This is a genomic window from Kitasatospora sp. NPDC094015, assembly GCF_040304075.1.
GTDB lineage: Bacteria > Actinomycetota > Actinomycetes > Streptomycetales > Streptomycetaceae > Kitasatospora.
In genome coordinates this window covers 57,672-114,680 of sequence record NZ_JBEOUL010000021.1, presented here as the reverse complement: position 1 = coordinate 114,680, position 57,009 = coordinate 57,672, and the positions used below count along the sequence as shown (strand labels likewise).

The window sequence follows — 57,009 nt, the reverse complement described above, 5'->3', positions numbered from 1 at the left end:
GGGATCCTGGCCCTGACCACCACCGCCCAGGCGGCCCGGTACGGCCTGTCCACCGCGAAACTGCGCAACGGCGCCGGCGAGTTCGTCGGCCCGACCGACGCGGCGATGCTGGCCGCGGCGAACGCCGCCACGCCCACCGCCGTCCCCGACGTGCCGCAGGTCGACCCGACCGGGCGGACCGCCGGCGCCTACCCGCTGACCACCATCACCTACGCCGCCACCGTCCCGTCGGCGATCGGCGCCACCGACGGCAAGGCCTACGCCGACCTGCTGCGCTACGCCGTGGCCGAGGGCCAGCAGCCCGGCATCGCGATCGGCCAGCTCCCGTTCGGCTACGTCCCGCTGCCCGAGGCGATGCGGGCCCGGACCAGGGCGGTCGCGCAGGCCGTCCAGGACCGGGCGGGCAAGCCCGAGTCGGACCCGGAGCCGGCACCGGAGGAGCCCGCCACCGCCCCGCCGCCGGCCACCGTCCCGCGCGCCGCCGCACCGGGCACCGCGGACGAACCGGCCGCCCCGCCGCCGCCCGCTCCCGCTCACACCGTCGTCACCCTGGCACCGGCCCTCCCGGCCGCGCCCGCCGCCCGCACCGGGCGGACCGAGGTCGGGAGCCTGCGCCTGCTGCTGCTCGGCGTGCTGGTCGCCGGCCTGGTCGCCGGCCTCGCCGGGATCCTCGTCCCCCGGCTGCTGCGCCGCCGACGGCCCTGAACCGACCGCACCGGCCGCCCGCCCTCCGCCACCGCCTCCCCGTACCGCAACCTCCACCGACCGACGATCCTGCGCCACCGGGCCGGCCGGCTCCTGCCGGCATGCCCGGATGCACCTCCATCCGGTACCAACACGCTTTCTCACCAAGGGAATCGACCAGATGAAGCTCATCGCCAAGCGCCAGCTCGCCAAGTGCGTCACCGTCGCCGCGGGCCTCGGCCTGCTGGTGGCCGGCACCGGCACCGCCCAGGCCGACCCGGCCGGCCTGCGCCCGCTGGCGGGTGTCGGCTCGGACACCACCCAGGGCGTCATGAACGCGCTGGCCAACACCGTCACCGTGAACGGCCAGAAGGTCCTCGGCTCCTACGACGCCGTGGGCTCGGCCACCATCACCACCAAGTCCGCCGCCGCCTGCCAGGGCCTGGCCCGCCCGAACGGCTCCGGCGCCGGCCGCTCCGCCCTGCTCAACGAGCTCAACAAGGGCAACGGCTGCCTGGACTTCGCCCGCTCCTCCAGCCTCAACCTGGCCGCCTCCACCCCGGGCCTGACCTACATCCCGTTCGCCGTGGACGGCGTCACCTACGCCGTCAGCGCCGGCAGCTCGGTGCCGCTCGACCTCACCGTCGCCGACCTGCACGCCATCTACACCTGCGACCCGGGCTACGTCGGCACCGCCCCCAACTACAGCATCCGCCCGCTGCTCCCGCAGGCCGGCTCCGGCACCCGCAGCTTCTGGGAGTCGACGGTCGGCATCACCGAGGCCGACGTCGCCGCCGGCCGCTACGGCTGCATCGCCGACACCAAGGGCGGCAAGAAGATCGAGGAGCACGACGGCCGGGTGCTCGACACCGCCTCGCTGGTGCCGTTCTCGATCGCCCAGTACATCGCCCAGAGCTCCGGCACGCTCGCCGACATCCGCGGCACCGCCCAGCTCGGCAACGTCAACGGCGTGCCCTCGGTGCTGCTCAACACCAACGCCGCGGCCGTCCGCGACGTCTACAACGTGATCCCGACCAGCAAGGTCGGCGTCAGCCCGTGGAGCGACGCCTTCGTCGGCGCCACCTCCGGGGTCTGCCAGCAGAGCGCCGTCATCAAGCAGTACGGCTTCGGCACCAACCCCAACTGCGGCGACACCTCCCGCACCTCCGGCTGACCGGGCCGACCCGGGCGCCCGCCGAGAGGCCGGCCCCACCCGAACGTGCTCGACCTGATCCCGCACCACCGACCAGTGCCAGAAAGGCGAACACCACCGTGAGCACCTCCCGTATCCCGCGCGCCGTCGCGCTCGGCGCCGCCACCGTCCTGGCCGCCGGCAGCATCAGCCTGCTCGGCACCGCCTCGGCGTACGCCGACTCCCCGAGCCCCACCATAGGCACCCTGACCGTCAACCCGGCCACCGGCGCCGACGACGAGCTGATGAACGTGGTCTCCTCCGGCACCTGCACCGGCGGCACCAACCTCCAGCTGCTGGTCTTCGGCCAGGGCTTCCCGGTCGACGGCTACGGCGTCACGCCCAACGTGGCGCAGAGCGTCTACTCGCCGGACGCCCAGGGCCACCTGTCCGTGCCGCTCAGCGACACCATGCGCAGCTTCGCGCAGAAGAACGGCTTCTCCACGCTGACCGGCCAGTACGAGTTCCACCTGCGCTGCCGCGCGAAGATCGGCGCCAGCTACTTCGGCGACTTCGTCGGTTCGGTCTGGTTCACCAGCGCCACCAGCTACACCTCCACCGACCCGAACGCGCCGGTCGCCCAGGCCACCACCACCACGCTCTCGGTCACCCCGAACGGCTCCGCCACGGCCGGCAGCGCCGTCACCCTGACCGCCGACGTCGCCCCGGCCGCGGCCGGCACCGTGCAGTTCTTCGACGGCGCCACCCCGGTCGGCACCCCCGCCACGGTCACCGCCGGCCGGGCCACGACCACCACCAGCACCCTGGCGGAGGGCGCGCACAGCCTGAAGGCCGTGTTCACCTCCACCGACAGCCACTACCTCGGCTCGACCTCCGCGGTCGTCGGCTACACCATCAGCCCGGCCGGCGCCGCGGCCACCAGCACCGCGCTGGCGATCCTGCCGGCCGGCTCCGCCGCCAAGGGCGCCGAGGTCAAGCTGACCGCCAGCGTCACCCCGGCCGCGGCCGGCACCGTCGAGTTCAAGGACAACGGCGCCGTGATCGGCACCCAGGCCGTCACCGGCGGCCTCGCCGAGTTCAGCACCACCACGCTGGCCGAGGGCGACCACAGCCTGACCGCCGCCTTCACCCCGGCCGACGCCACCCGGTACGCGGCCTCCGCCACCACCCCGATGCCCTTCACCGTCACCCCGCAGGTCACCCCGCCGAACCCCGGCGGCCCGACCCCGCCCGCCCCGGTCTCCGAGACCATCACCACCACCGTCGCGCCCGGCGCCCTGGTGATCAGCGTGGCCGGCAGCAACGTCACCCTGCCGCCGCTCGCGTTGAACAACGATTCCACCCGGTTCGCCACCGCCGGCCCGATCCAGACCGTCACCGTCACCGACACCCGGGCCGGCGCCCCGGGCTGGTCGGTCAGCGGCCAGGTCGCCCCGTTCAGCTCCGGCACGGGCTCGATCAACGCCCAGAACCTCGGCTGGGCCCCCAACCTGGTCTCCAAGGGCGACGGCCTCAAGGTCACCCTCGGCGGCTCGGTGGCCCCGGCCAACGCGGTCGAGATCAACGACGGCGGCGCGCTCGGCCTCAAGTCCGCGCGCACCCTCGCCACCGCGACCGGCCTCGGCACCGCCAAGGTCGGCGCCGACCTCACCCTGCTCGCCCCGACCTCCACGGTGGCCGGCACCTACCAGGGCGTGCTCACCCTGACCGCGATCTGACGACCGCCCTTCACCACACGGCGGCCCCGACGCAACCCGGCGGTCGGACCGCCCTGGCCTGATGGCAGCGCACCGGTCGGCGACGACCGGGCGCACCGCCCGCAGGCCGGGGCGTCCGACCGCCCCACCCACCCGAACCTGCCCCGAGGATGACGACGCCGATGCGCCGATGGCTCCTGGCCCTTGTCCCCGTCCTGCTGCTCCTGCTGCCGGGTGCCCACGGCGCGTACGCCGCCCAGGAGTCGGCACCCGCCGAGGGCCCGCAGGCCCAGACCTTCGGCATCCAGCCCGCCGGAGCCACCGAACCGGACTCCCGGGGCACCTTCTCCTACCAGGCCACCCCCGGCGCCGTGGTCAAGGACCACCTGGCGCTGTGGAACTACGGTGACCAGCCGCTCACCCTGCGGCTCTACCCGGCCGACGCCTTCAACACCGACTCCGGCGGCTACGACGTGCTGCCCGAGGGCCGCCCCTCCACCCAGGCCGGCACCTGGCTGAAGGCCGCGGCCGACACCCTCACGCTGCCCGCCCGCAGCCGCCAGATCGTCCCGTTCACCCTGGCCGTGCCCGCCGACGCCGCCCCCGGGGACCACCCGGCCGGCATCGTGGCCGCGCTGCGCCAGGAGAGCAAGGACGCCCAGGGCAACCCCGTCACCGTCGACCAGCGGGTCGGCGCCCGGGTCAACGTCCGGGTGGCGGGCGAGCTGCGGGCCGCACTCGCCGTCGAGGACACCCGGGTCGCCTACCACCCCAGCGCCAACCCGCTCGGCACCGGCCGCACCACCGTGCGCTACACCGTGCGCAACACCGGCAACGTCCGGCTCGGCGGCCACCAGGCCGTCCGGGTCACCAACCTGTTCGGCTCGACCGCGACCGGCTCGGCCCCCGCCGACCTCCAGGAGCTCCTGCCGGGCAACACCGTCTCGTACGCGGTGGAGGTCTCCGGCGCGTACCCCACCTTTCTCGGCACCGCCGGCATCACCGTCGACCCGCTGCCGATCGGCGGCGACCGCGACCCGGGCCTCACCAGCACCGTGCACAAGCAGCGCTACGCCGGCATCCCGTGGGCGCTGCTCGCCGTGCTGCTCCCGCTCGCGCTCGGCGGCGGTCAGTGGTGGCGCGGCCGGCGCCGCCGGGCCCGGCTCGCCGCGCTCGCACCCCGGCCGGCCGGCGCCGCCACCCCGGTCGCGGTCGGCCTGCTGCTGCTCGCCCTGCTGACGGCCGGCCAGCTCACCGGGGCGCCCGCCGCCACGGCCGCCGACACCGGCACCCTCGCCTTCGACTACCCGGCCGGCCACGACGACGACTCCGTCGACCTGCTCACCTCCGGCCCCTGCCCCGGGCCGGGCGACTACCTGAGCATGCGGATCACCGGCGAGGGATTCCCGCCCGAAGGCGCCCCGCTGGCCGGCACGGTGGCCGCCGGCGCCTACCGGCAGGCCGCCGGCGGCGGGTACGTGCTGCCGCTCAGCAACACCCTGCGGGTGGTCGCCAACCGCAGCGGCGCCGGCGCCCTGCACGGCGCCTACACCATCACCGCGACCTGCCGGGCCAAGGTCAACCCGGCGCCGCTGCGGGAGTTCTCCGGGGTGCTGACCTTCACCTCGCCCACCACCTGGCAGACCGCCGCGGTGGCACCCGAGGGCGCCATCCACCAGGCCGCCCTCGACCCCGCCAAGGGCGGCGCCGCCACCGCCCCGGCGCCGGCCGCCGGGCAGGCCGCGGCCCGGCCGGCCGGGTCCGGCCCGGGCATCGGCTCCTGGCCGGCGATCGGCGGCGGACTGCTGCTGATCGGCTGGGTGGCACTCCCGCCGCTGCGCCGCCGGCTGCGCCCGGCCGCCCGTCCCGCCGCCGGTCCCGCGCCGGCTGCAGCTGTGGCTCCGGCCGATGCCGCGGAGCGTGCCGCATGAGCCTCACCACGCTGCCCACCCCGCCCGCCCCGCCCGACCCGCCCGCCCCGCCCGACCCGTACGCCCCGCCGCCGACCCCCGCCCCCGGCCGCCCGGTCGGGCACCGGCTGCTGCCCGACCGGCCCCAACTGATCGGCGCCGCACTGGCGATCACGGCCGCGCTGCTGTTCGGCCTGCTGCTCGACCTCGGACCGCTCGGCGGGCTGCGGCACCTGCGCGACCACGAGACCGGCTACGCCGACCTGCGGGCCACCCTCGCCACCGGCACCACCGCGATCGGACAGCTCGACAAGGACGGCCGGCCGGTCGTCCCGGGCACCCCGGTCGCGCTGCTGGAGATCCCCCAGCTGGGCCTGCGCGAGGTGGTGCGCGAGGGCACCACCGGGGGAGTGCTGGAGTCCGGCCCCGGCCACCGCCGGGACACCCCGATGCCCGGCCAGGCCGGCACCAGCGTGCTGCTCGGCCGGCAGGCCGGCTTCGGCGGCCCGTTCGGCGCCCTGCGCAACCTGCGCACCGGGGAGACCTTCACCGTCACCACCGGCCAGGGCAGCCGGCACTTCCGGGTGATCGCGGTCCGCCGGGCCGGCGACCCGGTGCCCGCGCCGCTGCGCGCCGGCTGGTCCCGGCTGGTCCTGATCACCGGCGACGGCCCGCTGTACGCCCCCTCCGGCACCCTGCTGGTCGACGCCGACCTGCTCGACGCCGCCGACACCGAGGACGACGTGCTGCCCGCCAACCCCCGCCCGCTGACCGCCGACGCGCTGCCCGCCGCCGAGCGGGCGATGGGCACCGACGGCGGGGCCTGGGTCCCGCTGGTGCTCTGGGGCGAGGCGCTGCTGCTGGCCGCCCTCGCCCTCGCGGTGGGCTGGATGCGCTGGGGCCGGGTGCAGTCCTGGGCCGTCGGGGTGCCGGTGCTGGCCGTGCTCGGCCTCGCGGTGGCCGACCAGGTCGCCCAACTGCTCCCCAACCTGATCTGACCGACCACCACCACCCGAAGGAGAGCAGGATGACCAGCGTCGAGCAGGCCCGCACGGCCACCGCAGTCCTCCCCGCCGCGGCGAGCCCGGCCGGGACCTTGGAGGCCCGGGCCGTGTCGGCCTGGTTCGGCCCGCGCAAGGTGCTGGAGCAGGTGTCGCTGACCATGCCCGCCGGGCAGGTGACGGCCCTGATCGGGCCCTCGGGCTGCGGCAAGTCGACCTTCCTGCGCACCCTCAACCGGATGCACGAGCTGATCCCCGGTGCCACCCTGGCCGGCGAGGTGCTGCTGGACGGCGGCGACATCTACGCGCCCGAGCGCAGGCTCACCGCGGCCCGCCGGGACATCGGCATGGTGTTCCAGAAGCCCAACCCGTTCCCGGCGATGTCGATCTACGACAACGTGGTGGCGGGCCTGCGGCTCACCGGCATCCGGGCCTCCCGGCCGGAGAAGGACCAGCTGGTCGAGGAGTGCCTGACCAAGGCCGGCCTGTGGCGGGAGGTCGCGGACCGGCTGCGGCAGCCCGGCGGGGCGCTCTCCGGCGGCCAGCAGCAACGCCTGTGCATCGCCCGCTCGCTGGCGGTGCGCCCCAAGGTGCTGCTGATGGACGAGCCCTGCTCGGCCCTGGACCCGACCTCCACCCGGCGGATCGAGCAGACCGTCCGCGAGCTGGTGCACGAGGTCACCATCGTGATCGTCACCCACAACATGCAGCAGGCCCAGCGGGTCTCCGACCGCTGCGCCTTCTTCCTGGCCGAGCAGGGCACCCCGGGCGCGATCGTGGAACACGGCCCCACCGGGGCGATGTTCGGCGCGCCGCAGGACAGCCGGACCGCCGACTACGTGAACGGGCGGTTCGGCTGACCCGCCGCTACTCGCCCTCGCGCAGCACCAGACTGACCAACTCCTGTTGGGAGTCGGTCAGTTTGGGGTCCGCGCAGTAGACCGTGCGGCCGTCCACGACGATCTCGTAGTGGAAGCCGTCCGGCACGCCGTAGGAGGGCGTGCGCAGCCCGCCGGCCACCGCCTCGCGCGCGAGCGCGTGGACGTGCGGTGCGTCGCGGCGCTCGGCGGTGTCCAGCTCCGCACGCTGGACGCGACCGGCGAAGCCGCCGGTCCGGGTCACCTGGATACGCATGGTCGTCAGTCTGCTACCCGGTGGTGCGTTTTGCCGAGGGTTTTCACAGACTCCGCGCGCCGGCGGCGGGCGGCGGTTCAGCTGGTGCTGATCCCCACCTCGGACCAGGCGGCGGTGACCGTGTTGGCCACGGTGTCGTCGTAGCGGGCCCGGCCGGCGGCCACGGTGGCCCGGGCGAAGGCGGTGAAGTCGCTGTCGTGGGCGAGTGTTCCCCCGGTGACGGTGTCGTACCAGATCTGCCCGGCGCGCTCCCAGGCCGAGCCGCCGAGGGCGGTGGCCAGCTGGTAGAACGCGTGGTTGGGGATGCCGGAGTTGATGTGCACCCCGCCGTTGTCGTCGGCGGTGTCCACGTAGTCGTCCATGTGGGCGGGCTGCGGGTCCTTGCCGAGCCGCTCGTCGTCGTACGCGGTGCCCGGGTCCTTCATCGACCGCAGCGCCACCCCGTGCACGCCCGGGGCGAGCAGGCCGGCGCCGATCAGCCAGTCGGCCTGGTCGGCGCTCTGGCCGGCGGCGTACTGCTTGACCAGCGAGCCGAACACGTCGGAGAGCGACTCGTTGAGCGCGCCGGACTGCCCCTGGTAGTCCAGCCCGGCGCTGTACTGGGTGACGCCGTGGGCGAGTTCGTGGCCGATCACGTCCAGGCAGGAGGTGAAGTCGACGAAGATCACGCCGTCTCCGTCCCCGAAGACCATGCGGTTGCCGTCCCAGAAGGCGTTGTCGTAGTCGCGCCCGTAGTGCACGGTCGCGTCCAGCGGTAGCCAGGCACCGTCGATCGAGTGCCGGCCGTAGACCTGCTCGTAGAGCGCGAAGGTGGCGCCCAGGCCGTCGTAGGCGCGGTTGACGGTGGCGTCCGGGGTGGCGGCGCCGCCCTCGATCCGCACGGTGCGCCCGGGCAGCCGCTGGCTGTGCCGGGCGTCGCCGATGGTGCGGGTCAGGTGGTGGGCCGGGGCGGCGGTGGCCAGGGCGGTGGCCAGCCGGTTGTCGCGGTGCAGGGTGTCCAGCGCGAGGGACCTGCGGGCGGCCTCGTGCCCCTGTTCGGCGAGTCGGTCGAGGACGAAGGGCGGGACGATGGTGCAACGGCGGGCAGCGGCAGTCATGTTGCCAAGAGTGACGCATTCATGACTTCTTGTCACCATCGCGCGCGGCGACGTCGCGTCTCAAGGGGTGGAATCGTGGTGCGGTTCACTTCGTGCGCCCCGGAGCCTGGGTTACGCTGGGCTGCATCATGCGTTACGGGCTGCTTCTTCTTAGCTGCCGCGGCGAGGGCCTCTAGATCCACAGAAGGCCGGCTCCCTCGCCGCGGGGACTGTGCTGTGCCCAGGCATCCGTCCGTGATGCTGTTCGATGCGGCGCAGTAGTCGGCCCGGTCGGGTGTCCACCGCCCCGACCCAGCCCGCAATCGACTTCGGAAGCCGAGAGTCTCACCCATGACTGAGCAGTCCTCCATCGCTCGCGCGTTCATCGACCGTCCCACCCCGGTCACGGCCGCCACCGTGCAGCAGAAGCCCTCCGGCATGCCGTTCGGGCGCTACGTCCCCTTCGGGGCCGTGGACCTGCCGGACCGCACCTGGCCCGGCAAGGTCATCACCCAGGCCCCGCGCTGGCTGTCCACCGACCTGCGGGACGGCAACCAGGCGCTGATCGACCCGATGTCCCCGGCCCGCAAGCGCAAGATGTTCGACCTGCTGGTCACGCTGGGCTACAAGGAGATCGAGGTCGGCTTCCCGTCCTCCGGCGCCACCGACTTCGACTTCGTCCGCTCGATCATCGAGGAGGGGGCGATCCCGGAGGACGTCACCATCTCGGTGCTGACCCAGGCCCGCGAGGACCTGATCGAGCGCACCGTGGAGTCCCTGGTCGGTGCCCACCGGGCCACCGTCCACCTGTACAACGCGACCTCGCCGCTGTTCCGCCGGGTGGTCTTCAAGGGCTCCAAGGACGACATCCGCCAGATCGCGGTGGACGGCACCCGGCTGGTGATGGAGTACGGCGAGAAGCTGCTGGGCGAGGAGACCGTCTTCGGCTACGAGTACTCGCCGGAGATCTTCATCGACACCGAGCTGGACTTCGCGCTGGAGGTCTGCGAGTCGGTGATGGACGTCTGGCAGCCCGGCGAGGGCCGCGAGATCATCCTGAACCTGCCCACCACGGTCGAGCGTTCCACCCCGAACGTCTACGCCGACAAGATCGAGTGGATGTCGCGGAACCTGTCCCGCCGCGAGTTCGTCGCACTGTCCGCGCACCCGCACAACGACCGCGGCACCGGCGTCGCCTCCGCCGAACTGGCCATCATGGCCGGCGCCGACCGGGTCGAGGGCTGCCTGTTCGGCCAGGGCGAGCGCACCGGCAACCTGGACCTGGTCAACGTCGGGATGAACCTGTTCTCGCAGGGCGTCGACCCGATGATCGACTTCTCCGACATCGACGAGATCCGCCGCACCTACGAGTACTGCAACCAGATGGTGGTCCCCGAGCGCCACCCGTACGCCGGCGACCTGGTCTACACCTCGTTCTCCGGCTCGCACCAGGACGCGATCAAGAAGGGCTTCGACGCCCTGGAGGCGGACGCCGCCGCCGCGGGCGTACCGGTCTCCGAGTACACCTGGGGCGTTCCGTACCTGCCGATCGACCCCAAGGACGTCGGCCGGTCCTACGAGGCGGTCATCCGGGTCAACAGCCAGTCCGGCAAGGGCGGCATCGCCTACGTGCTGAAGAACGACCACAAGCTGGACCTGCCGCGCCGGATGCAGATCGAGTTCTCCCGGATCATCCAGGCCAAGACCGACGCCGAGGGCGGCGAGGTCACCCCGGCCGCGATCTGGTCGGTCTTCCAGGACGAGTACCTGCCCACCCCGGCCAACCCGTGGGGCCGGATCCAGCTGGGCGGCTCGCGCAGCCTGACCACCGAGGACGGCCGGGACGCGCTGACCACCGAGGCGCAGGTGGACGGCGTGCCGGTCACCCTGACCGGTACCGGCAACGGCCCGGTCTCCGCCTTCGGCGACGCGCTGGCCCGGATCGGCGTGGACGTCCGGGTGCTGGACTACGCCGAGCACGCGCTGAGCGAGGGCGGCGACGCCCAGGCCGCGGCGTACGTCGAGTGCGCGGTGGACGGCAAGGTGCTGTGGGGCGTGGGGATCGACTCCAACACCGTGCTGGCCTCGCTGAAGGCCATGGTGAGCGCCGTCAACCGCGCGCAGCGCGGGTAGTTCGTACGAGGGGCGACCGGCCCGGTTGACGCGCGTCACACCTCTTTCGGGTGTGGCGCGCGTCACAAATTTTCCCATCGGCACTCGTTCGGGGTGCTGACACGTGCCGGTAACCGTGGCAACATCGACGCACCGGAAACGGGGTCGGTGGGACGTCCCCGGTGTCCGGTCGCGTGACCTGCCCATTGATGCGCAGGCCGCCTGCCATGTCTGGGGAGTGGCACCGTGACAGGGTTGTGGGGTGTTCGCCCTCGGTGGCGGACGGACGTCCTCGGTGAGTTCTTCTGCCCGGGCTGCGGCGGGGACCGCAACTACCGCCGGCAGCACGGCCGGCGGTGGCTGCGGCTGCTCGGCACACCGGTGCTGCCGCTCGGGCCGGTGCTCGGCAGCGTGCAGTGCACCTCCTGCCACGGCCGGTACGGCACCGAGACCCTGGACCAACTCACCTGCGTCCGGCTGGCCGCGATGCTGCGCGACGCCCAGTACACGGTCGCGCTGGCCGCGCTGGCGGCCGGCGGCACCGCCGGCCGGGCCGGGCGGGACGCGGCCTGCGCGGTGATCCGCGAGGCCGGCTTCGAGGACTGCGGCGAGGCCCAGGTGCTGGCCGCCCTGGCAGCGCTCTCCGGCCACGCCGGCGGCGAGCCGCTGGACGTGGACGGGGTCGGCAGCGGCCTCGCCGTCGAACTGCACGCCGCGCTGGAGCCGCTCGCCCCGCACCTCGCCCAGCAGGGCCGCGAGCGCCTGCTGCTGCAGGGCGCCCTGATCGCCCTGGCGGACGGCCGCTACCTCCCGCAGGAGCGGGCCGCGCTGGCCGTGATCGGGCGCTGCCTGAAGCTCTCCGACCACCAGGTCGGCGCACTCCTCGCCGCGGCCACCCGCACCCCGCACTGACGCACGCACCCCCGCACCGACCCACCCCCGCACCGACGCATCCCCGCACCCGGCACCGAGGCACCCCCCACGCCCGGCCCGCTCCACCCGCACCGACCTCCCAGGCCGGGCCCGACCCCCCTCCGGGCCCGCCGTGTCCCGCACCGCTACGGGCCGACCCCCCCACGGGCCCGGGTGCGGGCACACGGCTGCCCGCCCCCGGGCCGGCCGCCGGATCGGGCGGTCGCGGGCCGAGTCACCCCGGTTCTGCGCGACAATGGTGGGATGTCCACACTGTCCGACCGTCGCCGGCGAGCCCTGGCATGAGCCTGTTCCGCGACGACGGCGTGGTGCTGCGCACCCAGAAGCTCGGCGAGGCCGACCGGATCATCACCCTGCTGACCCGCCACCACGGCAAGGTCCGCGCGGTCGCCCGCGGCGTCCGCAAGACCAAGTCGAAGTTCGGCGCCCGGCTGGAGCCGTTCTCCCACGTCGACGTGCAGTTCTTCAGCCGCGGCAGCGACCTGGTCGGCCGCACCCTGCCGCTGTGCACCCAGGTGGAGACGATCGCCCCCTACGGCGGTCCGATCGTCGGCGACTACGGCCGCTACACCGCCGGCACCGCGATGCTGGAGACGGCCGAGCGGTTCGCCGAGAACGAGGGCGAACCGGCCGTCCAGCAGTACCTGCTGCTGGTCGGCGGCCTGCGCACGCTGGCCGCCGGGCTGCACCGCTCGCACCTGGTGATGGACGCCTTCCTGCTGCGCTCGCTCGCCGTGAACGGCTACGGGGCCAGCTTCACCGACTGCGCCAAGTGCGGACTGCCGGGCCCCAACCGGTTCTTCTCGCTCCAGGCGGGCGGGGTGCTGTGCGTGGACTGCCGGGTTCCCGGAAGTGCCGTACCCTCCCCTGAGACACTGGTACTGCTGGGCGCGCTGCTGTCGGGGGACTGGCAGGCGGCGGACAACTGCGATCCCCGGTACTGGCGTGAGGGCAGCGGGCTGGTGGCCGCCTATCTGCAGTGGCACCTGGAGCGGGGCATCCGCTCGATGAGATACGTGGAGAAGTGAGCATGGCAGCGCGACGGCTGTTCGGCAGCAAGAAGCGGGACTACATCACGCCCGCCCCGCACCCGAGCGGCGCCAGGCCGCCCAAGCTCCCGGGCGAGCTGGTGCCCAACCACGTCGCCTGCGTGATGGACGGCAACGGCCGCTGGGCCAAGGAGCGCGGCCTGCCCCGCACCGAGGGCCACAAGGTCGGCGAGGCGGTCGTGCTGGACGTCCTCAAGGGCTGCCTGGAGATCGGCGTCAAGAACCTCTCGCTCTACGCCTTCTCCACCGAGAACTGGAAGCGCAGCCCGGACGAGGTGAAGTTCCTGATGAACTTCAACCGGGACGTGATCCGCCGCCGCCGTGACGAGATGGACGAGCTGGGCATCCGGATCCGCTGGGCCGGCCGGATGCCGAAGATGTGGAAGAGCGTCGTCCAGGAGCTCCAGGTCGCCCAGGAGCAGACCAAGGACAACGACGCGATGACGCTGTACTTCTGCGTCAACTACGGCGGCCGGGCCGAGATCGCGGACGCCGCCCAGGCCATTGCCCGGGACGTGGCGGCCGGCCGGTTGGACCCGAAGAAGGTCACCGAGAAGACCTTCGCCAAGTACCTGTACTACCCGGACATGCCGGACGTGGACCTCTTCCTGCGCCCCAGCGGCGAGCAGCGCAGCTCCAACTTCCTGGCCTGGCAGTCCGCGTACGCCGAGTTCGTGTTCCAGGACGTGCTCTGGCCGGACTTCGACCGCCGCGACCTGTGGCGGGCCTGCGAGGAGTACGCGCGGCGCGACCGCCGCTTCGGCGGGGCGATCCCGAACGCGGTCGAGGCCGAGGAGGCCGAGGAGGCCGAGACCCCCGGGTTCCCGGCCCAGCGCTGACCGGACCGCACACGCGCACGCGAACGGGGCGGGGCCCGGGTTCATCGGAACCCGGGCCCCGCCCCGTACCGTTTGTCCGCGCTCAGGCCTTCTTGGCGCACGCGGCGCAGGTGCCGAAGATCTCCAGGGTGTGCGCGATGTCGCTGAAACCGTGCTCGGCGGCGACCGCGTTGGCCCAGCGCTCGACGGCGGGCCCCTCGACCTCGACCGTGGCACCGCACTGACGGCAGACCAGGTGGTGGTGGTGCCCGCTGCTGCACCGGCGGTAGACGGCCTCGCCGTCCGCGGTGCGCAGCACGTCCACCTCACCCGCGTCGGCGAGCGACTGGAGGGTGCGGTACACGGTCGTCAGCCCCACCGAGTCGCCCCGGTGCTTGAGCATGTCGTGCAGCTCCTGCGCGCTGCGGAAGTCCTCGATCTCGTCCAGGACCGCCGAGACGGCGGCTCGCTGCCGAGTCGATCGCGCGCGCGGCGACGGGCCTGCGGTGGTCACCGTGAGTCCTCCTGGTGGTCGGGTGCTGTCGCACCTCATTGTGCCAGCCCCGTACTGGGCAGCGGGGCGTCCGTACGGCTCCCGTCCGCCTGCCCGGGGAGCACCACGTCGCACACCGCGGGCCCCGCGGAGGGCTCCGCCCGGTGCCGGCGCCGGGCCAGCGGGGCGGCGACCGCGCTGAGCACCGCGAACGCCGCGATGGCCAGCAGCACGATGGCCGGGCCTGACGGCACGTCCGCCTGGTACGAGCCGGCCACCCCGAGCACGGCCACCCCGATGCCGAGCCCGACGGCGGCCGCCTGGGTGGCGGCGAACGACCGGGTGAGCTGCTGGGCGGCGGCCACCGGGACCACCATCAGGGCGCTGACCAGCAGCAGGCCCACCACCCGCATGGCCACCGTGACGGTGACCGCGGCGGTGATCGCGAGCAGCAGGTTGAGCAGCCGCACCGGGATGCCGGTGACCCGGGCGAACTCCTCGTCCTGGCAGACCGCGAACAGCTGCCGGCGCAGGCCCACCGTGACGACCACCACCACGGCGGCCAGGGCGCCGATCACCCACAGGTCGCTCGCCGAGACGGTCAGGATGGAGCCCCACAGGTAGCTCTCCAGGCTGCTGCTGCCGGCCTGCGGGCTGAGGCTGACCAGCAGCTTTCCGCAGGCCATGCCGCCGTAGAAGAGCATCGCGAGGGCGATGTCGCCGCGCTGGTTGCCGCGCGAGCGGACCAGCTCCATGACGATCGCGCCGAGCACGCAGACCAGCACGGCCATCCAGACCGGGCTGGTCTGGAAGACGAAGCCGAGGCCGACGCCGGTGAGCGCGACGTGCCCGATTCCGTCGCCCATCAGGGCCTGCCGGCGCTGCACCAGGTAGATGCCGACCGAGGGCGCGGTCACCCCGACCAGGACGGCGGCGATCAAGGCCCGCTGCATGAAGTCGAACTGGAGCATCTCGATCATGACAGCAGCCCCGGGTTGCTCAGGTGGTGGTCGTCGGCGTGCGGATGCACGTGGTCGTGGCCGGGCAGTGCGTGCTGGCCGACCCCGCGCGGCGGCGGCCCGTCGTGCGCCACGCAGCCGTCCCGGAGCACCACGGCCCGGTCGATCAGCGGTTCCAGCGGGCCGAGTTCGTGCAGCACCAGCAGCACGGCGGTGCCGCGGGCCACCTCGCTGCGCAGGGTGTCGGCCAGCACCTGCTGGCTGTCCAGGTCCACCCCGGCCATCGGCTCGTCCATGATCAGCAGGTCGGGCTCGCCGACCAGGGCCCGGGCGATCAGCACCCGCTGGTGCTGGCCGCCGGAGAGCCCGGCGACTCCGTCCGAGGCGCGGTCGAGCATGCCGACGGCGGCCAGGGCCCGGTCCACCGCGTCGCGGTCACGGCGGCGGAAGGGCAGCAGCCGGTGCTGCGGCAGCCGGCCGGTGGAGACCACCTCGCGGACCGTGGCGGGGACGCCGCCGGCGGCGGTGGTGCGCTGCGGCACGTAGCCGATCCGCTGCCAGGCCCGGAACCGCGGGTACGGGGTGCCGAACAGTTCGAGGCTGCCGCGCTGGAGCGGCACGGCGCCGATCACGGCCTTGACGGTGGTCGACTTGCCGGAGCCGTTGGCGCCGAGCAGCGCGACCACCTCGCCCTGCCGGACGGAGAGGTCGATGCCGCGCAGGACGGGTCGCCCGCCGAGCGCGGCGGTGGCGTCGGTGAGCCGGACGGCGGCCGGGCCGGCGGCCTCGCCGGAATGGCCGGCCGGCCCGGGGTCGACCGCTTCGGAGATGACGGTGCTCATGGGTGGTTCCCCCTCAGCTGGTGGCGCCGAGCGCGGCCTGCAGGTTGGTGAGGTTCTGCTTCATGACCGAGAAGTAGTCCGTGCTCGCCGGGTCCTTGACGCCCTCGATCGGGTCGAGCACGGCGGTCTTCAAGCCGAGGTCCTTGGCGACGGTGGTGGCCAGCCGAGGGTCGACCAGGGTCTCGAAGAAGATCGTGGTGACACCGTGCTCCCGGGCGGCCTGCTGGATGGCGGACAGGCGGGCCGGGGTGGGCTCGGCCTCCGGGTCGACGCCGTTGATCGCGACCTGCTCCAGGCCGTAGTGGTCGGCGAGGTAGCCGAAGGCGGCGTGGCTGGTGACGAAGGTCTTGCCGCGGACGTCCTTCAGGCCGTCCCGGAACTCGGTGTCCAGCGCGGTCAGCCGGGCCACCATGTCGTCGGTGTTGTGCTGGTAGTCCGCGGCGTGCGCCGGGTCGGCCGCGGCGAACTCGGCGCCGACGCTGCGGGCGACGGCCGCGTACCGGGTCGGGTCGAGCCAGATGTGCGGGTCGCCGGTGGCGCCGCCGTGCGCGTGGGCCTCCTCGCCGCCCTCCTCGCCGCCCTCGTCCAGGTGGTGGTCGACCAGCGGCGAGGCCGCGGTGGCGTCGACCACGTGCTGGGAGTGGGTGCCGGCGACGGCCTTGTCGACGCTCGGCTGCAGGCCCTTGAGGTAGACCACGGCGTCGGCGCTCTGCACCGCGCCGACCTGCTTGGCCTTGAGCTCCAGGTCGTGGGGTTCGACCCCGGCGGCGGTGAGGCCGGTGACCCGGACGTGGTCGCCGCCGATCTGCCGGGCGAGGAACTCCATCGGGTAGAACGACGCCACCACCTTCATCCGGCCGTCACCGTCGGCGGCGCTGGAGCTGCCGCCGCAGCCCGAGAGCAGCAGGGCGGCGGTGGCTGCGGTGACGGCGAAGGCTATGGAGGTGCGTCGGGTCGTCATGACAACCATTCTCATCTTGAGTGGAAATGATTGTCAACTCACCCGATTGGCTGATCGTGCGGAACGAATGTGCGAGGTCGGCGGCCCCGGCGGCCGGTGCGGGGGCGGGGGTGCGTCACCGGCGCGGTGCGGGCGCGTCGAAACCGGTGTGACAGCGGGCCCCGCTCGCCCGGTAGCCTGAGGTATTCGGGTGCGTGCAACCAGCCGCGCCTTGACCGTGCCGTCGTACTGAAGAGAGCACTGTGGCCGCCGACAAGATCGACACCATCGTCAGCCTGAGCAAGCGCCGTGGCTTCGTCTATCCCTGCAGCGAGATCTACGGAGGTACGCGCGCCGCCTGGGACTACGGACCACTGGGTGTCGAGCTCAAGGAGAACATCAAGCGCCAGTGGTGGCGGACGATGGTCCACGCTCGCGAGGACGTCGTCGGTCTCGACTCCTCGGTGATCCTGGCCCGCGAGGTCTGGGAGGCCTCCGGTCACGTGGCGACGTTCAACGACCCGCTGACCGAGTGCCTCTCCTGTCACAAGCGCTTCCGCGCCGACCACCTGGAAGAGGCGTATGAGGCCAAGCACAACCGGCTGCCCGCCAACGGCCTCGCCGACATCAACTGCCCGAACTGCGGCAACAAGGGCGCCTTCACGGAGCCCAAGGAGTTCTCGGGCATGCTGAAGACGCACCTGGGCGTCACCGAGGACGCGGGCGGCCTGGCCTACCTGCGCCCGGAGACCGCGCAGGGCATCTTCACCAACTTCAGCGCCGTCCAGACCACCTCGCGCCGCAAGCCGCCGTTCGGCATCGCCCAGACCGGCAAGAGCTTCCGCAACGAGATCACCCCCGGCAACTTCATCTTCCGCACCCGCGAGTTCGAGCAGATGGAGATGGAGTTCTTCGTCAAGCCGGGCGAGGACGACCAGTGGCACGAGTACTGGCTCCAGCAGCGCTGGGACTGGTACGTCGACCTCGGCCTGCGGACCGAGAACATGCGCTTCTTCGAGCACCCGAAGGAGAAGCTCTCCCACTACGCCAAGCGCACCGTGGACATCGAGTACCGCTTCAACTTCGGCGGCACCGAGTTCTCCGAGCTCGAGGGCATCGCCAACCGCACCGACTACGACCTCACGGTGCACAGCGAGCACTCCGGCAAGGACCTGCGCTACTTCGACCAGGAGTCCGGCGAGCGGTACTTCCCGTACGTCATCGAGCCGGCCGCCGGTCTCAACCGCGCGATGCTGGCCTTCCTGCTGGACGCCTACTTCGAGGACGAGGCGCCCAACGCCAAGGGCGTCATGGAGAAGCGCGTCGGCATGCGGCTCGACCCGCGGCTGGCCCCGGTCAAGGTCGCGGTGCTCCCGCTGTCGCGCAACGCCGACCTGTCCCCGAAGGCCCGCGGCCTGGCCGCCGACCTGCGCACCGCGTGGAACGTCGAGTTCGACGACGCCGGCGCCATCGGCAAGCGCTACCGCCGCCAGGACGAGATCGGTACGCCGTTCTGCGTCACGGTCGACTTCGACACCCTCGAGGACAACGCGGTGACCATCCGCGAGCGCGACACCATGGCGCAGGAGCGCGTGTCGCTCGACCAGGTGAAGTCCTACCTCGGGGCGCGCCTGATCGGCTGCTGAGCCGCCGACCCTTGCCACGGCCCCCACCGCACTGCGCGGTGGGGGCCGTCCGGCGTTTCCGGTCGATGCGGCTCAGCCGCGACCCCAGGCGCGGCGGCGGCCCGCGGCCCGGCCGGCCCGTTCGGTGGGCAGCCCCGCCGTGCGCAGCGCGGCCAGCGCGGTGCGGGTCGCGCTCTCGTCCAGCGCGGCGATCGCGCCGAGCAGGGCCTCGTACCGCACGGGGTCGTGCCGCACGGCCCGGCCGAACTCGCCGAGTCCGGTGGCCGACCGCAGTCGGACCACCTCGGTGACCAGGGCCACCGCCGGCTCGCCGGTCAGCTCCAGGCACACCTCGGCGACCTCCGCGATCGGGCGCCCGGCGGCCTGGCGCAGCAGCGCCCGGCTGTCGGCGGACCGGCCCGCGGTGGACAACTGCTCGGCGAGCCGGGCGAGTTCGACGGCGGAGGCGGAGCCCCACTCCCACAGCAGGGTCTGCGCGTCCGCGCTCTGCCCGGCCTCCTCCAGGGCGGCCAGCAGCTCCGGCAGCCGCTCGGCGGGCGTGGCCCGCAGCAGGTGGAACAGGTCCGCCGCCTCCTCCACCAGGCCGGCCTCCCGGAGCCCGGCCAGGGTGCCGACGGCCTGAACGGCCGGTCCGCCCGCGGTGGTCCGGGCCAGGTAGCCGGCCGCCCCGGCCGGGCCGGCGGCGTGCAGCCGGGTCGCGAGCCGGACCACGTCGGCGGGCGCGAGGGCGAGGGCGGCGCGGGCGACCAGGGCGGCGGACTCGGTGCCGGAGCCCCTGCGGTGCAGGTCGGCGATCAGGCCGGCGAGCGCGGTGAGCTCCTCGGCGCTGCGCGGGCGCGGGCCGGCGGCCGGTGCGGCGGTGCCCGGCGCGGCCGCGGCTGCGGTGGCCTCGGCGGCCTCGGGGATCGGGGGCGCGGTGGCGGTGGGTTCGGCGATCGGGGGAGCGGTGGCCGAGGCGGGTGCCGGTGCCCGCAGGTCGTCCGCGCGGTCGTCCCGCCGCTGGTCCCACCGCTCGTCCTGCCGGTCGCCCCACCGTTCGTCCTGCCCGTGGCCGGTCGGGCGCCGTGCGCCGGTGGGCCGGGCCGCGGGTGGATCCGCCGGCTGCTCCCGTTCGGCGAGCAGTCGCAGCCGGTCCTGCCACTGCCGGCACCGCTCGCCGAGCTCCGCCCGCGCCTGCCGGGCCCGGTCCAGCTGCCGCAGCAGGTCCTCGGCCGGCGCGGGCGCCGCGCGGACCGCCTCGGCCAGCCGCCGTTCGCGCAGCGCGGCGTACTGCCGGGCGCGCAGCAGCTCGCCGAGTTCGGCCCGCACCGTCTCGACCTCCGCCGCCGTGGGGCCCAGCTCCTGGACTGTCATCGTGTCCGACCCGCCCTCTCCGCCCGGACGACTCCTGCCCCGCCCCCGGGCCATGCCTGCCCGCCATCCTCACCCGCCGATACGGCAGGCGGGTTACGGGCAGGAGACGATGCCCTTACGGCTGGGAGTGTCCCAACTGGCCTGCTGGGGTTGGTCGGTGGGAGAAGCCGCAGGTGGGGAGGGGCGGGCGGGGCCGGATAGGCGGGTCAGCCGGCGAGCCGGGCCCGGGCCTCCATCAGGGCGAAGCCGAGCAGGTTGAGCCCGCGCCAGCGCAGCGGATCCACCGCCCCCTCGGCGTCGGCGGCCAGGCCGATCCCCCAGAGCCGGTCCAGCGGGCTGGCCTCGACCAGCACCCGGCCCGAGGTGCCCAGCAGGTAGCCGCGCAACTCCTCGTCGGCCCCGAACTTGGCGACGTTGCCCCGTACCACCAGGTCGAACCGCTCGGCGGCCCAGCGCGGCTCATCGAAGCCCCGCACCAGCCGCCCGAGCTTCTTGGCCTCGGCGGGCGTACGGGCCGCCAGGATCCGCGGGACGATCTCCTCGTCCCCGAACAGCCGGGCCTTGCCGGCCATCATCCAGTGCTCGGCCGTCGGGTAGTGGTCCCCGTCGACGGTGAACCCGGCCGGCCACCACTGGCTCAGCGCACCGGCTCCCACGCTGCCGTCGCGCTCCGGCCGGTGGCCCCAGAACAGCAGGTACTTGGGCCGCGCGCCGGCCCGCACCAGGGCGCTGAGCTCCTCGCGGGTGCGGGCGTCGGTGGGGGAGGAGGGATGCACGGTCGTCATGCCGCCATCGTGCCACCCGCCACCGACGGCGGTCCCCCCGGATGACCGTGCCACCCGGCCCTCCCGGGCCGTCCCGGAGCGCTCCGGGTGGTCACGGACGGTGACCCGGCCGGGCCGATCCGCGGGTGGGGGACAATGGAGAGTCTCGAACCCCTCCCCCTGAGGACTTGCCGCGCATGACCACCACGCCCGACCCCGCCCCGGCCGCCACCGAGTTCGCGCCGCTGAACATCGGCCCGATGCAGGTCTGGCCCCCCGTCGTGCTTGCCCCGATGGCGGGCATCACCAACGCGCCCTTCCGCACCCTGTGCCGTGAGCAGAGCGGCGGACGCGGCCTGTTCGTGTCCGAGATGATCACGACCCGGGCCCTGGTGGAGCGCAACGCCAAGACCATGCAGCTGATCCACTTCGACCCGAGCGAGAAGCCCCGGTCGATCCAGCTCTACGGGGTGGACCCGGTGACCGTCGGCAAGGCCGCCCGCATGATCGCGGACGAGGGCCTGGCCGACCACATCGACCTCAACTTCGGCTGCCCGGTCCCCAAGGTGACCCGCAAGGGCGGCGGCTCCGCGCTCCCCTACAAGCGGAACCTGCTGCGGGAGATCCTGCGCGAGGCGGTGGCGGGCGCGGGCGGGCTGCCGGTGACCATGAAGATGCGCAAGGGCATCGACGACACCCACCTCACCTACCTGGACGCCGGCCGGATCGGCGCGGAGGAAGGGGTCTCGGCGATCGCCCTGCACGGCCGCACGGCCGCCCAGCACTACGGCGGCACCGCCGACTGGTCGGCCATCGCCCGGCTGCGCGAAGCCGTCCCGGCCGGCATCCCGGTGCTCGGCAACGGTGACATCTGGTCGGCCGGCGACGCGGTCCGGATGATGCGGGAGACCGGCTGCGACGGCGTGGTGGTCGGCCGCGGCTGCCTGGGCCGGCCGTGGCTGTTCAAGGACCTGGTCTCGATCTTCGAGGGCGCGCAGGACCAGGCCCGCCCGGCCTTCGCGGACGTGGCCCGGTCGATGGTCCGGCACGCCCAGCTGCTCGGCGAGTGGATGGGGGACGAGGCCCGCGGTGTGGTCGACTTCCGAAAGCACGTCGCCTGGTACACCAAGGGCTTCTCGGTCGGCTCCGAGCTGCGGGTGCGCCTGGCCAACTCGAGCTCGCTGGCCGAGCTGCGCGGCACCCTCGACCAGGTTGACCAGGCACAACTGTGGCCGGCGGGCGCCGACGGGCCGCGCGGGCGGACGAGTGGCAACAATCGCGTTGTCCTCCCCGAAGGCTGGTTGGACGATCCGTACGACTGCGCGCTGCCCAGCCATGACGCCGAATCGGACACCTCCGGCGGCTGACCCCTACACGCTGTCGAAATTGGCCGAGGTGGCACGCAGGCCGCCTCGGCCCGGCCCTCTTGGACAACCTGGCCAAGAGGGCTCCTTTGAGGCAGATTTCACTCACGCTGAGCGGCCGGATCCTCACGCAATGCCACGAATGGCGCAGTCGTGCTACGCCTGTCGGCTGAGATGCGCCCGTGACGCTTGCCACATATCGTGGCCGTTGACGCTCGGTCAGGTGTCTCCGGCGGGGTGAGCGGGTGTGAATCGCTTCCCGAAGGGGTTCCGCGGCGGATCGGTGCGGCTGGTTGCAGGAAATCAAGCCGGTGCAACGCGGCTGTCCGCGAACCATCACGCTCTGTCCGGTTCATGTGATCTTGGCGTTTCCATGTGTTCACTTCTTGAAGCATCGCTAGCGTCAGCCGGACGATTTCACCAACAGAGGCAAACCTCCTGACGGGCTTTCGATCTGTCGGGTCGCCGAGCATCCCGAGGCGCGTACGTCATGTCGGGGGCGCGACACCACCTTCGAAATGGGTATGTTCTGCGGCGTCAGGGCCACCGTGTGCGAGGAGACCGACCCGTGCCGTCCCAGCAGAAGTTTGTTTACTCCTTCACCGAAGGAAACAAGGACCTCAAGGACCTTCTTGGCGGGAAGGGTGCGAACCTCGCCGAGATGACCAACCTTGGCCTCCCCGTCCCTCCGGGGTTCACCATCACCACCGAGGCCTGCAAGGTCTTCCTGGAGACGGGCAGCGAGCCGGGTTCGCTCAACGACGAGATCAGCCGGCACCTGGTGGCCCTCGAGGCCGAGATGGGCAAGCAGCTCGGCCAGGCCGACAACCCGCTGCTGGTGTCCGTCCGCTCCGGTGCCAAGTTCTCGATGCCCGGCATGATGGACACCGTCCTCAACATCGGGCTCTCCGACGCCTCGGTGGTCGGCCTGGTCGCCCAGTCCGGCAACGCGCGCTTCGCCTGGGACTCCTACCGCCGCCTGGTCCAGATGTTCGGCAAGACCGTGCTGGGCGTCGAGGGCGAGCTGTTCGAGGACGCGCTGGACGAGCTCAAGCACACCAAGGGCACCGCCAACGACCTCGACCTCACCGCCGAGGACCTCCAGGTGCTGGTCGAGACCTTCAAGCAGATCGTGCTCCGGGAGACCGGCCGCGCGTTCCCGCAGGAGCCCCGCGAGCAGCTCGACCTGGCCATCCACGCCGTCTTCCACTCCTGGAACGGCGACCGGGCCCGGCTGTACCGCCGCCAGGAGCGCATCCCGAACGACCTGGGCACCGCCGTCAACGTCTGCTCGATGGTGTTCGGCAACCTCGGCGAGGACTCGGGCACCGGTGTCGCGTTCACCCGCGACCCCTCCACCGGCACCCAGGGCGTCTACGGCGACTACCTGCAGAACGCCCAGGGCGAGGACGTCGTCGCGGGCATCCGCAACACCCTGCAGCTCGCCGACCTCGAGCAGCTCGACAAGAAGTCGTACGACGAGCTGATGTCGATCATGCAGACCCTGGAGACGCACTACCGGGACCTGTGCGACATCGAGTTCACCATCGAGCGCGGCAAGCTCTGGATGCTGCAGACCCGGATCGGCAAGCGCACCGCCGCGGCCGCCTTCCGGATCGCCGTCCAGCTGGTCGACCAGGGCCTGATCGACCTGGACGAGGCGCTGCACCGGGTCACCGGCGGCCAGCTGGCCCAGCTGATGTTCCCGCGCTTCGCGCCCACCGCCGAGACCAAGCCGGTCGCCTGGGGCATCGCCGCCTCGCCCGGCGCCGCGGTCGGCCGGGTGGTCTTCGACTCCTACACCGCCGTCAAGTGGTCGCGCTCCGGCGAGAAGGTCATCCTGGTCCGCCGGGAGACCAACCCGGACGACCTGGAAGGCATGATCGCGGCCGAGGGCATCCTGACCTCGCGCGGCGGCAAGACCTCGCACGCGGCCGTGGTCGCCCGCGGCATGGGCAAGACCTGTGTCTGCGGCGCCGAGGAGCTGGAGGTGGACACCAAGAACCGCAAGTTCACCACCTCCGGCGGCCAGGTCGTGCACGAGGGCGACGTGGTCTCCATCGACGGCGCGAACGGCAAGGTCTACCTGGGCGAGGTCCCGGTGCTGCCGTCCCCGGTGGTCGAGTACTTCGAGGGCACCCTGCACGCCGGCGCCGACGTCCAGGGCGGGCTGGTCCAGGCCGTGCACCGGCTGATGGCGCACGCCGACGTCCGCCGCCGGCTCGCGGTGCGCGCCAACGCCGACAACGCCGAGGACGCGAACCGCGCCCGCCGCTACGGCGCCCAGGGCATCGGCCTGTGCCGCACCGAGCACATGTTCCTCGGCGAGGAGCGGCGCAAGGAGGTCGAGCACCTGATCCTGGCCGACAACGACAAGGACCGCGAGACCGCGCTCAGCTCGCTGCTGCCGCTGCAGAAGGGCGACTTCCTCGAGCTGTTCCAGTCGATGGACGGCCTCCCGGTCACCGTCCGGCTGCTCGACCCGCCGCTGCACGAGTTCCTCCCCGACATCACCGAGCTGTCGGTGCGCGTCGCCCTCGCCGAGGCCCGCAAGGACCCGAACGAGAACGACCTGCGGCTGCTCCAGGCCGTGCACAAGCTGCACGAGCAGAACCCGATGCTGGGCCTGCGCGGTGTCCGTCTCGGCCTGGTCATCCCCGGCCTGTTCGGGATGCAGGTCCGGGCGATCGCCGAGGCCGCGGCCGAGCGCAAGCTGGCCGGCGGCGACCCGCGCCCCGAGGTGATGATCCCGCTGGTCGGCACCGTCCAGGAGCTGGAGCTGGTCCGCGACGAGTGCGAGCGGGTGCTGGCCGAGGTCTGCTCCTCGACCGGGGTGTCGTTGGACATCAAGCTGGGCACCATGATCGAGTTGCCGCGCGCCGCACTGACCGCGGGGCAGATCGCGGAGGCCGCGGAGTTCTTCTCCTTCGGCACCAACGACCTGACCCAGACGGTCTGGGGCTTCTCCCGGGACGACGTGGAGGCCTCGTTCTTCACGGCCTACCTGGAGAAGGGCATCTTCGGCGTCAGCCCGTTCGAGACCATCGACCGGGACGGCGTCGGCGCGCTGGTCAAGCTGGCCGCCGAGGCCGGCCGGGCCACCCGCCCGGACCTCAAGCTCGGGGTCTGCGGCGAGCACGGCGGTGACCCGGACTCGGTGCACTTCTTCCACGAGGTGGGGCTCGACTACGTGTCCTGCTCCCCCTTCCGGATCCCGGTGGCGCGCCTGGAGGCAGGCCGCGCCGCCCTCGAGACGGCGGGCAGCGACTCGCGCTGACGGGAGGGCGACCCCCCGCAGGCGCGGTCCCATCGCTGACCGCACCCCCTCCATCCGGGGAGGGGCGTACGGCGGAGCTCGGCGCAGGAGAGCCGCCGTACGTGAGCAGTCGGGGCGGGCACGGACAATGGCGTCCGGGCCCGCCCCGGCGGCGTTTCGGGCCCCGGGCGGGTCACCGCCGGGGCAAGCTGGGCGGATGCGCGGCCGCCTGCTCCCCGTCCTGCTGCTCCTCGCCGGCGCCCTCGGCGCCCTGACCGGGTGCGACTCCGGCCCTGCCACGACCGCGACCGCGGTGACCACCGCGCCCACCGCGCCGCCCGGGACCGGGGCGGCCGCCGGCTGGGTGCCGAGCGACCCGGCCCTCGCGGACGTCTGCCGCTCCCGGCTCCCGCCGCAGGCCGCGGCCACGCTGGCGCTGATCGCCGCCGGCGGCCCGTACCCGTACCGCGCCGACGGCACCGAGTTCCAGAACCGGGAGCACCGGCTGCCCCGGCAGCGCGGCGGCTACTACCGCGAGTACACCGTGGTCACCCCCGGCTCGGCGGACCGGGGCGAGCGCCGGGTGATCACCGGCTCGGCCGGCGAGCGGTACTGGACCGCCGACCACTACGGCTCGTTCCAGGAGATCGACGTCCGGTGCTGAGCCGCCCGCCGGCGGGCGCCGCGCCCGCGCGCCCTGCCCGGCGTCCTTGCGCCCCGCCTCCCCGGTCGCGAGGATCATGGCCATGCCCACCTTCACCGCTCAGGACGGCACCACCCTCGCCTACCGCCGGATCGGCCGCGGCGAACCGCTGATCTGCCTGCCCGGTGGCCCGATGCGCGCCGCCGCGTACCTCGGCGACCTCGGCGGCCTCGCCGCGCACCGCACCCTGGTCCTGCTCGACCTGCGCGGCACCGGACGCTCCGGGCACTCGGCCGACCCGGCCGGCTACCGCTGCGACCGCCAGGTCGCCGACGTCGAGGCGCTGCGCGTCCACCTCGGCCTGGAACGGATCGACCTGCTCGCCCACTCGGCCGGCGCCGGCCTGGCCACCCGGTACGCCGCCGAGCACCCGCACCGGCTCGGCCGGCTCGCCCTGATCACCCCGGCCACCGCCGTGGTGGGCCTGGACGCCGACCCCGAGGACCTGCGGGAGTCCGTCCGCCGCCGCGGCAACCCGGTCTGGGGCCCGGCCGCGCTCGCCGCCCTGGAGACGGCCCTGGTCGGCACGCCCACGGACGACGAGTGGGCCGCCCTCCAGCCGCTCTACTACGGCCGCTGGGACGCGGCGGCCCAGGCGCACGCCGCCTCCGCCCCGGAGCAGCGCAACCTGGCGGCCGCCCCCATGTTCCGGGCGCCCGGCGCCTTCGACCCGGCCGCCACCCGGGCTGGCCTGGCCGGGCTCGCGGCGCCCGTCCTGGTGCTCTCCGGCGAACTCGACGGCGGCCCGCCCCCGCACCGGGCCGCCGAGTTCACCGAGGCCTTCCCGCGGGGCGTGCACCGGACCCAGCCCGGCGGGGGCCACTACCCCTGGCTGGACGACGCCGACGGCTTCGTGCGCACCGTCACGGAATTCCTCGGCGGCTGAGCCCGGTGGGTGGGAGGATCCCTGCTCGATGACATCCCTACCGACCAGCACCCCTCCCGCCCTGGACTCCCTGCACGGCCTCTCGGTCGGCGACGCGCTCGGCGCCCAGTTCTTCCTCCCCGACCACCGTGACCTGCTGAACCGCCGTCAGGCCCCGCCCGGGCCCTGGCCGTGGACCGACGACACCGAGATGGCCTGCTCGGTGCACGCCGCCCGGACCGAACGCGGCGGCATCGACACCTTCGACCTCACCCACGCCTTCGCCCGGCGCCACGACTTCGACCGCGGGTACGGTCCGGCGGCGAACCGCCTGCTCCGGCTGGTCCGGGAGGGCGGCGACGCACCCCGACTGGCGGCCGCGCTGTTCGACGGCCGGGGCTCCTACGGCAACGGCGCCGCGATGCGGGTCGCCCCGCTGGGTGCCGCGCACGCGGCCGACCCGGCGGGGGTGGTGCGGCCGGCCGCCGACACGGCGGTGATCACCCACACCCACCCGCAGGCCGTCGACGGTGCGATCGCCGTCGCGGTGGCCGCCGCCTACGCCGTCCGGGCCAGGACCGAACCGACCTCGCCGGAACGCTTCCTGGCCGCCGTCGCCGCGCTGACCCCGCCGGGCGCCGTCCGGCGGGGGATCGCCGAGGCGCTGCGGCTGACCGGGGCGGACCCGCTCTCCGCCGCCCGGGTGCTCGGCAACGGCTCCCGGGTCAGCGCCGCCGACACCGTCCCGTTCGCGCTCTGGGTCGCGGCGCGGCGCCTCACCGACTACCCGACCGCGATCTGGGAGACCATCGGCGCGGGCGGCGACGTGGACACCACCGCCGCGATCGTCGGCGGCGTGGTCGCCGCCCGCACCGGCACCGCAGGCATCCCCGCCGGCTGGCTGGCGGCCCGCGAACCGCTCCCGGACTGGGCCACCCCGGCCCCGGGCAGCGTCGCGGCGGCGCCGGTGCCGCGGTGCCCGATCCAGCTGCCCCGGCCCGCCCCCGTCCCCCCGGTCCGCTGGAGCGAGGAGCACTGGCAGCGGATCCGCTCCGGACTGCTGCCCCCGGCCGCGGCCGGCCGGCTGGCCACCCACACCGCCGAAGGCGTGCTCCACGTGCACCTCGCGACCGGCCCGGCTCCCCGAACGACCGTGCCCGCCACCGGCCCCGCCCTCGCCGAGATCACGGTGGAGCCGCTGCCCGGCCCGGACGGCGGCTGGCGGCCGGTCTCGGCCGTGGTCGAGGCCCATCCCCGGCACCACGACGGCGAGGGAGCGCCGCTGGTGGCGCGGCTGCTCGCGCTGCTCTGACGGCGGCGCCGCTCCCGGCCGGGTGATTCGGCCGGGAGCGGCACCGACCGCCGTCCGGGCGGTCCTAGGCTGCGGGTATGGCACATCTGCTCTCCGTCAACCTCGCCCACCCCCGACCGAACCCGGCGAAGCCCGCGACCGCGTCCACCGGGATCGACAAGCGCCCGGTCGACCACCCGGTGGAGCTGCGCCCGCCGGGGCCGAAGAGCGCCGCGCGCGGCAGCGGCCTGGTCGGTGACAGCATCTTCGACACCCGCAACCACGGCGGCGACGACCAGGCCGTCTACGCCTACGCCCGGGAGAGCCTGGACCACTGGGAGCGCAGCCTCGGCCGCGAGCTGGCCGGCGGCTGCTTCGGGGAGAACCTCACCACCACCGGCCTGGACGTGGACGGCGCGCTGATCGGCGAGCGCTGGCGGATCGGTGACCAGGTGCTGCTGGAGGTGTCCTCGCCGCGCATCCCGTGCTCGACCTTCGCCCGCTGGCTGGACGAGCGCGGCTGGGTCAAGCGCTTCGCGCACGGCGCCCGGCCCGGCGCCTACCTGCGGATCGTCGAGCCGGGCGAGATCCGGGCCGGCGACCGGGTCACCGTGGAGCACCGGCCCGACCACGGCGTCAGCGTCGAGCTGTGCTTCCGGGCCCTGATGACGGACGCTCAGCTGCTCACCCGGCTGGTCGACCTGGAGGCGCTCCCCGAGGAGACCCGCGAGCTGGCCCGCAAGCGCACCGGCGGGGCGCCGCCCTACGACGCGCAGGTGTGGGAGGCCGACGCCTGAGCGCGGACGGCGGCGGTCCGTCCCCGCCCCGGGTGGGGACGGGGACCGGACCGCCGCCGGTGCGCGGTCAGGCCGCGATCAGTGGGCCGCCGTGTCTAAGACACTCCTGGTTGAGCGCCGGGTCCGGCGCGCTCGGCGAGGTGGCGGCCGCGATCCGCAGCTCGATGATGTCGCGGACGGCCTCCCACTCCTCGTCCAGGATGGAGTAGAACGCGGTGCTGCGGACCTCGCCGTCCAGGCCCCGCGAGTGGGCCCGGCGGACCCCTTCGCAGGTGGCGCCCAGTCGCTCGATCGCGGTGCGCGAGCGGCTGTTGCGGGCGTCCGCGCGCAGCGAGATCCGCCGCACGCCCCAGGTCTCGAAGGCGTGCCGCAGCATCAGCAGCTTGGCCTCGGTGTTGATGCCGGTGCCCTGGGCGCGCGGCGAGAGCCAGGTGTTCCCGATCTCGGCGGCGTCCGGCACGGCCAGCAGCGGATCACCGTGCGGCACGCCGGGGACCGGCGGCCAGACCAGCGGCCCCTGCCAGTAGTCCAGTTCCAGGAAGCGGGTCGAGCCGACCACCCGGTCGTCGGCGGTGTTCACCGTCGCGAAGGGCAGCGACCGGCCCGCCGCCTGGTCGGCCAGGGCACGGGCGACGTACTCCCGGGCGGCTTCCAGGCCGTGCGGAACAGGGGTGAAGGCGTAGGTCGTACGGTCCTCGGCGCCGGCCTCGGCCAGGGCCGCGGCGTGGTGCTCGGCGAGGGGCTCCAGCCGCACGGTGCGGCCGTAGAGGGTGACGGGTACGGGCACGGATCCTTCGGTCCTTCGGCGTTCGGAGGGGCCCGTCAAGCCGGGGTACGGCACGAGGGCAGTGGTCTTTTCGCCCCGGCTCCGGGTACGGCCGCCGCGGCCGCCGCGCCGTCCGGAACGCGGACGTACGGCGGTGCCGGCGGCCCGGAAGCGGGCAGCGCGGTGCCGGAACGGCGTCGGATCGACGGAGCCGGGCCGGCGGGACGAGCGAGGGGACAGTGTGCGTCCGCGAGATGGCCGAAGGAGGAACGAGAGCGCGAAGGAAGCAGGCGGCCAGGTGAAGGCAAGGTGCGGGAGGAGTGGCTGGCCGAGCACCGGACCGGGTCGTGGCCCACGACGTGACGAACGGCGTGGCGACGACGCGACGATGCGAGGCAGCGAGAGGACGATACCCGCCCGGAGCCGGTGCGTCACCTCGCATCGCGCGAACGGGGGCGCGCGATCGCCGCCGCCCGCCCGGAACGGGCCGTCCGCAGCCGCTTCGAAGGCTCCGACCTGCGGTTTTCCGGAGAGGTGAGAAGATTCCGGGGACAGCGCGAAGACGGCGGGCGCGACGGGAATGCCGACGGCCCCGGGCACGCTGGACTGAAGCAGGTGGGCCGGGCCGTGACAGGCCGCTCCGCCGTGGGCGGGCCCAGCAGGGCCGGCCCGGTGACACGACGAGACGGAACGGGGTTGGGTGCACCGTGCGTGATCCCAAGGAGCTGTACCGGCTGGAGCCGCTGGGCGTGGCCGGGGTGGCCGCCGCCCGCGACGCGGCCGCGGAGGCCGAGACCGGCCTGGTACTGCTGTACCACTTCGAGGGCTTCATGGACGCGGGCGAGGCCGGCGGTCAGGTCGTGGCGCACCTGCTGGAGCAGGGCCGCCCCCAGGTGGTCGCCAGGTTCGACCACGACCGCCTGGTCGACTACCGGGCCCGCCGCCCCGCGATGACCTTCGACAAGGAGACCTGGACGGACTACGACCCGCCGGAGATCCTGCTCCAGCTGGCGCACGACTCCACCGGCGCGCCGTTCCTGGTGCTCACCGGCCCGGAGCCGGACACCGAGTGGGAGCTGTTCGCGGCGGCCGTGCGCGGCCTGATCGAGGAGTTCGAGGTCCGGCTGTCGGTCGACTTCCACGGCATCCCGATGGGCGTGCCGCACACCCGCCCGGTCGGGGTGACCCCGCACGGCAACCGGCTCGACCTGGCGCCCGGGTACCCGAAGTGGTTCGAGCAGGCCCAGGTGCCGGGCAGCGCCCAGGCGCTGCTGGAGTACCGGCTCGGCGAGTCCGGCCACGACGTGCTCGGGTTCGCCGTCCACGTGCCGCACTACATCGCCCGCTCGGCCTACCCGGCCGCCGCCGTGGTGATCCTGGAGGCGGTCCAGTCGGCCACCGGCCTGGTGCTCCCCGGCAGCGAGCTGCGGGTCCGGGTGGACGAGGTCTACGCCGAGATCGAGGACCAGCTGACCCAGGGCGACGGCGAGCTGCGCTCCGCCATCCGGGGCATGGAGGGCCAGTACGACGCGGTGGCCGGCGCCGAGGACCGGGAGAGCCTGCTGGCGCAGAGCGCCGACCTCCCCTCCGCGGACGAGCTGGGCCGGCGCTTCGAGGAGTTCCTGGCCGAGCACGAGCGCGGCGCGGACTGACCGCGACACCGCGCGGGATCGCAGCCGGGGCCGGGATCGATTCCCGGCCCCGGCTCGTTGTGCGGCCAGGACGCCCGGGGGACGGGCCGTCCGTCGCTTACGATGACGGCCCGACCCCGGGGGAGTGATGGGTGTGGATCTCAGGCGTGCCGCAGCGGTGTGCGCCCTGGCCGGGCCGCTGGCACTGGCCGGCTGCGCGGGCGGCGGCTCCGGCGCCCCGGCACCGGCGGCCACCGCTCCCGCGGCCGTGACAACCCCCGTCACCACCCCCGCGCCCACGCCGTCCGCCCGCCCCGCCGGGCCGTACGCGGCGCTCGGCGACTCCTACACCTCGGGCCTCCAGGTGCCGCCGCAGCAGGGCACCCCGAAGGGCTGCGCCCGGTCCGGGGCGAACTACCCCTCGCTGGTGGCGGCCCGGCTCGGGCTGGCCGGCCCGGACTTCCGGGACGTCAGCTGCAGCGGCGCCCGCACGGCGGACCTGGCGGCGGCCCAGCAGACCTCCGGCGGCGCCAACCCGCCGCAACTGGACGCGCTCACCGCGGACACCCGGCTGGTCACCCTCGGGATCGGCGGCAACGACGCCGGCCTGATGGACGTGCTCGGGCGGTGCGCGCTGGAGAGCGCCAAGCACGCGGTGGCCTCGGCGCTGACCGGGTCACCCGCGGCCTCCGGGGCGACCGCCGGAGCGCCCTGCCAGGAGTACTACACCGCCGCGGACGGCACCGACCAGGTCGGGCGCCGGATCGAGGCGACCGGCCCGAAGGTGACCGAGGCGGTCGCGGCGATCCGGCAGCGGGCCCCGCGGGCCACCGTGCTGGTCGTCGGGTACCCGGCGCTGCTGCCGGCCGATCCGGCGGCCTGCACGGCCACCCTCGGGTCCGGCGTGGCGCCGGGCGACCTGGCCTTCCTCGGCCGCGAGCAGCAGCGGCTCAACGCGGTGCTGCGGCAGGCCGCGGAGGGCGCCGGGGCCCGCTTCGTGGACACCTACGCGCCGTCGGCCGGCCACGACATGTGCGCCGGCGAGGCCGAGCGCTGGGTCGAGCCGCCGATGCCGGCGCCCGGGCTGGCCGCGCTGCACCCCAACACGGCGGGGGAGGCGGGGATGGCCGCGGCCGTGCTGGCGGCGGCCACCGCCTCCTGACGCCCGCTCAGCCCACCCGGGCCGGGTGGACGGCGATCCGTACCGCCGGATCGTCCAGGCACTCCCCGGTCAGCAGGTCGAAGCGCTGCTTGAGGAGCGGCGAGGCGACGTACACCCGGCCGTCGGCGGTGGCCCCGAGCAGCCCCCGGGAGAGCACGTACGCGCCGGTGAACGGGTCGCGGTTGGCGACCGCGTACACGGTGTCCCGGCTGTCCCGGAAGACGGCGGCCTGCCGGCCGTCCGGCAGCAGTACGGCGACTCCGCGGCCGGGGACGAGCCGGTGCAGGTCGCAGACCGGGGCCCAGCTCCGGCCGGCCAGCACCTCGATCCGCCCGCCGGTGCCGCTGCCGCTACCAGTACGAGTGTCGAGCGCGGTGCCGGTCAACGTGAGGCCTCCAGGACGGGGGTGCGGCGGGCGAGGGCGGCGAGCAGCTCGTCCTCCGTGGTGAGCACGGTCAGGTCGGGCTTGAGCTGGTCGCGTTCGGGGGTGAAGCGGATGCTCGGGTCGGGCACCCCGGGCGCGTTGACGAAGGAGACGAACCGGGCCGCGCGCTGCGGGTCGGCCAGGGTGGCGGCCCACTCGTCCTCGTAGCCGGTCACGTGCCGGGCCATCAGGGCCTCCAGGTCGGCCGCGATGCCCAGGCTGTCCTCCACCACCACGGCCCGGACGTGGTCGAGCCCGCCCTCGATCCGCTCCAGCCAGGCGGAGGTCCGCTCCAGCCGGTCGGCGGTGCGGATGTAGAACATCAGGAAGCGGTCGGTGAGCCGGATCAGCTGCTCGTCGTCCAGGTCCTGGGCGAGCAGGTCGGCGTGCCGGGGGGTGGCGCCGCCGTTGCCGCCGACGTAGAGGTTCCAGCCGTTGGAGGTGGCGATCACCCCGAAGTCCTTGCCCCGGGCCTCCGCGCACTCCCGGGCGCAGCCGGAGACCGCCGACTTGAGCTTGTGCGGGCTGCGCAGGCCGCGGTAGCGCAGCTCCAGCCGGATCGCCATGGCGACCGAGTCCTGCACGCCGTAGCGGCACCAGGTGGAGCCGACGCAGGACTTCACCGTGCGCAGCGACTTGCCGTAGGCGTGGCCGGACTCGAAGCCGGCCGCCACCAGCCGGTGCCAGATCAGCGGCAGCTGGTCCACCCGGGCGCCGAACAGGTCGATCCGCTGACCGCCGGTGATCTTGGTGTAGAGCCCGAAGTCGCGGGCCACCTCGCCGATCACGATCAGCTTCTCCGGGGTGATCTCGCCGCCCGGGATCCGCGGCACCACCGAGTACGAGCCGTTGCGCTGGAGGTTGGCCAGGAAGTGGTCGTTGGTGTCCTGGAGCGCGCCCTGCTCGTCGTCCAGGATGTGCCCGGAGACCGCCGCCAGTTCGGGCGCCAGCGAGGCGAGCACCGAGGCCACGGTCGGCTTGCACACCTCGCAGCCCTCGCCGCCCAGCCGGCCGTGCTCGGCGAGCAGCCGGCGGTGGGTGCCGATCCGCTTGACCCGGACGATCTCGTACAGCTCCGCGCGGGTCTGCCCGAAGCAGGGGCACAGGCCGCGGTCGACCTCGACTCCGGCGGCCGCCAGCTCCTCGTCCACCACCGTGCCCAGCAGCTTGACGCAGGACCCGCAGCCGCTGCCGGCCTTGGTGCACGCCTTGACCTCGGGGACGCTGCCGCAGCCGTGCTCGGTCACGGCCGCCCGCACCGCGCCCTTGGTGACGTTGTGGCAGTTGCAGACCATGGCCTGGTCGGGCAGCGCCGCGCTGCCCAGCCGGACGGGCGCCGCCCCCAGGCCCGCCGGCAGCACCAGGGACTCGGCGGGCACCGGCAGCGGGTCGCCCGTCCCGGCCAGCGGGCGCAGCGTGGCGTAGGACTCCGCGTCGCCGACCAGGATGCCGCCGAGCAGCGCGCCCTCGGGGGTGACCACGAGCTTGCGGTAGAGGCCGGCGCGGGCGTCGGAGTACACCACCTCCAGCGCGCCGGGGGTGGTGGCGAAGGCGTCGCCGAAGCTGGCCACGTCGACCCCGAGCAGCTTCAGCTTGGTCGACAGGTCGGCCCCGGTGAACGGCTGCACGGCCTGCCGGGCCAGCTGCTGGGCGACCGTGCGGGCCATCTCGTAGCCGGGCGCGACCAGGCCGTAGACCCGGCCGTCCGCGGCCAGCGCGCACTCGCCGATGGCGAAGACGTCCGGGTCCGAGGTGCGGCACAGCTCGTCCACGGCGATCCCGCCGCGCTCGCCGACCGCGAGGCCGCACTCCCGGGCCAGCGCGTCGCGCGGGCGCACACCGGCCGAGAAGACCACCAGGCCGGTGTCCAGCCGGCTGCCGTCGGTGAAGGCCATCCCGGTCGCCCGGCCCCCGGAGACCTCGACGGCCGTGGTGCCGACCCCGGTGTGCACCACCACCCCCATCCCCTCGACGGTGCGCCGCAGCGCAGCGCCGCCGCCCTCGTCCACCTGGACGGGCATCAGCCGCGGGGCGAACTCCACCACGTGGGTCTCCAGCCCGAGGCCGCGCAGCGCACCGGCCGCCTCCAGCCCGAGCAGCCCGCCGCCGACCACCGCGCCGACCGTCCGCCCGGCCGCGTACGCCTCGATGGCCTGCAGGTCCTCGATGGTCCGGTAGACGAAGCAGCCCTCGGCGTCCCGGCCCGGCACCGGCGGTACGAACGGGTACGAGCCGGTGGCCAGCACCAGCGTGTCGTAGCGCAGCCGGTGCCCGGCGGCGGTGGTGACGGTCCGGGCGGCCCGGTCGACAGCGGTGACCGGCGAGGACAGGTGCACCTGGTAGCCGTGCCGGTCGGTGAACCCCTCCTCGGCGAGCAGCAGCTGCTCGGGCGTGCGGCCGGCGAAGTACGAGCTGAGGGCGACCCGGTCGTAGGCCGGCCTCGGCTCCTCGGCGAGCACGACGACCCGGTAGCGGTCGGCGGCGCCGGTCTCGGCCAGGGCCTCCAGGAAACGGTGGCCGACCATGCCGTACCCGACCAGGACCAGCGTGGGCTTGGGGGTGGTCATAGGGGAGTCCCTCCGGTGGTGGTGCTCCGGGCGGTCCGGGCGGTGGAGCAGTGCAGCGAGCATCCGCGCCGGGTGTTACCCGGCCGGGGCCGGTCTGTTTCGCGAGCGGAACTTCGCCCTCAGTGCCCGCGCGGGCCGGCTGTGAGCCCACCTGGTGGCCCGGCTCATCGCCGCCCGGCCGGTGCTGTGAGATCCGGGAAACCGGTCGTGACGGGAGGGCAACGGCGGCGAAACGGCCGTCCTCGAAGCTGGCTGCCATGACCCTCGCCCCGCTCGCCCAGCTCGCCCCGCCCGGCCCGCGCCGCCGCTCCCGGTGCACGCCCGCCGCCCGCCGGCCCGCCCTGGTGCTGGTCGCCCACGGCTCCCGGGACCGGACCGCGGCCGCCGAGGTCGGCCGGCTGGCGGCGATGGTGGCCGCGGCCCGCCCGGAGCTCGACGTCCGCCAGGCCCACCTCGGGCTGAACGCCCCGCTGCTGCCCGAAGTGCTGGCCGGCCTCGCCGGCCCGGCCGTGCTGGTGCCGCTGCTGCTCGGCCGCGGCCACCACGTCAACGTCGACCTGCCCGCCGCGCTGGCCGCGGCCTCGCACCTCGACGGCGTGGTGGCGCCCCCGCTCGGCCCCGATCCGCTGCTCGCCGACCTGCTCGCGCACCGCCTGGCGCAGGCCGGGGTCGGGCCCGGGGCCGGCCCGGTGGTGCTGGCCGCGGCCGGCTCCCGGGACGGGCGGGCGGCGCTGGACACCGAGGCGCAGGCCGCGCTGCTCGCCGCCCGGCTGGGGGTCCCGGTGCGGCCGGGGTACGTGACCGGCGCCGGACCGCGGGTGGCCGAGACGGCGGCCCGGCTGGCCCGCGAGCACGGCGGCCCGGTGGCGGTGGCGGCCTACTTCACGGCGCCGGGGGAGTTCGCCCGGATCGCGGCCGACGCCTGGGACGGCCCGGCCGCCGCCCCGCTCGGCGCCCACCCGCTGCTGGTCCGCCTGGTGCTGGCCCGCTGGACGGCCGCCGCCCGGCTGTCCGCCGCCCGCTGACGGCCCGGCAGGCCCGGCGCCCGCCGCCCCGGCCGGCCCCGACCGTTCACCGCCCGCACGCCGGCCCGAAAGCGCGGCGCACCGGCACGATGTCCGGGGGCGGGCGTACGGTGACAGTCATATGGACGACACCGCACCGCACCGCACCGCCCCGTACGACCCGCAGGCCGAGGCCCGTTGGGTGCCCGAACCGGACAAGCGACCCGGCCGCACCGCCTTCCAGCGCGACCGCGCCCGGGTGCTGCACTCCGCGGCGCTGCGCCGGCTGGCCGGCACCACCCAGGTCGTCGCCCCGATGCGGGCCGACTTCTCCCGGACCAGACTGACCCACTCGCTGGAGTGCGCGCAGGTCGGCCGCGAGCTCGGCGCGGCGCTCGGCTGCGACCCGGACCTGGTGGAGGCGGGCTGCCTGGCCCACGACATCGGCCACCCGCCGTTCGGGCACACCGGCGAGGAGGCGCTCGACCAGGCCGCGCAGGCCTGCGGCGGTTTCGAGGGCAACGCCCAGTCGCTGCGGATCCTCACCCGGCTGGAGCCCAAGCGGTTCGCCCCGTTCGACGAGGCCCCGGCCCGGCTCGCCCCCTGGCCCGGCCGCAGCGTCGGCCTCAACCTCAGCCGGGCCGCGCTGGACGCCGCCACCAAGTACCCGTGGGCGCGCGGCGGCCACCCCACCGACCCGGCCTCCACCAAGTACGGCGTCTACGCCGACGACCTGCCGGTCTTCCGCTGGCTGCGGACCGGCGCCCCCGAGGGCCGCAAGTGCTTCGAGGCGACGGTGATGGACTGGTCGGACGACGTCGCCTACTCCACCCACGACGTCGAGGACGGCCTGCAGGCCGGCCACATCGACCCGGCAGCGCTGCACTCCGCCGAGGAGCGCGCCGAACTGTTCGAGATCGCCGGGCGGTACGCCCCCGAGGCGTCCTCCACCGAGCTGGCCGAGGCGCTGGACCGCCTCCAGGCGCAGGAGTGGTGGCCCCGCACCTACGACGGCTCGGCCCGAGCCCGGGCCGGGCTCAAGGACCTCACCAGCCAGCTGATCGGCCGCTTCTGCCAGGCCGCCGAGCAGGCCACCCGGGCCCGCTACGGCCCCGGCCCGCTCACCCGGTACGCGGCCGAGCTGGTCGTGCCCTCCGACGTCCGGCAGGAGTGCGCGGTGCTCAAGGCGGTCGCCGTCCGCTACGTGATGCAGCGCGACGAGCAGGCGCAGCTGCGCACCCGCCAGCGGATCGTGATCGCCGAGCTGGCCGAGGCGCTGAACCGCAGCGCGCCGTACGGTCTGGACCCGGTCTTCGCCGCCCTGCACGAGGAGGCCGAGGACGACTGCGCCGCGCTGCGCGCGGTGGTCGACCAGATCGCCACCCTGACCGACGCCTCGGCCTTCGCCCTGCACCGGCGGCTGGTGGAGAAGGTGCCCGACTGATCGGGCGCCCGCTCCCGCCCCGGCCCGGACCCGGCCCCGCGGGTGCGTAAACTTCCAGGGTGGCCGGTCGGATCAGGGACGAAGACGTGCAGGCGGTGCGCAACGCGCTGCCCATCGACGCGGTCGTCGGCGACTACGTCCAGCTGACCAGCGGGGGCGGGGCCCAGCTCAAGGGCGTCTGCCCGTTCCACGACGAGAAGTCCGCCTCCTTCTACGTCCACCCGGGCAAGGGCGTCTACCACTGCTTCGGCTGCGGCGAGAGCGGCGACACCATCTCGTTCCTGATGAAGATCGAGCACTGCTCGTTCGCCGAGGCCGTGGAGCGGATGGCCGCCCAGGCCGGCATCACCCTGCGGTACGAGGAGGGCGGCTACTCGCCCCGCCACCAGCAGGGCGAGCGGACCAGGCTGGTCGAGGCGCACAAGGTGGCCTCCGCCTGGTTCCAGGAGCAGCTGGGCTCGCCGGAGGCCGAGATCGGCCGCCGCTTCCTGGCCGAGCGGGGCTTCGACGAGGCCGCCGCCCAGCACTTCGGGGTCGGCTACGCGCCGGCGGGCTGGGAGCACCTGGTGCGCTACCTGCGCGGCAAGGGCTTCAGCGACAAGGAGATCCTGCTCGGCGGCCTCGCCTCGCAGGGCCAGCGCGGCGGCCTGATCGACCGCTTCCGCGGCCGGCTGGTCTGGCCGATCCGGGACTCCGGCGGCGAGGTGGTCGGCTTCGGCGCCCGCCGGCTGCGCGAGGACGACACCGGCCCCAAGTACCTGAACACCCCCGAGACGCCGCTCTACAAGAAGTCCCAGGTGCTCTACGGCATCGACCTGGCCCGCAAGGAGATCGCCAAGTCCGGCCGGGCGGTGGTGGTCGAGGGCTACACCGACGTGATGGCCTGTCACCTCGCCGGGGTCACCACCGCAGTCGCCACCTGCGGCACCGCGTTCGGCGAGGACCACGTCAAGATCATCCGCCGGCTGCTGATGGACACCTCCGCCTACCGCGGCGAGACCGTCTTCACCTTCGACGGCGACGCGGCCGGCCAGAAGGCCGCCCTGCGCGCCTTCGAGGACGACCAGAAGTTCGCCGCGCGCACCTCCATCGCGATCACCCCCGGCGGCATGGACCCGTGCGACCTGCGGCTGGCCAAGGGCGACGAGGCCGTCCGCGAGCTGATCGAGCACCCCGTCCCGCTGTTCGAGTTCGCGCTGCGCTCGGCGGTCGCCCGGCACCGGGTGGACAGCGCCGAGGGCCGGGCGGCCGCCCTGGAGGAGGCCGCCGGGATCATCGTGCGGATCAAGGACCGGTCGATCCAGCACGAGTACGCCGTCCAGCTGGCCGGCATGCTGGGCATCCTGGACGAGCAGTTCGTGGTCCGCCGGATCGGCCAGCTCGCCCGCTGGCAGCGCGACAACCAGCAGAACGGCCAGCGCCCCGCCCGCCGGCCCGATCCGGCGCAGTCCGCGCAGCCCGCCCCGGCCCCGCGCCCGGCCCTGCGGCTGAACCCGCGCGACCCGGCCCAGTTCGTCGAGCGCGAGCTGCTCAAGCTCGCCCTCCAGCACCCCGAGCTGGTCAGCCCGGCCTTCGACCAGTACGGCGAGGACGAGTTCCCGACCCCGCCGTACGCCGCCGTCCGCCGCGCCATCGGCCAGGCCGGCGGAGCCGCGTACGGGGCGGCGCTGCCCGACTTCACCGCCACCGTCCGCGAGACCTGCCCGGACGACCAGGTCCGCGGCCTGGTCACCGAGCTCACCGTCGAGCCGATCCGCTCCCGCCGCAAGGCCGACGAGATCTACGCCGGCGAGTTCCTGGTGAAGCTGCGCCTGCAGGCCGTCGACCGCCGGATCAACGAGGCCCGGGCCCACCTCCAGCGGCTCGGCAGCCGCGCCACCCCCGAGGAACTGCACGCGGTGCAGAGCGAGTTGTGGGCCCTCCAGCAGTACGCCCAGCAGCTGCGCTCACGCGGCGCCGCCGCCCTCTGACCGCTCCCGCACCCCGGCCGCGCGGCGCCCGCCCGCACTCCGTCGCCCGCCACGGGTGGCGTACGGCGCCGCGCTGGGTATCCCACTCCTGTGGTGCGGCGCCTCCCCCCAGCGCCGCCACGGCCCTGGAGGGATGCCCGTGGAGCTCGCCGCCGTCCGCCCGCCCCTGGCCACCGCGCCCGGGCCCGCCGCCGGGCCGAGGGTGCCGGCCCAGCCCGGCCCGCCGGCCGCCGAGGAGTTCGGCCCGCCGGGGCAGCTGCCCGCCGGGCCGGCGCTTGAGGCCCCCGCGTTCGAGGAGCCCGCGCTTGAGGCCCCCGCGTTCGAGGAGGCGCCCGACGAGCCCCGGACCGCCGCCGACCGGCTGGACGAGGGCACCGGCCCCGCCGCCGACCTGCTCCGCCAGTACCTGCGCGAGATCGGCCGGGTCCGCCTGCTCACCGCCGTCGAGGAGGTCGAGCTGGCCCGCCAGATCGAGGCCGGCCTGTTCGCCGAGGAGGCGCTCGACCGGGCCGCCGACGGGCCCGCCCTCGCCGACGAGCTGGACCGGCTGGTGGTGCTCGGCCGGATGGCCAAGCGCCGGCTGATCGAGGCCAACCTCCGGCTGGTGGTCTCGGTCGCCAAGCGCTACGTCGGCCGCGGGCTGACCCTGCTCGACCTGATCCAGGAGGGCAACGTCGGCCTGATCCGCGCGGTCGAGAAGTTCGACTACACCCGCGGCTACAAGTTCTCGACCTACGCCACCTGGTGGATCCGGCAGGCGATGAGCCGGGCGCTGGCCGACCAGGCCCGCACCATCCGGGTGCCGGTCCACGTCGTCGAACTGATCAACCGGGTGCTGCGGGTGCAGCGGGCCATGATCCAGGAGTGCGGCCACGAGCCGACCGCCGCCGAGGTCGGCCAGGCCCTCCAGCTCCCGCCGGAGCGGGTCCGCGAGGTGCTCCGGCTGGCCCAGGAGCCGGTCTCGCTGCACACCCCGGTCGGCGCCGAGGAGGACGTGGCGCTCGGCGACCTGATCGAGGACGCGGACGCCGCCTCCCCGGTGGAGAGCGCCGCCTTCCTGCTGCTGCGCCAGCACCTGGAGGCGGTGCTGGACACCCTCGGCGAGCGCGAACGGCAGATCGTCCAGCTCCGCTACGGGCTGGACGACGGCCTGCCCCGGACCTTGGAGGAGATCGGCCGGCTGTTCGGCGTCACCCGGGAGCGGATCCGCCAGATCGAGGCGAAGACGCTGGCCAAGCTGCGCGCGCACGCCTGCGCCGACCAGCTCCGCGGCTACCTCGACTGACCCCGCCCGGTGGCGGCGCCGCTCAGTGGTGGAAGGCCGACCGCGCCTCGACCCCCAGGGTGCGCAGCGGCGCCGGCTGGTTGCGCAGCTCGGGCATCAGCCGGGTGAGGTCGCCGAGCAGTAGGTCCGCCAGGTCGCGGGAGAAGCCGTTGCGGCAGACCACCCGCAGCACCGACAGGTCGGTCCGCTCGTCCGGGAAGGTGTACGCGGGCACCTGCCAGCCCCGCTCGCTCAGCCGGCGGGAGACGTCGAACACGTCGTAGTAGTCCTCGCCGGCCGTGGTGAAGGCGAACACCGGCAGCTGGTCGCCCCTGGTCAGCAACCGGAAGCCGAGCTTCTCGATCTCGCCGGACAGGTAGGTGGCGACGTCCCGGCAGGCCTGCTGGACCATCCGGAAGCCGTCCCGGCCCAGCCGCAGGAAGGCGTAGTACTGGGCGACCACCTCGGCGCCGGGCCGGGAGAAGTTGAGCGCGAAGGTCGGCATGTCGCCGCCGAGGTAGTTGACCTTGAAGACCAGCTCCTCCGGCAGCGCCTCCTTGTCGCGCCACAGCGCCCAGCCGACGCCCGGGTAGACCAGGCCGAACTTGTGCCCGGAGGTGTTGATCGAGGCCACCCGGGGCAGCCGGAAGTCCCAGGCCAGCTCCGGGTCCAGGAAGGGCGCCACCATGCCGCCGGAGGCGCCGTCCACGTGCACCGGGATGTCCAGGCCGGTGCGCTCCTGGAGGTCGTCCAGCGCCGCGCAGATCTCCGCGATCGGCTCGTAGGAGCCGTCGAAGGTGGAGCCGAGGATGCCGACCACGCCGATGGTGTCCTCGTCGCAGTGGGCGAGGGCCTGCTCGGCGTCCAGGTGGTAGCGCTCGCCGGACATCGGCACCAGCCGCGGCTCGACCTCCCAGAAGTTGCAGAACTTGTCCCAGCACACCTGGACGTTGATGCCCATCACCAGGTTCGGCCGCACGCCGGCCGCGTAGCGGTCCGGGTTGCGCCGCATCCAGCGCCGCTTGAGCGCCAGCCCGGCCAGCATGCAGGCCTCGCTGGAGCCGGTGGTCGAGCAGCCGACCGCGCTGTCCGGGTCGGGTGCGTGCCACAGGTCGGCCAGGATCGCCACGCAGCGCCGCTCCAGCTCGGCGGTCTGCGGGTACTCGTCCTTGTCGATCATGTTCTTGTCGCGGCACTCGCCCATCAGCCGGTCCGCGTACTCGTCCATCTGGGTGGTCACGAAGGTGGCCAGGTTGAGCTTGGCGTTGCCGTCGAGCATCAGCTCGTCGTGGATCAGCTGGTACGCCACCGGTGGCATCACCGGGCCGTCCGCCAGCCGGTGCACGGGTGGTGCCACGCCCATCGAACCGAGCGGGTCGATCAGGCCGTGCAGCGGACTGACCGACAGCCGCCGCTCGCTGCCGTCACCTTGGTGGAGTGCCATCGGGATCCCTTTCGCCGACCGGGACCTCCCACGCTGCCACCGCCGGGCGGGCGCCGCACGTCCGGCGCCCGCGCCCGGGGGAGCGGTCTCAGTCCTTGGCCTCCGGGTGCACCTGGTCGCGCACCGCGGCGTACTGCTGGCGCACCGCGCCGCCGACGGCCAGGTCGTGCTCCTGGTCGGGGGCGAGCGTGGTCACCTCGGGCAGCTCCCAGTGCGGCGGCTCCGGGGTGCCGGCCAGCGCCCAGGCGGCCTGCCGGGCGACGCCCCGGGCCGCGTGGTCGCCCGGAGGCGGTATCACCACGGGCACGCCGAAGACCAGCGGGGCGATCTCCCGGACGGCGCCGAGCCGCCCGGCCGCGCCGAGCAGGAAGATCCGGCGCACCGCGACCCCGTGCGAGCGCAGCACGTCGACCGCGTCCGCGATGTTGCAGAGCATGCCCTCGACCGCGGCCCGGGCGAAGTGCTGCGGGGCCATCGACTCCATCCGCAGCCCGGTCAGCGTCCCGGCGGCGTGCGGCAGCTTGGGGGTGCGCTCGCCGTCCAGGTAGGGCAGCAGCACCAGCCCGTACGCGCCGGGGGAGGACTGCAGGGCCAGGTCGCTCAGGCCCTCCAGGTCGGTGCCGAGCACGGTGGCGGTGGAACGCAGCACCTGGGCCGCGTTGAGGGTGCCGACCATCGGCAGGTGGCGCCCGGTGGCGTCGGCGAAGGAGGAGATCAGGCCGGTCGGGTCGACCACCGCCCGGTCGTGCACCGCGAAGATGGTGCCGTTGCCGCCGAGCGAGACCACCGCGTCGCCGATGCCGAGCCCGAGCCCGAGCGCGGCGGCCATGTTGTCCCCGGTGCCGGCCGAGATCAGCAGGCCCTCCGGGGTGTGCCCGGCGGGCTCGGCCGGGCCGAGCACGTCCGGCACCCGCAGCTCGTGGCCGATCGCCAGCTTGATCAGGTCCTGCCGGTACTCGCCGGTGATCGGCGACCAGTACCCGGTGCCGGAGGCGTCACCGCGGTCGGTGGTGCGCCGCTTGGGGCTGCCGAGCAGCTGCGAGACCAGCCAGTCGTGCGGCAGCAGCACCTCGGCGATCCGCTTGGCCGAGGCCGGTTCGAACTCGGCCAGCCAGCGCAGCTTGGCGATGGTGTACGTGGGCGCGGGCACCGCCGCGATCGCCTCCACCCACGGCCCGGCGCCGCCGAGCGCGTCCAGCAGCGCGGCGGCGGCGCCGGCCGAGCGGGGGTCGTTCCACAGCAGGGCCGGGCGGACCAGCACCCCGCCCGCGTCCAGCCCGATCAGCCCGTGCTGCTGCGCGCAGACGCCGATCGCCCGGACCCCCTCCAGCAGGCCGCCGGCGGCCGCGTCGCCGAGCGAGTGCAGCCAGGTCTGCGGGTCGACCTCGGTGGTGCGGGCATCGACACCGTCGGGCAGCGGATGGGGCGCCTTCCCGGTGCGCAGGACGGCGCCGGTGTCGGAGTCGCACGCGACGATCCTGGTGCGAGTGGTGGAGCTGTCGATGCCCGCGACGATGGCCATACCGAGATCATGCCGCAGCGGGCGGCCACGGTGCTGCCGCCCGTGGCAAGTGTTGCCCACTCGGTACGGGATCCGGCCAGGGCCGGGTCACGGCCGGAAGGTGCCCCAGCTGTCGTCCGCCGACTGCCGCCGGGCGAAGTACGGCACCCGGTCGGTGACCGAGTCGGGGAGCTTCTCGCCGACCCGGTCGGCCACCGCGCCGGCGGCCCGCCCGGCCACCGCGCCCGCCTGCTGCTTGGCCTTGCCGGCGGCGTCCTGCACCTTGGGGTTCTGGGAGAACTGTCGGGCCGCGCCGGCCAGCTGCTCGTACCGCTGCCGGCCGGCTCGGGCGCCCAGGACGTATCCGACCCCGACGCCCACGATCAACGTCAGTTTCCACATGCTCGGCTCCACCCTTCGTCGCGGTCTTTGCCGCATTGCCCTACCCGGCGTCCCGGGTGGCCAACCACCCGGCCGGTGGCGGGCCCGGTCCGGCCGCCCCGCCGACCACCAGCATCCCCGCCGGGCCGCCGGGGCGCGCGCGGGGCGCGCCGACCGGGCCGCCCCCGGCGGCACGGGTCGGGGTACGGCCGGGGGCCGGCGGAAAGCGATTGGCGGAACACCCCCCTGAGTGCGCTAATGTATGTCCCGCAGCGAGCGCCGAAGGCCCGGAGGGATCCGGGGCGGAAGCAAGATCGATCCCCCATAGCTCAATTGGCAGAGCAGCCGACTGTTAATCGGCAGGTTATTGGTTCGAGTCCAATTGGGGGAGCCAGGACGGTCCCTCGAGGTCCGTCCCGCTGTGCGATCCCCCATAGCTCAATTGGCAGAGCAGCCGACTGTTAATCGGCAGGTTATTGGTTCGAGTCCAATTGGGGGAGCTTCGCCTCCACGGAGACGATCGGTGCAGAGCGAGGGCCCCCCGGCCGACCGGGGGGCTTTCGTGTTTCCCGGGCCGGGCCGCGGGCCTGACGGTCAGTCGGCGGCCCGGTGGTAGAGGTTGGCCACCCGCTGGTCGAAGGCGACGCTGTAGGAGATCGCGTCGGTGTCCCCGCCCTCCTGGTAGCCGCCGATCACGCCGATCAGCTCGCCCGCGGCGGTGAGCCAGGGGCTCCCGCTGGTGCCGACGGTGTAGCCGGAGCAGGCGAAGCGCTCCTGGGTGGCGCTCTGCGCGGTGGTCCGGGCGGAGCAGGTGACCGGCGCGCCGCTGCCGTGCGGGTAGCCGGTGACCGTGACCGGGAGGTCGAAGCCGAGACCGAAGCCGGGCCGGTACGCGCCGAGCCGGTCCTGGATCCGCAGGCCGTCCACCTCGTCCACGGTGAGGAAGGCCACGTCGTAGTCCGGGTCCTCGCTCGCGACCCAGCGCGGGTCCACGGTGACCGTGTCGACCGGCCAGACGCCGTAGGGCGCGCGGCCCTCCCGGTAGCCGGGGGCGAACACCAGGTCGTCGAAGCTGCCGCGCTCGGCGCTCTGCACGCAGTGGGCCGCGGTGACCAGCAGGTTCCGCCGGGGGCTGTCGACCACGCTCGCGGTGCACATCCGGGGGCCGGTCAGCTCGCCCAGCAGGAGCACCCCGATCCGTCCGTCGGTGGCCTCGACCGGCACGGTACGGGCGGCCGGCCCGGGGGCGGCGCGGGTGGCCGGGTCGGGGTCCGAGCCGCAGCCGGTGGCGAGCTGCGCGGCCAGCAGCAGGGTGGCCGGGAGCAGCGCCCGCCGCAGCGTCCGATCCGTCCGGCCCATCCCGCTCCCCGTGCTCCCGTGCCGTGCCGGTCCGCCCGCCGGCGGTCCCGGGAGCAAGATCTACCAGCCGGGGCTGCCGGTCCGCCAGGCGGGTGGTGGAGCCCGGCCCGTGGGGGCGCAACCCGGTTGCGCCCCCGGCGCGCACCGCAGGTGATCGACCGGCTATGCTGCCGGGGACGGCCCTGAGGGGCCGTCTGCTGCTGGGGCCGCCGACGTGTCGGAGCGCCAGCCGGTCGAATCGGGGGCGGTAGCTCAGCCGGTTAGAGCAGGGGACTCATAATCCCTTGGTCGTGGGTTCGAGTCCCACCCGCCCCACCTTCACCACCTGCCGCCGGGCCGGCCGGGAGCCCCGCCGGCCCTGGGACGGGCCGCGGACGGCCTGATCGTCTACCGGCGACTGTAGAGCAGGGCCGAGGGCCCGAGCGCCGCGCCACGCCGTGATTCACCCGGCGGGCCCACCGTCCGCAGCCGATGGCCGGGTGGGGAAACCGGCCACCCTTGTGGCTGATTGTCCGGATATCGGGTGCTGTGCACGCTTGGACGTGTCCGTCCTCGCCGACCCCGAAGGGGTGTCCATGGCTGCCCGTGGCCCGCGTCCGTCCGTCCGCTCCCTGGCCGCCTCGGTGGTCGTGCTCGCCGCGCTCCCGCTGGCCCTCTTCGGGCCGGTGCCGGCCGCTGCCGGGGCCGAGCGGGGCCCGGGCCGCAGCCTGCGGGCCGATCAGGAGCTGGGCGCCGTGTTCGAGTTGGAGCCCGGCCGGTCGATCCGTTCGGCCCGCGCGATGCTGCTGATGCAGAGCGACGGCGACCTGGTGATCTACGACGAGTTCGGGCGGGTCCGCTGGTCCACCGGCACCGCCGGCCGGGGTCGGACGGCGCGGTTCCAGCAGGACGGCAACTTCGTGGTGTACTCGGGCGCCGGCCGGGCCGAGTGGTCCTCGGGCACGTACGGCCACCCGGGGGCCCGGCTGGTCGTGCAGGACGACGGCAACGTGGTGATCTACGACCAGGGGCAGCCGGTCTGGGCCACCGGCACCGAGCACTGAGCTCCGAGCACCGAGCACTGAGCACCGAACGCTGAGCGCGTCGCGGACCTTCGTATGCTGGCCGGATGCTCCCCGCCGCCGCGCTGCCCACCCCGCTGACCGTGCTGGACGAGCCGGGTCTGGCCCGGCTCGGGATGCGGCTGCTGGTCAAGCGGGACGACCTGGCGCACCCGACCGTCCCCGGCAACAAGTGGCGCAAGCTGGCGCCCAATCTGGACCGGGCGGTGGCCGAGGGCCGGCGCGGGCTGCTGACGTACGGCGGGGCGTACTCGACGCACGTCCGGGCGGTGGCGGCCGCCGCGCGGGCTCTGGGGCTGGCGAGCGTCGGGGTGATCCGGGGCGAGGAGCTGGCCGGGGCGCCGCGGAACTGGTCGCTGCGGGCGGCCGAGGAGGCCGGGATGGTGCTGGAGTTCGTCCCGCGCTCCGCGTACCGGGAGCTGGTGGCCGGCGGCGGGCAGGAGCGGGACGGCTTCCTGGTGCTGCCGGAGGGCGGGTCGAACGCGCTCGCGGTGCGCGGGGCCGCGGTGGTCGCGCGGGAGCTGGCCGCGCAGCTGCCTGACCTGGGGGAGCGGGACGTGGTGTGCTGCCCGGTCGGCACCGGCGGCACGCTCGCCGGGATCGCGGCCGGACTGCCGCCGGACGCGCGGGCGCTCGGGGTGGCGGTGCTGCGCGGCGAGGGCTACCTGGAACGCGAGGTGACGGGGCTGCACCGGGCCGCGTACGGGCGGGAGTTCGGCAACTGGCGGATCGAGCACGGCCACCACGGGGGCGGGTACGGCAAGGTGCCGGCCGCCCTGGAGGAGTTCGCCGCCGGGTTCGAGCGCCGGCACGGGGTGCCGGTGGAGCGCCGGTACGTGGCCAAGGCGCTGTCCGCGGTGCACGCCCTGGCGGCGGCGGGTGGCCTCGCCGCCGGTTCCAGGGTCACCGTGGTGGTCACCGGGCTCCCCGACCCGGCCGGCGGCCTCAGCCGAAGCTGAGGTCCGAGCAGAGGTCGCTGTCGGCCGGGCGGGTGTTCTCGGTGATGCCGGTCGGGATGCCGGAGGGCAGTGCGGTGGGCGTCCCGGCGGCCGGGTCGGAGGTCCGGGCGGCCGCGTAGTCCCGGCCGAGGGTGAGGGTCAGGCCCTCGCCGGCCGGGTCGGCCTGCACCTCGGCGCCCGGGAACAGCTGGGCGAGCCGGGTGGCCGCCTCCTGCTGGCCCTGCGCGTAGCCGATCAGGGTGGTGCGGCGGATCGCCGTGTCCGGGCCGACGGTGACCTTCAGGTAGCCCTTGGCCCGGAGGTCCGTGGCGGCCTGGCCGCCGAGCCCGCTGGCCCGGGAGGCGTTGTGCACGGTGACCGGGAGGTCCCCGGTGGCCGGCACGGACGGCGAGGGCGAATCCGAGGGCGACGCGGCGGCCGAGGCGGGGTCGCCGGTGGCCGGGTCGGCGGCGGACTGGCCGGTCAGCGTCCGGTCCTGCCGCAGCAGCCCCCACAGCGCGTCCACGTCGGGGTGCACCAGGGCGACCCGGTCGCCCTGGTAGCGCCAGGGGACGGTGACGAAGGAGATGTTCGACAGGTCGATGTTCTGCAGCGTCTGGGCGAAGTCGGCCAGCTTGATCGCCGAGCCGAGCTCCGGGTCGACGGTGAGCGACTTGGTGGCGGCGTCGGCCAGCGGCAGCAGCGTGGTGGGATTGAAGCCCTGGCTGCGGATCTTCTTGATCAGGGAGGAGAGGAAGGCCTGCTGGCGCTTGACCCGGCCGATGTCGGAGCCGTCCCCGAAGCCGTGCCGGGCCCGCACGTAGTCCAGCGCCTGCTGGCCCTGGACGGTCTGCAGCCCCTTGGTCAGGTGGATGCCGTAGGAGTCGACGTTGTTGGGCACGCAGACGTCGACGCCGTGCACCGCGTCCGTCATCGCGGCGAAGCCCTTGAAGTCCACCACGACCGTGTGGTCGACCCGCAGCCCGGTCAGCGCCTCGACGGTGTTCTGGGTGCAGGCGGGGTTGCCCTGCGGGTACTCGCCGACGGTGAAGGCCGAGTTGAACATCTGGTTGTTCCGCGACGGTGACCAGCTGCCGCTGGGCAGCTTGCACGCGGGGACGGTGACCAGGGTGTCCCGGGGTATCGAGACGCCGACGGCGTGCTTGTGGTCCGCGTACACGTGCAGCAGGATCGCGGTGTCGGAGTGGCCCACGCCCTCCTCGCCGCCGCCGAGGTCGCCGTTGCCGTCCTGGCGGGTGTCGGAGCCGAGCAGCAGGATGTTGACCGGGCGGCCGCCGCCGCTGGCGGTGGGGCCGGCCGGCGGCCGGCTGGTGGCGATGCCGTCGGCCGAGAAGGTGCTGATGTTGTGGTCGAGGCGCTGGTAGAACCAGGCGCCGACGCCGGCGGTGCCGACCACGAGGACGGCGGCGGTGGCTCCCAGCCCGCGGGCTATTCGGGCGCGGGTGCTCCGGGCGGGCCGGCTCTTGGGGTCGGTCATCGGGTCAGCGCTCTCTGCAAGGTGTGGCGGACGCCACCGGTACACGTACGGTCCTGTGGGATAGACGGCCCGGGAACGCGTCCGGTTACACCTTCGGCTCGATCTTCTTCCCCCGCCGCGGGCTCAGCTGCCGGTGTCGGCTCCCTCGACCATCCGGCGCAGCAGGTCGCGCAGCTGGCGGCGCTCGTCCTCGGCCAGGGCGGCCAGCGGCTCGCGGGCGAAGTTCAGCGATTCGCGCAGCTCGTCGGTGGCCAGGCCGCCGGCCTCGGTGGCGGCCACCAGCTTGACCCGGCGGTCCAGCGGGTCGGCCTCCCGGGTCACGAAACCGCGGGATTCCAGCCGGTCCACGATGCCGGTGATGTTGGAGGGCTCGCAGGCCAGCGTCTGGGCGATGTGCCGCATCGGCATCGGGCCGCGCCGCAGCAGGCCGAGTACCTTGGCCTGGGCCCCGGTGAGCGAGCGGGCGGCGGCGGCCTCCTCGTACTCGCGGTGGAAGAGCGCGACCAGGCTCGCCATGAGGTCGACGACCTCGCGGGTGATCGCGTCGGCGGGCGGCTGCTGCTTCTCCATGGACACCACTCTAACTGAACATTTGACAACGTGAACCTTTTATCCGCACGATTGCTTTAGTTGGTCAACCTTTCAGGCGGGCATCGATCCCGGATCACGCCCCGAACCACGCAAGGAGCACGGACATGGCAGAGCAGGCGACGCCCACCACCGGTCGCGAGTGGCACCTGGCGGCCCGCCCCCAGGGCTGGCCGACCCCCGCCGACTTCGCCCTGGTCGAGGCACCGGTCCAGCAGCCGGGCCCGGGGCAGATCCTGGTCCGCAACGCCTTCCTCTCGGTCGACCCCTACATGCGCGGCCGGATGAACGACGTGAAGTCCTACGTCCCGCCGTTCAAGCTCGGCGAGGCGATGGACGGCGGCGCGGTCGGCTACGTGGTCGCCTCCGGGGCCGAGGGCTTCGAGGTCGGCGACGCGGTGCTGCACGGGCTCGGCTGGCGCGAGTACGCGACCCTGGACGCCGCCCGCGCGGTGAAGGTGGACGCGCAGCTCGCCCCGCTCTCGTACTACCTCGGCGTGCTCGGGATGCCCGGCCTGACCGCCTACGCCGGCCTGCTGGAGGTCGCCTCCTTCCGCGAGGGCGACACCGTCTTCGTCTCCGGCGCGGCCGGCGCGGTCGGTTCGCTGGTCGGCCAGATCGCCCGGCTCAAGGGCGCGAAGCGGGTCATCGGCTCGGCCGGCTCCGCCGAGAAGGTCGCGCACCTGGTCGACGGCTACGGCTTCGACGCCGCCTTCAACTACAAGGACGGCCCGGTCCTGGAGCAGCTCGCCGCGGCGGCGCCGGACGGCATCGACGTCTACTTCGACAACGTCGGCGGCGAGCACCTGGAGGCGGCGATCTCCGTCCTCACCCCGCACGGCCGGGCGACCCTGTGCGGCGCGATCGCCCAGTACAACGACGAGGGCGCGCCGGTCGGCCCGCGCAACCTCGCCCTGGTGATCGGCAAGCGGCTGCGGCTGCAGGGCATGCTGGTCGGCGACCACGCCGCGCTCCAGCCGCAGTTCGTCGCCGAGCTGGCCGGCTGGCTGAAGGACGGCTCGCTGAGCTACGACGAGACCGTGGTCGAGGGCGTGGAGAACACCGCCGACGCCTTCATCGGCATGCTCCGCGGTGCCAACACCGGCAAGATGGTCGTCAAGCTCTGACCGGAGCACCCCCGCCGCTCGCACGGCCCCGCCGATCGCACCGCCCCGCCCCGCCCGCCCCACCGGCGCGCGGGGCGGTTCGGGTACGGGCGCTCGCCGCCGCCGCACCCGGGTGATCCGACGGACCGTCATCCGTCCCGCCCCGTCCGCCGATAGCGTGGCCGGGCAGGCCCCGGCCGGCCGATAGGTCCGTTCGGGGGAGAGATCCCGGGGAGGGGTGGACCTCCCCGGGGATCCGACTAACATTGGGTGAAAGCTTGTCCGTTTTGCTCAATTTGATGACCTAATGTCGAATAAGTTGAGCTTCACGGGGGTAGACGGTACCTACCGGCGGTGGGCACGAGGCAGCTGGGGAAGGCGACCCTCGTCCACAGCCTGGAGGTCCCGGTGACGACACGTGGAGTCCTGTACATCCACTCCGCGCCCCGCGCGCTGTGCCCGCACGTCGAGTGGGCGGTCGCGGGCGTGCTCGGTGTGCGCGTCAGCCTCGACTGGATCCGGCAGCCCGCCGCGCCCGGTCACTGGCGGGCCGAGCTGTCCTGGCAGGGCGAGCCCGGCACCGCCTCCCGGCTGGCCTCCGCCCTGCGCGGCTGGCAGCTGATCCGCTACGAGGTCACCAGCGAGCCCTGCGCCACGGCCGAGGGCGAGCGCTACAGCAGCACGCCCAGCCTCGGCATCTTCCACGCCGTCACCGGCCTGCACGGCGACATCCTGATCCCGGAGGACCGGCTGCGCGCCGTCCTGCTGCGCTCGCGCAACGAGGGCGGCGACCTGGAGGCCGAGCTCGCCCGACTGCTCGGCAAGCCCTGGGACGACGAGCTCGAGCCCTTCCGCTACGCCGGCGAGGGCGCGCCGGTGCGCTGGCTGCACCAGGTGGTCTGAGCGCCGGACGGCGAACGGCCGGGGCCCCGCCCGCGAGGTGATCGCGGGCGGGGCCCCGGCCGTGGGGCGCGGCAGGCTCAGACGGTGCGGAAGGCCAGCACCACGTTGTGGCCGCCGAAGCCGAACGAGTTGTTGAGCGCGGCGACCTGACCGGCGGGCAGCTTGCGGGGCTCGCCGGTGACGATGTCCGCGTCGATGTCGTCGTCCAGCTGCTCGACGTTGACGGTCGGCGGGGCCAGGCGGTGGTGCAGGGCCAGCACGGTCGCCACGGTCTCGATGCCGCCGGCGCCGCCCAGCAGGTGACCGGTCATGGACTTGGTCGCGGAGATCGCGACGTGGTCCAGGTGCTCGCCGAGCTCCTTGCGGAGCGCCTTGATCTCGGCGGTGTCGCCCTGCGGGGTGGAGGTGGCGTGCGCGTTGACGTGCACGACCTCGGCCTTGTCCAGCTCGTTGCGCTCGAACAGGTCGGCGATCGCACGGGCCACACCGGCGCCGGTGGGCTCCGGCTGGGCGATGTGGTGGGCGTCCGAGGACAGGCCCTGGCCGACGGCCTCGCAGTAGATCCGGGCGCCGCGGGCGGCGGCGTGCTCCGCCGACTCCAGCACGACCACGCCGGCGCCCTCGCCGAGCACGAAGCCGTCCCGGCCCTTGTCGTACGGGCGGGAGGCGTGCTCGGGGTCGTCGTTGTTCTTGGACATCGCCATCATGTTGGAGAAGGCGACGATCGGCAGCGGGTGGATCGCCGCCTCGGTGCCGCCGGCCACCACGACGTCGGCGCGGCCGGAGCGGATCATCTCGATCGCGTAGCCGATCGCCTCGGCGCCGGAGGCGCAGGCGGAGACGGGGGTGTGCACGCCGGCGCGCGCGCCGACCTCCAGGCCGACGTTGGCGGCCGGGGAGTTGGGCATCAGCATCGGCACGGTGTGCGGGGAGACCTTGCGCACGCCCTGCTGCTTGAGCACGTCGTACTGGTCCAGCAGGGTGGTGACGCCGCCGATGCCGGAGGCGATCACGGTGCCCAGGCGCTCGGGGGCGAGCTTGGAGGAAAGATCGGTGGCGGGGGTCTCGTAGCCCGCGTCGGCCCAGGCCTCGCGCGCGGCGATCAGCGCGAACTGCGCGGAGCGGTCCAGCTTGCGGGCCAGCGGGCGGGGCAGGATCTCGCCCGGCTCCACGGCGGCGCGGGCGGCGATCCGCACCGGCAGGTCCGCAGCCCACTCCTCGGTCAGTGCGGCGACCCCGGAACGGCCGGCGAGCAGGCCCTCCCAGAACGAGGCGGCGTCGCCGCCCAGCGGCGTGAAGGCGCCGATACCCGTGACGACCACGGTGCGGTTTTCAGCGGTCACTGGTTTCTTCTTCTCTCACGTTGTTCAGGGGAGGGGCGTGCTGCGGGGGAGGGGATGGGTGGCCGGGGTGCACGGGGCACCCCGGCCGGTCAGCCATGGGTCAGCTGTTGGCGATGATGAAGTCCACCGCGTCGCCGACGGTCTTGAGGTTCTTGACCTCGTCGTCCGGGATCTTCGCGCCGAAGCGCTCCTCGGCAGCCACGACGACCTCGACCATGGACAGCGAGTCGACGTCCAGGTCGTCGGTGAAGGACTTGTCGAGCTCGACGTCCTCGGCCGGGATGCCGGCGATCTCGTTGACGATCTCCGCGAGACCGGCCAGAACCTCGTCCTTGGTAGCCATAGTGGCTGCTCCTCTTCGGTGTTGACTGCGAGCGGCCCGGCGGACCGTCGCGTGCTTGTGGTGGCGTGTTGCCTAGGGGAGGGTAACGACTGCGGCCGCGTAGACCAGACCCGCCCCGAACCCGATGATCAGTGCCAGGTCGCCGCTCTTCGCCGCACCGCTCTCCAGCATGCGTTCCATCGCCAGCGGGATGGAGGCGGCCGAAGTGTTGCCGGTCTCGACGATGTCCCGGGCGACGGGCACCGAATCGGGAAGCTTGAGCGCCTTGATCATGGCGTCGGTGATCCGCATGTTGGCCTGGTGCGGGATGAACGCGCCGAGCTGGTCGGCGCTGATCCCGGCCGCGTCCAGCGCCTGCTGCGCGACCTTGGCCATCTCCCAGACCGCCCAGCGGAAGACGGTCTGACCCTCCATCCGCAGGGCCGGCCACTTCATCGCCTCGCCGGGGCCGTTGACGGCGTCCTCCTTGGCGAAGGCGGTGTCCCAGGCCTGGGTCTGCGAGATGACGTCGCGCTGCGCGCCGTCCGAACCCCAGATCACCTTGCCGATGCCGGGGACGTCGGCCGGGCCGACCACCGCCGCGCCGGCGCCGTCGCCGAAGATGAAGGCGGTCGAACGGTCCGAGGTGTCGGTCAGGTCGCTGAGCCGCTCCACGCCGATCACCAGCACGTACTCGGCGCTGCCACCGCGCACCATGCCGTCGGCCAGGCTCAGGCCGTAGCCGAAGCCGGCGCAGGCGGCCGAGATGTCGAAGGCCGGGGCGGTGCCGCAGCCGAGCCGGTCGGCGATCTCGGTGGCGATGGCCGGGGTCTGCTTGAGGTGCGAGACGGTCGCGACGATGACGCCGCCGATCTGCTCGGGCGCGATGCCGGCCTGGGCGATCGCCTTGCCGGCCGCCTGCACCGACATCTCGGCGACGGTCTCCTCCGGACCGGCCCAGCGGCGCTCGGCGATGCCGCTGCGGGAGCGGATCCACTCGTCCGAGGACTCGATCCAGTCGAGCACCTCGGCGTTGGGGATCACCCGGACCGGACGGTAGCCGCCGACCCCGTGGATGCGCGCGTACTGCGCACCGGTGGCGGGCTTGATCTGCGGGCTGGTCATGCGTCGTTCTCCTGACCGCCGTGCTCCGCGACGAGCTCACGGGCCTTGTCGAGGTCGGCGGGGGTCTTCAGGGCCAGCGTCGCGACACCCTTGACGTTGCGCTTGACCAGGTTGGTGAGGGTCCCGGCCGGGGACAGCTCGATCACGGCCGTCGCGCCCAGCTGCTGCAGGGTCTCCATGCACAGGTCCCAGCGCACCGGGTTGGAGACCTGGGCCACCAGCCGGGCCAGTACCTCGGCGCCGGAGCCGACGACCTCGCCGTCCTTGTTGGAGACGTAGGCCACCAGCGGGTCGGCGGTGGTCAGGGTCGGCGCCAGCTTGGCCAGCCGCTCGACCCCGGGGGCCATGTGCTCGGTGTGGAAGGCGCCGGCCACCTTCAGCGGGATGAGCCGGGCGCCGGCCGGCGGGTCGGCCTTGAGCGCCGCCAGCTGCTCCAGCGTGCCGGCGGCCACCAGCTGGCCACCACCGTTGTTGTTGGCCGGGGTCACCCCGTGCTCGGCGAACTTCGCGGCCACCACCTCGGGGTCGCCGCCGAGCACGGCGGCCATCCCGGTCGCGGTCCGGGCGGCGGCGTCGGCCATGCCGAGGCTGCGCTCACGGACGAAGGTCAGCGCGTCCTCGGGGGTCAGCACCCCGGCCAGCGCCGCGGCGGTGATCTCGCCGACGCTGTGGCCGGCCAGCGCGCCCACCAGCTCGCTCGGCGCGGGCCCGTCGGCGAACAGCTCGCCCGCGGTCAGCAGACCGGCGGCGACCAGCAGCGGCTGAGCCACCGCGGTGTCCTTGATCTCCTCCTCGGAGGCCTCGGTGCCGCAGTGCACCAGGTCGAGGCCGACCACCGAGGACCACTGCCGCAGCCGGTCGGCGGCGCCGTCCAGTTCAAGCCAGGGGTTGAGGAAGCCGGGAGTCTGGGCACCCTGTCCAGGGGCGACGATTACGAGCACGGTTCAACCCTCTCTCGCCGGACGCCCGGGGGCGGGTAGGCGACGGTAACGAAGAAAAGCACGTCGGCTTGTGGAGTCTCCACAGTGCCCCTCAGCCCTGCTCGGCCGCCGTACCGAGGCGACCGAGCGCCAGGGCGATCCGCAGGGTGAAGGCCGAACGTACGTCGGACGGAGCATAGCCGGTGACGTCGGTCACACGACGCAGCCGGTAGCGCACGGTGTTGGGGTGGACGAAGAGCATCCGGGCGGCGCCCTCCAGCGAGGAGGCCTGCTCCAGGTACACGCTCAGGGTCTCCAGCAGGGCCGAGCCGGCCTCCTCCAGCGGTGTGTAGATCTCCTCCACCAGCTGGTGCCGGGCCACCTCGTCCCCGGCCAGCGCCCGCTCGGGCAGCAGGTCGTCGGCGAGCACCGGGCGGGGGGCGTCCGGCCAGGCGGCGCAGGCCCGCAGGCCGGCGGCGGCCGCGTGCGCGGAGCGGGTCGCGGAGAGCAGGTCGCCGACGGTCGGGCCGACCACCACCGGGCCGGGGGCGAACTGGCCGATCAGCGCCCGGGCCGCGTGCACCGGCTCCTTGTCGCCGCCGACCACCACCACCAGCCGCCGGCCCAGCACCCCGGTCAGCACGTGCAGTTTGGCGTACCGGGCGGCCCGCCGGATCGCCTCCACCACCAGCTCGCTGTCGCCGTCCGGCGCGCTGCCCATCACCACCCGGACCTGCTTCGGCTGGCCCCAGCCGAGCGCCGCCGCCCGCGACAGCACGCCCTCGTCGGCGTCGCCGGACAGCAGCGAGTTGACGACCAGTGCCTCCAGCCGGGCGTCCCAGGCGCCGCGCGCCTCGGCGGCCTGGGCGTAGACCTGCGCGGTGGCGAAGGCGATCTCCCGGGCGTACACCAGCACGGATTCGCGCATCCCGGCCTCGTCGCCCGGGGCGGCCACCTCCTCGATGGCCTCCTCCATCACCTCGATGGTGGTGCGGATCAGCTCCACGGTCTGCCGCAGGGTGATCGCCCTGGTCAGCTCGCGCGGCGCGGTGCCGAACACGTCGGTGCTGATCGCCTGCGGCGCCTCGGGGTGGCGGTACCACTCGGTGAAGGCCGCGATGCCGGCCTGCGCCACCAGGCCGATCCAGGACCGGTGCTCCGGCGGCATCCGCCGGTACCAGGCGAGCTGGTCGTCCATCCGGGCGATCGCGGCGGTGGCGAGCTTGCCGGCGGACTTCTCCAGCCGCTTGAGGGTCGCGACGCGCAACTCCGCCCGCTCGGCGGCGAGCTTGCGCTCCTGCGCGGTCAGCCGCCCGGTCCGGCCGGTGGCCGGCGGCTTGGCGGCGGCAGCTGGACGGGCGGGTACCGCCTTCTTGGCGGCGGACTTCTTGTCGGGACTCGCTGAAGCGGCTGGCACAGGAACAAGACTGCCTCACCGGAGGACATGC

The 57,009-nt window shown here is 74.1% G+C and carries 49 protein-coding genes and 3 tRNA genes (1 of these 52 cut by a window edge); 30 read left to right on the top strand and 22 right to left on the bottom strand.

Annotated features, from left to right (window positions below):
• The 6 genes from ABT014_RS23605 to ABT014_RS23580 all read left to right on the top strand — a co-directional run.
• Positions 1-705: the 3' portion of a type 2 periplasmic-binding domain-containing protein gene (locus ABT014_RS23605; RefSeq protein ID WP_350641017.1), read on the top strand. 1,935 nt of this gene lie to the left of the window's left edge; 705 of the gene's 2,640 nt are visible here — the last part of the coding sequence; its start codon lies off the left edge, out of view; it ends in the stop codon at positions 703-705.
• Positions 706-865: 160 nt separating this feature from the next.
• Positions 866-1,858, top strand: coding sequence for a substrate-binding domain-containing protein (locus tag ABT014_RS23600; RefSeq protein WP_350641016.1), 993 nt, complete (start codon positions 866-868; stop codon positions 1,856-1,858).
• A gap of 98 nt (positions 1,859-1,956) precedes the next feature.
• Complete coding sequence (locus ABT014_RS23595; RefSeq protein ID WP_350641015.1) at positions 1,957-3,555, top strand: Ig-like domain repeat protein; 1,599 nt, start codon at positions 1,957-1,959, stop codon at positions 3,553-3,555.
• A gap of 161 nt (positions 3,556-3,716) precedes the next feature.
• Positions 3,717-5,465 carry a hypothetical protein gene (locus ABT014_RS23590; protein WP_350641014.1) on the top strand — a complete coding sequence of 583 codons (1,749 nt, stop codon included), beginning with the start codon at positions 3,717-3,719 and terminating at the stop codon, positions 5,463-5,465.
• On the top strand, positions 5,462-6,442 hold the full coding sequence (locus ABT014_RS23585) for a sortase domain-containing protein (protein ID WP_350641013.1): 981 nt from the start codon (positions 5,462-5,464) through the stop codon (positions 6,440-6,442). Before ABT014_RS23590 ends, ABT014_RS23585 begins: the two co-directional genes overlap by 4 nt.
• Before the next feature lie 29 nt (positions 6,443-6,471).
• On the top strand, positions 6,472-7,305 hold the full coding sequence (locus tag ABT014_RS23580; protein WP_350641012.1) for a phosphate ABC transporter ATP-binding protein: 834 nt from the start codon (positions 6,472-6,474) through the stop codon (positions 7,303-7,305).
• A 7-nt stretch (positions 7,306-7,312) separates the two neighbouring features.
• On the opposite strand, the gene ABT014_RS23575 is transcribed toward ABT014_RS23580, so the two are convergent.
• The gene (locus tag ABT014_RS23575; protein ID WP_350641011.1) at positions 7,313-7,579 is read right to left on the bottom strand and encodes a protealysin inhibitor emfourin; all 267 of its coding nucleotides are present in this window, start codon (positions 7,577-7,579) and stop codon (positions 7,313-7,315) included.
• 77 nt (positions 7,580-7,656) lie between these two features.
• Positions 7,657-8,676, bottom strand: coding sequence for a M4 family metallopeptidase (locus ABT014_RS23570; RefSeq protein ID WP_350641010.1), 1,020 nt, complete (start codon positions 8,674-8,676; stop codon positions 7,657-7,659).
• A gap of 330 nt (positions 8,677-9,006) precedes the next feature.
• On the opposite strand from ABT014_RS23570, the gene leuA reads away from it, so the two are divergent.
• The 4 genes from leuA (at position 9,007) to ABT014_RS23550 (ending at position 13,588) form a co-directional block, all read left to right on the top strand.
• The gene (gene leuA, locus ABT014_RS23565) at positions 9,007-10,788 is read left to right on the top strand and encodes a 2-isopropylmalate synthase (protein WP_350641009.1); all 1,782 of its coding nucleotides are present in this window, start codon (positions 9,007-9,009) and stop codon (positions 10,786-10,788) included.
• Positions 10,789-11,013: 225 nt separating this feature from the next.
• The gene (locus ABT014_RS23560; protein ID WP_350641007.1) at positions 11,014-11,679 is read left to right on the top strand and encodes a TerB family tellurite resistance protein; all 666 of its coding nucleotides are present in this window, start codon (positions 11,014-11,016) and stop codon (positions 11,677-11,679) included.
• A gap of 302 nt (positions 11,680-11,981) precedes the next feature.
• Positions 11,982-12,728, top strand: a complete 747-nt coding sequence (gene recO / locus ABT014_RS23555) for a DNA repair protein RecO (RefSeq protein WP_350641005.1) — start codon at positions 11,982-11,984, stop codon at positions 12,726-12,728.
• A 2-nt stretch (positions 12,729-12,730) separates the two neighbouring features.
• Complete coding sequence (locus tag ABT014_RS23550; RefSeq protein WP_350641004.1) at positions 12,731-13,588, top strand: isoprenyl transferase; 858 nt, start codon at positions 12,731-12,733, stop codon at positions 13,586-13,588.
• Between the two features lie 82 nt (positions 13,589-13,670).
• On the opposite strand, the gene ABT014_RS23545 is transcribed toward ABT014_RS23550, so the two are convergent.
• Genes ABT014_RS23545 through ABT014_RS23530 form a run of 4 tightly spaced genes read right to left on the bottom strand, consistent with a single transcriptional unit; the run spans position 13,671 to position 16,822 of the window.
• The gene (locus ABT014_RS23545; protein WP_350641003.1) at positions 13,671-14,081 is read right to left on the bottom strand and encodes a Fur family transcriptional regulator; all 411 of its coding nucleotides are present in this window, start codon (positions 14,079-14,081) and stop codon (positions 13,671-13,673) included.
• Positions 14,082-14,116: 35 nt separating this feature from the next.
• Entirely contained in the window at positions 14,117-15,037 is a 921-nt protein-coding gene (locus tag ABT014_RS23540) for a metal ABC transporter permease (RefSeq protein ID WP_350641041.1), read from the bottom strand.
• Positions 15,037-15,861: a metal ABC transporter ATP-binding protein gene (locus ABT014_RS23535; RefSeq protein ID WP_350641002.1), complete on the bottom strand. Its 825-nt coding sequence runs from the start codon at positions 15,859-15,861 to the stop codon at positions 15,037-15,039. Before ABT014_RS23535 ends, ABT014_RS23540 begins: the two co-directional genes overlap by 1 nt.
• A gap of 13 nt (positions 15,862-15,874) precedes the next feature.
• Entirely contained in the window at positions 15,875-16,822 is a 948-nt protein-coding gene (locus ABT014_RS23530; RefSeq protein ID WP_350641001.1) for a metal ABC transporter substrate-binding protein, read from the bottom strand.
• 242 nt (positions 16,823-17,064) lie between these two features.
• Here ABT014_RS23530 and ABT014_RS23525 point away from each other — a divergent pair, with 242 nt between their 5' ends.
• The gene (locus tag ABT014_RS23525) at positions 17,065-18,447 is read left to right on the top strand and encodes a glycine--tRNA ligase (RefSeq protein ID WP_350641000.1); all 1,383 of its coding nucleotides are present in this window, start codon (positions 17,065-17,067) and stop codon (positions 18,445-18,447) included.
• Positions 18,448-18,519: 72 nt separating this feature from the next.
• Here ABT014_RS23525 and ABT014_RS23520 read toward each other — a convergent pair whose 3' ends face one another.
• Both ABT014_RS23520 and ybiA read right to left on the bottom strand, forming a co-directional pair.
• Positions 18,520-19,800 carry a hypothetical protein gene (locus ABT014_RS23520; RefSeq protein WP_350640999.1) on the bottom strand — a complete coding sequence of 427 codons (1,281 nt, stop codon included), beginning with the start codon at positions 19,798-19,800 and terminating at the stop codon, positions 18,520-18,522.
• Between the two features lie 206 nt (positions 19,801-20,006).
• A complete protein-coding gene (ybiA, locus tag ABT014_RS23515) occupies positions 20,007-20,585 on the bottom strand; it encodes a riboflavin biosynthesis intermediates N-glycosidase (protein ID WP_350640998.1) in 579 nt (192 codons plus the stop codon).
• Positions 20,586-20,761: 176 nt separating this feature from the next.
• Here ybiA and dusB point away from each other — a divergent pair, with 176 nt between their 5' ends.
• The 6 genes from dusB (at position 20,762) to ABT014_RS23485 (ending at position 28,840) form a co-directional block, all read left to right on the top strand.
• Complete coding sequence (dusB, locus tag ABT014_RS23510) at positions 20,762-21,931, top strand: tRNA dihydrouridine synthase DusB (RefSeq protein WP_350640997.1); 1,170 nt, start codon at positions 20,762-20,764, stop codon at positions 21,929-21,931.
• Positions 21,932-22,478: 547 nt separating this feature from the next.
• Entirely contained in the window at positions 22,479-25,205 is a 2,727-nt protein-coding gene (gene ppdK / locus ABT014_RS23505; protein WP_502895078.1) for a pyruvate, phosphate dikinase, read from the top strand.
• Positions 25,206-25,401: 196 nt separating this feature from the next.
• A complete protein-coding gene (locus tag ABT014_RS23500; RefSeq protein WP_350640995.1) occupies positions 25,402-25,848 on the top strand; it encodes a guanyl-specific ribonuclease in 447 nt (148 codons plus the stop codon).
• A gap of 82 nt (positions 25,849-25,930) precedes the next feature.
• Positions 25,931-26,773, top strand: a complete 843-nt coding sequence (locus ABT014_RS23495) for an alpha/beta fold hydrolase (protein WP_350640994.1) — start codon at positions 25,931-25,933, stop codon at positions 26,771-26,773.
• A gap of 28 nt (positions 26,774-26,801) precedes the next feature.
• Positions 26,802-28,064 carry an ADP-ribosylglycohydrolase family protein gene (locus ABT014_RS23490; RefSeq protein ID WP_350640993.1) on the top strand — a complete coding sequence of 421 codons (1,263 nt, stop codon included), beginning with the start codon at positions 26,802-26,804 and terminating at the stop codon, positions 28,062-28,064.
• Between the two features lie 77 nt (positions 28,065-28,141).
• Positions 28,142-28,840 (top strand): MOSC domain-containing protein, encoded by a 699-nt coding sequence (locus tag ABT014_RS23485; RefSeq protein WP_350640992.1) that lies wholly within the window; start codon positions 28,142-28,144, stop codon positions 28,838-28,840.
• Between the two features lie 67 nt (positions 28,841-28,907).
• Here ABT014_RS23485 and ABT014_RS23480 read toward each other — a convergent pair whose 3' ends face one another.
• Positions 28,908-29,627: a GNAT family N-acetyltransferase gene (locus ABT014_RS23480; protein ID WP_350640991.1), complete on the bottom strand. Its 720-nt coding sequence runs from the start codon at positions 29,625-29,627 to the stop codon at positions 28,908-28,910.
• A gap of 686 nt (positions 29,628-30,313) precedes the next feature.
• Between ABT014_RS23480 and ABT014_RS23475 the strand changes: the two genes are divergently transcribed.
• Positions 30,314-31,258 (top strand): PAC2 family protein, encoded by a 945-nt coding sequence (locus tag ABT014_RS23475; protein WP_350640990.1) that lies wholly within the window; start codon positions 30,314-30,316, stop codon positions 31,256-31,258.
• A 133-nt stretch (positions 31,259-31,391) separates the two neighbouring features.
• A complete protein-coding gene (locus tag ABT014_RS23470; RefSeq protein WP_350640989.1) occupies positions 31,392-32,399 on the top strand; it encodes an SGNH/GDSL hydrolase family protein in 1,008 nt (335 codons plus the stop codon).
• Positions 32,400-32,406: 7 nt separating this feature from the next.
• Here ABT014_RS23470 and nirD read toward each other — a convergent pair whose 3' ends face one another.
• Positions 32,407-32,727 carry a nitrite reductase small subunit NirD gene (gene nirD, locus ABT014_RS23465; RefSeq protein WP_350641040.1) on the bottom strand — a complete coding sequence of 107 codons (321 nt, stop codon included), beginning with the start codon at positions 32,725-32,727 and terminating at the stop codon, positions 32,407-32,409.
• Positions 32,728-32,780: 53 nt separating this feature from the next.
• Complete coding sequence (gene nirB, locus ABT014_RS23460; RefSeq protein ID WP_350640988.1) at positions 32,781-35,390, bottom strand: nitrite reductase large subunit NirB; 2,610 nt, start codon at positions 35,388-35,390, stop codon at positions 32,781-32,783.
• Between the two features lie 257 nt (positions 35,391-35,647).
• Here nirB and ABT014_RS23455 point away from each other — a divergent pair, with 257 nt between their 5' ends.
• From ABT014_RS23455 to ABT014_RS23440, 4 genes are all read left to right on the top strand, one after another.
• The gene (locus tag ABT014_RS23455) at positions 35,648-36,415 is read left to right on the top strand and encodes a sirohydrochlorin chelatase (RefSeq protein ID WP_350640987.1); all 768 of its coding nucleotides are present in this window, start codon (positions 35,648-35,650) and stop codon (positions 36,413-36,415) included.
• 121 nt (positions 36,416-36,536) lie between these two features.
• The gene (locus ABT014_RS23450) at positions 36,537-37,838 is read left to right on the top strand and encodes a deoxyguanosinetriphosphate triphosphohydrolase (RefSeq protein WP_350640986.1); all 1,302 of its coding nucleotides are present in this window, start codon (positions 36,537-36,539) and stop codon (positions 37,836-37,838) included.
• 59 nt (positions 37,839-37,897) lie between these two features.
• Positions 37,898-39,808 carry a DNA primase gene (dnaG, locus tag ABT014_RS23445; protein ID WP_350640985.1) on the top strand — a complete coding sequence of 637 codons (1,911 nt, stop codon included), beginning with the start codon at positions 37,898-37,900 and terminating at the stop codon, positions 39,806-39,808.
• A 133-nt stretch (positions 39,809-39,941) separates the two neighbouring features.
• On the top strand, positions 39,942-41,093 hold the full coding sequence (locus ABT014_RS23440) for an RNA polymerase sigma factor (protein WP_350640984.1): 1,152 nt from the start codon (positions 39,942-39,944) through the stop codon (positions 41,091-41,093).
• Positions 41,094-41,115: 22 nt separating this feature from the next.
• On the opposite strand, the gene gad is transcribed toward ABT014_RS23440, so the two are convergent.
• From gad to ABT014_RS23425, 3 genes are all read right to left on the bottom strand, one after another.
• On the bottom strand, positions 41,116-42,516 hold the full coding sequence (gene gad / locus ABT014_RS23435) for a glutamate decarboxylase (protein ID WP_350640982.1): 1,401 nt from the start codon (positions 42,514-42,516) through the stop codon (positions 41,116-41,118).
• 88 nt (positions 42,517-42,604) lie between these two features.
• On the bottom strand, positions 42,605-44,038 hold the full coding sequence (locus tag ABT014_RS23430; protein WP_350640981.1) for an FGGY family carbohydrate kinase: 1,434 nt from the start codon (positions 44,036-44,038) through the stop codon (positions 42,605-42,607).
• An 87-nt stretch (positions 44,039-44,125) separates the two neighbouring features.
• Positions 44,126-44,419 (bottom strand): hypothetical protein, encoded by a 294-nt coding sequence (locus tag ABT014_RS23425; RefSeq protein WP_033822299.1) that lies wholly within the window; start codon positions 44,417-44,419, stop codon positions 44,126-44,128.
• Positions 44,420-44,716: 297 nt separating this feature from the next.
• Between ABT014_RS23425 and ABT014_RS23420 the strand changes: the two genes are divergently transcribed.
• Positions 44,717-44,792 (top strand) — tRNA-Asn (locus ABT014_RS23420).
• A 33-nt stretch (positions 44,793-44,825) separates the two neighbouring features.
• Positions 44,826-44,898: transfer RNA gene (locus tag ABT014_RS23415), tRNA-Asn, on the top strand.
• A gap of 94 nt (positions 44,899-44,992) precedes the next feature.
• Here the strand turns inward: ABT014_RS23415 and ABT014_RS23410 are convergent.
• On the bottom strand, positions 44,993-45,757 hold the full coding sequence (locus tag ABT014_RS23410) for a trypsin-like serine peptidase (protein WP_350640980.1): 765 nt from the start codon (positions 45,755-45,757) through the stop codon (positions 44,993-44,995).
• Between the two features lie 241 nt (positions 45,758-45,998).
• Here ABT014_RS23410 and ABT014_RS23405 point away from each other — a divergent pair.
• The 3 genes from ABT014_RS23405 (at position 45,999) to ABT014_RS23395 (ending at position 47,777) form a co-directional block, all read left to right on the top strand.
• Positions 45,999-46,072: transfer RNA gene (locus ABT014_RS23405), tRNA-Ile, on the top strand.
• A 260-nt stretch (positions 46,073-46,332) separates the two neighbouring features.
• A complete protein-coding gene (locus ABT014_RS23400; protein WP_350640979.1) occupies positions 46,333-46,800 on the top strand; it encodes a hypothetical protein in 468 nt (155 codons plus the stop codon).
• A 65-nt stretch (positions 46,801-46,865) separates the two neighbouring features.
• Positions 46,866-47,777, top strand: a complete 912-nt coding sequence (locus ABT014_RS23395) for a 1-aminocyclopropane-1-carboxylate deaminase/D-cysteine desulfhydrase (protein WP_350640978.1) — start codon at positions 46,866-46,868, stop codon at positions 47,775-47,777.
• Here the strand turns inward: ABT014_RS23395 and ABT014_RS23390 are convergent.
• Entirely contained in the window at positions 47,764-49,254 is a 1,491-nt protein-coding gene (locus tag ABT014_RS23390; protein WP_350640977.1) for an LCP family protein, read from the bottom strand. The two genes, ABT014_RS23395 and ABT014_RS23390, sit on opposite strands and share 14 nt — an antisense overlap.
• Before the next feature lie 123 nt (positions 49,255-49,377).
• Positions 49,378-49,824, bottom strand: coding sequence for a MarR family winged helix-turn-helix transcriptional regulator (locus ABT014_RS23385; RefSeq protein ID WP_350640976.1), 447 nt, complete (start codon positions 49,822-49,824; stop codon positions 49,378-49,380).
• 125 nt (positions 49,825-49,949) lie between these two features.
• Here ABT014_RS23385 and ABT014_RS23380 point away from each other — a divergent pair, with 125 nt between their 5' ends.
• A complete protein-coding gene (locus ABT014_RS23380) occupies positions 49,950-50,969 on the top strand; it encodes an NADP-dependent oxidoreductase (protein ID WP_350640975.1) in 1,020 nt (339 codons plus the stop codon).
• A 387-nt stretch (positions 50,970-51,356) separates the two neighbouring features.
• Positions 51,357-51,851, top strand: a complete 495-nt coding sequence (locus tag ABT014_RS23375; RefSeq protein ID WP_350640974.1) for a DUF3145 domain-containing protein — start codon at positions 51,357-51,359, stop codon at positions 51,849-51,851.
• 77 nt (positions 51,852-51,928) lie between these two features.
• Here the strand turns inward: ABT014_RS23375 and fabF are convergent, their stop codons facing one another.
• The 5 genes from fabF to ABT014_RS23350 form a co-directional block, all read right to left on the bottom strand.
• Positions 51,929-53,194, bottom strand: coding sequence for a beta-ketoacyl-ACP synthase II (gene fabF / locus ABT014_RS23370; protein ID WP_350640973.1), 1,266 nt, complete (start codon positions 53,192-53,194; stop codon positions 51,929-51,931).
• 100 nt (positions 53,195-53,294) lie between these two features.
• Positions 53,295-53,537 carry an acyl carrier protein gene (locus tag ABT014_RS23365; protein WP_033825980.1) on the bottom strand — a complete coding sequence of 81 codons (243 nt, stop codon included), beginning with the start codon at positions 53,535-53,537 and terminating at the stop codon, positions 53,295-53,297.
• Positions 53,538-53,609: 72 nt separating this feature from the next.
• On the bottom strand, positions 53,610-54,641 hold the full coding sequence (locus ABT014_RS23360) for a beta-ketoacyl-ACP synthase III (protein WP_350640971.1): 1,032 nt from the start codon (positions 54,639-54,641) through the stop codon (positions 53,610-53,612).
• Complete coding sequence (locus ABT014_RS23355) at positions 54,638-55,582, bottom strand: ACP S-malonyltransferase (protein ID WP_350640970.1); 945 nt, start codon at positions 55,580-55,582, stop codon at positions 54,638-54,640. Before ABT014_RS23355 ends, ABT014_RS23360 begins: the two co-directional genes overlap by 4 nt.
• 91 nt (positions 55,583-55,673) lie before the next feature.
• Positions 55,674-56,870, bottom strand: a complete 1,197-nt coding sequence (locus tag ABT014_RS23350; protein ID WP_350641039.1) for a PucR family transcriptional regulator — start codon at positions 56,868-56,870, stop codon at positions 55,674-55,676.
• Positions 56,871-57,009 lie beyond the last annotated feature (139 nt).

Bases quoted from the DNA above. Each gene is read 5' to 3' on its own strand.
- ABT014_RS23600 (WP_350641016.1), top strand. From the start codon at position 866: ATGAAGCTCATCGCCAAGCGCCAGCTCGCCAAGTGCGTCACCGTCGCC.
- ABT014_RS23590 (WP_350641014.1), top strand. From the start codon at position 3,717: ATGCGCCGATGGCTCCTGGCCCTTGTCCCCGTCCTGCTGCTCCTGCTG.
- ABT014_RS23585 (WP_350641013.1), top strand. From the start codon at position 5,462: ATGAGCCTCACCACGCTGCCCACCCCGCCCGCCCCGCCCGACCCGCCC.
- ABT014_RS23580 (WP_350641012.1), top strand. From the start codon at position 6,472: ATGACCAGCGTCGAGCAGGCCCGCACGGCCACCGCAGTCCTCCCCGCC.
- ABT014_RS23575 (WP_350641011.1), bottom strand. From the start codon at position 7,579: ATGCGTATCCAGGTGACCCGGACCGGCGGCTTCGCCGGTCGCGTCCAG.
- ABT014_RS23570 (WP_350641010.1), bottom strand. From the start codon at position 8,676: ATGACTGCCGCTGCCCGCCGTTGCACCATCGTCCCGCCCTTCGTCCTC.
- leuA (WP_350641009.1), top strand. From the start codon at position 9,007: ATGACTGAGCAGTCCTCCATCGCTCGCGCGTTCATCGACCGTCCCACC.
- recO (WP_350641005.1), top strand. From the start codon at position 11,982: ATGAGCCTGTTCCGCGACGACGGCGTGGTGCTGCGCACCCAGAAGCTC.
- ABT014_RS23550 (WP_350641004.1), top strand. From the start codon at position 12,731: ATGGCAGCGCGACGGCTGTTCGGCAGCAAGAAGCGGGACTACATCACG.
- ABT014_RS23535 (WP_350641002.1), bottom strand. From the start codon at position 15,861: ATGAGCACCGTCATCTCCGAAGCGGTCGACCCCGGGCCGGCCGGCCAT.
- ABT014_RS23530 (WP_350641001.1), bottom strand. From the start codon at position 16,822: ATGACGACCCGACGCACCTCCATAGCCTTCGCCGTCACCGCAGCCACC.
- ABT014_RS23520 (WP_350640999.1), bottom strand. From the start codon at position 19,800: ATGACAGTCCAGGAGCTGGGCCCCACGGCGGCGGAGGTCGAGACGGTG.
- ybiA (WP_350640998.1), bottom strand. From the start codon at position 20,585: ATGACGACCGTGCATCCCTCCTCCCCCACCGACGCCCGCACCCGCGAG.
- dusB (WP_350640997.1), top strand. From the start codon at position 20,762: ATGACCACCACGCCCGACCCCGCCCCGGCCGCCACCGAGTTCGCGCCG.
- ABT014_RS23500 (WP_350640995.1), top strand. From the start codon at position 25,402: ATGCGCGGCCGCCTGCTCCCCGTCCTGCTGCTCCTCGCCGGCGCCCTC.
- ABT014_RS23495 (WP_350640994.1), top strand. From the start codon at position 25,931: ATGCCCACCTTCACCGCTCAGGACGGCACCACCCTCGCCTACCGCCGG.
- ABT014_RS23490 (WP_350640993.1), top strand. From the start codon at position 26,802: ATGACATCCCTACCGACCAGCACCCCTCCCGCCCTGGACTCCCTGCAC.
- ABT014_RS23485 (WP_350640992.1), top strand. From the start codon at position 28,142: ATGGCACATCTGCTCTCCGTCAACCTCGCCCACCCCCGACCGAACCCG.
- nirB (WP_350640988.1), bottom strand. From the start codon at position 35,390: ATGACCACCCCCAAGCCCACGCTGGTCCTGGTCGGGTACGGCATGGTC.
- ABT014_RS23455 (WP_350640987.1), top strand. From the start codon at position 35,648: ATGACCCTCGCCCCGCTCGCCCAGCTCGCCCCGCCCGGCCCGCGCCGC.
- ABT014_RS23450 (WP_350640986.1), top strand. From the start codon at position 36,537: ATGGACGACACCGCACCGCACCGCACCGCCCCGTACGACCCGCAGGCC.
- ABT014_RS23440 (WP_350640984.1), top strand. From the start codon at position 39,942: ATGCCCGTGGAGCTCGCCGCCGTCCGCCCGCCCCTGGCCACCGCGCCC.
- gad (WP_350640982.1), bottom strand. From the start codon at position 42,516: ATGGCACTCCACCAAGGTGACGGCAGCGAGCGGCGGCTGTCGGTCAGT.
- ABT014_RS23430 (WP_350640981.1), bottom strand. From the start codon at position 44,038: ATGGCCATCGTCGCGGGCATCGACAGCTCCACCACTCGCACCAGGATC.
- ABT014_RS23425 (WP_033822299.1), bottom strand. From the start codon at position 44,419: ATGTGGAAACTGACGTTGATCGTGGGCGTCGGGGTCGGATACGTCCTG.
- ABT014_RS23410 (WP_350640980.1), bottom strand. From the start codon at position 45,757: ATGGGCCGGACGGATCGGACGCTGCGGCGGGCGCTGCTCCCGGCCACC.
- ABT014_RS23400 (WP_350640979.1), top strand. From the start codon at position 46,333: ATGGCTGCCCGTGGCCCGCGTCCGTCCGTCCGCTCCCTGGCCGCCTCG.
- ABT014_RS23395 (WP_350640978.1), top strand. From the start codon at position 46,866: ATGCTCCCCGCCGCCGCGCTGCCCACCCCGCTGACCGTGCTGGACGAG.
- ABT014_RS23390 (WP_350640977.1), bottom strand. From the start codon at position 49,254: ATGACCGACCCCAAGAGCCGGCCCGCCCGGAGCACCCGCGCCCGAATA.
- ABT014_RS23385 (WP_350640976.1), bottom strand. From the start codon at position 49,824: ATGGAGAAGCAGCAGCCGCCCGCCGACGCGATCACCCGCGAGGTCGTC.
- ABT014_RS23380 (WP_350640975.1), top strand. From the start codon at position 49,950: ATGGCAGAGCAGGCGACGCCCACCACCGGTCGCGAGTGGCACCTGGCG.
- ABT014_RS23365 (WP_033825980.1), bottom strand. From the start codon at position 53,537: ATGGCTACCAAGGACGAGGTTCTGGCCGGTCTCGCGGAGATCGTCAAC.
- ABT014_RS23360 (WP_350640971.1), bottom strand. From the start codon at position 54,641: ATGACCAGCCCGCAGATCAAGCCCGCCACCGGTGCGCAGTACGCGCGC.